The sequence below is a fragment of the Sphingomonas sp. 22R3R2A-7 genome, assembly GCF_036856055.1.
Taxonomy (GTDB): Bacteria; Pseudomonadota; Alphaproteobacteria; order Sphingomonadales; family Sphingomonadaceae; genus Sphingomonas.
Genome location: NZ_JASPFR010000001.1, coordinates 2,374,569 through 2,430,752 on the forward strand (window position 1 = coordinate 2,374,569; position 56,184 = coordinate 2,430,752).

Sequence of the window (56,184 nt, forward strand, 5' to 3'; positions counted from 1 at the left end):
TGGTCGCCATTGTCCGCCTGCACCTTCAGGATCGCGAACAGCAGGTCCTGCTTGCGCAGCGTCGAGGCGCTCTCGACCCCCAGTTCCTCGGCAAGCTGAACCAGCTCGGCAGGCTTCTTTTTCTTCAGGTCTTTGAGATGCATGGGGATTTCCGGATAGCGATCAACGGGAACAGGTTCGGTCTGCGCGTGCGCTGGAAAGCGGAACTGGGCGAGCCGAACAGGCAGGACCACACGACCGGGCAGGACGCCAGGAGGCCGTGCTGGGAATCGGGGTAGAATTGGGGGGCTGTTAGTCAAGCGGGGACAAGGCGACCGCCATCACCGTCATCCTGGGCTCGACCCAGGATCCAGAGCCACGAGCGGTGTCCTCCGCCGCTCTGGATCCTGGATCATGTCCAGGATGACCTAGGGAGTCAGAACGGCTTCACGATCACCAGCACGACGATCAGCGTCACCGCGAGCGCGGGAATCTCGTTGAGCATCCGCAGCTGCTTGCCCGTCAGCGTCGGCTTCCCCGCCGCGAGCTTCTTCGCATAGCCGACCGTCCAGCCATGATAGCCCGTGAGCAGGAACACCAGCAGCAGCTTGAGGTGCAGCCACCCGAGCCCCGGCGCGCCATCCGCCAGCCCGAGGTTCAGCGCCAGCGCGAGTCCGAGCACCCAGACGACGATCATCGCCGGCGTCAGGATGATCTTCCGGATCTTGGCCTCACGCTCGACCCAGCTCGCCGCCTCGGCGGCATCGCCTGCGGCCAGCGCTTCCTGATGATAGACGAGATAGCGCGGCAGCATGAACAGCCCCGCCATCCAGAAGATCACGAAGATCAGGTGCGCGGCCTTCACCCAGTCATAGGACGCCCCGAGAAAACCGCTCATGTCGTGCTCCTGACGCGGGCGATCAGCTGCTCGACATGCGCGATCGGCGTGTCGGGCAGGATACCGTGGCCCAGATTGAAGACGTGCGGCCGCTCGACGAACGCCGCGAGGATCCGGTCGATCGCCGTATCGAGATCCGCGCCGCCCGCGATCAACGCGAGCGGATCGAGATTGCCCTGCACCGGCATGTCGGCGGGCAGCGACGCATGCGCCCAGACCGGATCGACCGTCTCGTCGAGTCCGATCGCATCGACGCCCGTCTCGCGCGCATAAGCGGGAAGCTTGCCCCCTGCCCCCTTCGGAAAGCCGATCACCGGTACGCCCGGGCAGCGCGCATGGAGGCGCTCGACGATCGACGCGGTCGGCGCGATCACCCAGCGTTCGAACTGTGCAGGCGAGAGCGAGCCCGACCAGCTGTCGAACAGCTGGACCGCATCGACGCCCGCCTCGATCTGCCGGACGAGATATTCGACCGTGTTGTCCGCGATCGCATCGATGATCGCGCCGAACGCCTGCGGGTCGCCATAGGCGAAGCGCCGCGTCTCGCCCTGATCCTTGCTGCCCTTGCCCGCGACCATATAGGTCGCGACCGTCCAGGGAGAGCCCGCAAAGCCGAGGAACGTCGTCGCGGGCGGCAATGCCCCGGCAACCTTCGCGACGGTGCCGTAGACCGGCTCCAGGCGATCGGGAACGGGCTGCAACCGATCGAGCGCATGATCGACCAGCGCAGGTTCGAGCCGTGGCCCTTCGCCGACCCCGAAGCTCAGATCCTGCCCGAGCGCCCAGGGGATCATCAGGATGTCCGAGAACAGGATCGATCCGTCGAACCCGAACCGGCGGATCGGCTGGAGCGTGACCTCGGCTGCGGCGTCGGGATCGGTGGCGAGCGCAAGGAAGCCGCCCTTCTCCGCGCGAAGTTGGCGATATTCGGGGAGATACCGCCCCGCCTGCCGCATGAGCCACAAGGGCGGCGTCGCCTGACGCTCGCCACGTAGCGTCGCCAGCAACGGCTTGACGGTCTGCAGATTGGGAATCGGATCGGTCAGCGGAGCACCCTTCTTCTACTATAAGAAGATTCAAGAAATAGGTTGTTGCAGTGGTTGGGCGGTTGATCGTGGGACTTATGCGGTGTCCCCCGAAATGCCAACAGCTTGACCCCCGGACATCGCCACAAACGCGCTGATCTCGATTCAGGTGCCCCCGTTACCCACAGCCTGTGGATGAAAGTTGCTCCTGTGCGCAGGGCTGTGGATAGATGGGTGGTTTTCCACAGCCTTCCGGTCGCTTGGCGGCATCACCGAGTTACGCTAGCCCTTCTCCCCATGTTATCCACAGATTCACCCCGCCCCTCGCCGACGACCGGGATCAACGGCCGATGACCAGACTCCATCTTCACCTCCTGTCGGACTCGACCGGCGAGACGCTCGAGAACATCGCGAAGGCGGCGCTTGCCCAATATGACGACGTCGAAACCGTTCGTCATTTCTGGCCGATGGTCCGCACGGAGGCGCACCTCGAGCGCATCCTGCAGGAGATTGCGCAGAACCCCGGGCTGGTCATCTTCACGCTCGTGAACCCCGCGACGCGCCGCATTCTCGAACAGCGCTGTCTTGCGCTCGCGCTTCCCGCGGTGGCCCCGCTCGACCCGGTCAACGACGCGCTGTCGGGGCTGCTCGGGCAGCAGGCCAAGGCGCGTCCGGGGCGACAGCATGTCCTCGACGCCGCCTATTTCGCGCGCGTCGATGCGATCCAGTGGACGATCGCGCATGACGACGGGATCGCATGGGAGGAATGGGAGGAGGCCGATATCGTCCTCGCGGGGGTATCGCGGTCGTCGAAGACGCCGACCTCGATCTATCTCGCCAATCGGGGCTACAAGACCGCGAACATCCCGGTCGTCGTCGAGAGCCCCCCGCCCTCGATCCTCTACACGTTGCGCAATCCGCTGATCGTCGGTCTCACGACGAGCGCCGACCGGCTGATCCAGGTCCGCCGCAACCGGTTGCTGTCGCTGCATCAGGCGCCCGACACCTCCTATGTCGAGGAGGAGGCGGTGATGCGCGAGCTCGCCTTTGCGCGCCGGATGTTCGCCGACAATGGCTGGCCGGTCATCGACGTGACGCGTCGGTCGATCGAGGAGACCGCCGCGGCAATCATCGCGCTGTGCAACCAGCGTCGCGTGGACGCCGCATGAGCCTGGTTCTCGCGTCGCAAAGCGCGTCACGCCGCTCGATGCTCTCCGCGGCGGGCGTCGCGTTCGACGCGACCTTCGCCGGCGTCGACGAGGACGCGGCCAAGGTCGCACTCCGCCATCTGGCGCCGCGCGATCTTGCCGATGCGCTGGCGGAGCTGAAGGCGGTCAAGGTGTCGGCCCGGATGCCCGGTCACCTCGTCCTCGGCAGCGATCTCGATGGTCGTGCTCGACGATGGGACTATCCTCGACAAGCCCATCGACCGCGCGGATGCGGCGGCGCATCTGCGCGCCATGTCGGGCAAACGCCACGATCTCTGGAGTGCCGCGGTGATCGCCGAGAACGCGCAACCGATCTGGCGCCATGTCGAACGCGCGAAGATGCACGTGCGGCCGCTGTCCGACGCCTTCATCGAGACGTATCTCGACGCGGAATGGCCGGCGATCGCGGGGTGTGTCGGGTGTTACCGGATCGAAGGGCCCGGGGCGCAATTGTTCACCAGGATCGAGGGGAGCCAGTTCACGGTGCTGGGCATGCCGCTGCTCAATGTCCTCGACTTTCTCCGCGTGCGTGGCGAATTGCCGGCGTAGCCTTTCTTCTCTCCTGCCACATCCACACCCACGCCCACACCCCCGCCACCCCCACTCGTCACCCCAGCGAAAGCTGGGGTATTTCACGAGGCAGACGACGTCCGCCAGTCGGGGAGATCCCAGCTTCCGCTGGGATGACGATTTAGAGCGGTGACGGCGTGGAGGGATGACGGCGTAGAGGGGCGACGGCCTGGACGGCCGCAGGTGCAGCCCGTGGCAATTCCAACGCGGTAGACTAAATCGTCTCCACCCGCGAAGGCGGGTGCCCAGACTGGATCCCCGCCGTCGCGGGGACACACGGAGCGCAGAATGACCCGACCCTATGCCGAAGTGATCGGTGATCCGATCGCACAGTCGAAATCGCCACTGATCCACGGCTTCTGGCTCGACGCGCTCGGGATCGACGCAGAATACCGCCACAAGCATGTCACCGCTGAGGCGCTCCCTGCTTATTTTGCCGAGCGCAAGGCAGACCCCGCCTGGCGCGGGTGCAACGTCACGATGCCGCACAAGCTTGCCGCGCTCGATCACGTCGCCGATCCCGGCAATGTCCGCGGCACGATCGGCGCGATCAACACTGTATTCCGCAATCCGGCGGGCGATTGCATCGGCACCAACACCGATGCCGCGGGCTTCTGGGCACCGATCGACGACCTCGATATCGCGGGTCAGCCCGCAACGGTGATCGGCGCGGGCGGTGCGGCGCGCGCGGTCCTGTTCGCGCTGTCCCGCATGGGAGTCGGGCCGGTGACGATCCTCAACCGCAGTCCGCTCAAGGGCGCCGCCTTGCTCTCGAGTTTCGGGCTCAAGGGGCAGGCCTTGCCGATCCCCGCGGCCGCGCCGCCATCGCGGCTTCTCGTCAACGCGAGCGTTCTCGGCATGGCCGGTCACCCCTCGCTCGACATCGACCTCGGTGCGTTGGACCCGGACTCGCTCGTCTACGACATCGTCTATTCGCCGCTCGAGACCACGCTGCTCAAGACGGCGCGCGCGCGCGATCTCGAGACGGTCGACGGGCTCGAGATGCTGATCGGTCAGGCGGCAGTCGCGTTCGAAATATTGTTCCACGTGGAACCTCCGCGTGACCGCGACGACGAACTTCGCGCTCGTCTGACCCAATGATCATCGGGCTGACCGGATCGATCGGCATGGGGAAGTCGACCGTCGCGTCGATGTTCGCGGCCGAGGGCGTACCGGTATTCGATGCCGATGCGACGGTGCACAGGCTCCAGGCGGCTGGCGGCCGGCTGGTCCCGGCGATTGCGGCCGCCTTTCCCGACGCGGTCGTCGATGGCGCGATCGACCGGGCAAAACTCGGCGCCGCGGTGTTCGGCGACGACGCGGCGATCAAGCGGCTCGAGTCGATCGTCCACCCCGCCGTCGCGGAGGAGCGCGCGGCGTTCCTCGCGCATAACACCGACGGGCTTGTCGTCTTCGACGTGCCGTTGCTGTTCGAGACGGGGGGCGATCTGCGCGTCGATTGCATCGTCGTCGTCACGGCCGCCGCCGAAGTCCAGCGCGCGCGCGTCCTTGCGCGACCGGGCATGACGCCGGAGAAGTTCACGACCATCCTCGCACGACAGACGCCCGATGCCGAAAAGCGCGCGCGTGCCGATCACGTCATCTTCACCGATACCGATCTTTCCGAAACGCGCGCGCAGGTCCGTGCGGTCATCGCTTGCGCACGCGCCGCGTAAGGTCGATACCATCGTGATGCGCGAGATCGTCTTCGACACCGAAACCACCGGCCTCAGTTTTGCAGGCGGCGACCGGATGGTCGAAATCGGCTGCGTCGAGATGGTCAACCGGGTCGAGACCGGGCGGACCTTCCACGCTTATTATCATCCGGAACGCGACATGCCGGTCGAGGCGTTCAACGTCCACGGGCTGAGCCAGGCATTCCTTTCGGACAAGCCGCGCTTTGGTGACGCGGTCGAGGCGCTGCTCGACTTCGTTGGCGACGCACCGATGATCGCGCACAACGCCGCGTTCGATTTCTCGTTTCTGAACGGCGAACTGACCAAATGCGGTCGCCAGATCATCCATCTCAAGCGGATGGTCGATACGCTCCAGATCGCGCGCAGCCGCCACCCCGGCGCCAAGCATTCGCTCGATGCGCTGTGCTCACGCTTCGGGATCGACCGGAGCCACCGCGTGCTGCACGGCGCGCTGCTCGATGCGCAGTTGCTGGCGCAGGTCTATGTCGAGCTGATGGGCGGGCGCCAGATCGGCCTCGGCCTCGTCAGCGATGCCGTATCGTCTGCCTCGACTCCGATCGTCGCACAGACGCCTCGTGTCGTTCGTCCGCCGCGTGTTTTCGTGGCGAGCGACGGAGACCTTGCGGCGCATGCGGCGTTTATGAAGGGGATCAAGGATCCGATTTGGGGGCCGTGGCGTCCGGATGACGTCGACCGAGCGGAGCCAACAGGACCGTTCGACTGCATGGAGAAGACAATGGATATCCGGATTTCTGGTCATCAGGTCGCCACGGGCGAAGCACTCAACACCCATGTGCAAGACCGACTCCAGGGTATCGCCGACAAGTATTTCTCGCGCGCCATTTCCGCCGAAGTCACCTTTGGCAAAGGGCCGCACGACGCCGGCTTCAAGTGCGACATCGTCGCGCATGTCATGAAGGGGCTGGTCCTGAAGGGTCATGCCGAGGCCTATGACGCGCACCCCGCCTTCGACGGCGCCGCCGCCAAGATCGAGACCCAGTTGCGCCGCTACATGCGACGACTGAAGGATCGCCATGCCGGCGAGGCGGTCGCGATCGCGGAGAGCACCGGATATGACAATGCCGGGTACACGCTGTTCCAGGAAAACATCCAGGAAGAGGATGTTGCCGACGCGCCGCTGATCATCGCCGAGACACGCGTCGATATTCCCGAAGCCAGCGTGTCCGATGCGGTGATGATGCTCGATCTGCGCAACACCGCGGCACTCCTGTTCACGAACGCCGGAACGGGCGCGCACAACATGGTCTATCGCCGTGGTGACGGAACGATCGGCTGGGTCGAGCCCCAGCGTGCGGCCTCCAGCACGCCTCCACAGTAAGGCGCGCTCTTTACGCCCCCGCACGACCCGCTAAGGCGGGAGTGCGGGGGCGCTCAGAGACAAACAGCATGAATGATTTCAGCGATATGCTGCGTCCCGACGCAGTCCTGACCAATATGGTCGCAGCCAATAAAAAGGCGGTCTTCCAGCAACTTTCGACAATTGCCGCCGATAATCTGGCGGATTCTACAGGCCGAATCGATGCGAAGTCGATCGCCGACCTGCTGACCGCGCGCGAAAAGCTCGGCTCGACGGGGTTCGGCGGCGGCGTTGCCATCCCGCATGCGAAACTGCCGGGTCTTTCGCAGGTCACGGGTGTCTTTGCGCGGCTCGCCCAGCCGATCGACTTTCAGGCGGTCGACGATCTTCCGGTCGACCTCGTCTTCATGCTGTTGTCGCCGACCGATGCGGGCGCGGTGCATCTGAAGGCGCTCGCGCGCGTGTCGCGGCGCCTGCGCGACAAGACGTTTCTCGAAAAGCTGCGCGGCGGCGGCTCCCCCGACGCGTTGTACGCGCTGTTCTCCGCCGACGAGGTTCGCGATGCAGCGTGACGGCGTCGATCTCGGATGCCGCGGGCGAGGAGGCGCATTTCCGCGCGCTCGAGTCGCTCTATGCACGCGCGCCGATCAACCGGTTATTCGACTCGACGCTGGAAATCCCCGAACGCGGATTTGCGCGTATTCATTTCACGATCGACGAACGCCATTATCATGCCGGCGGCGCGGCGCATGGCACGAGCTATTTCAAGATGCTCGACGATGCCGCCTTCTACGCCGCCAACAGCCTCGTCACCGATCGGTTTCTGCTCACCACCGCGTTCAACCTGTTGCTCACCCGCCCGCTGAAAGTCGGCCCGGTCGTGGCCGAAGGCCGCTGGATCAGCGGAAAGCGCCGCGTGTTCGTCGCGGATGCGCGGCTGATCGACGCCGAGGGCGAGGAGGCGGCGCGCGGTACGGGCACCTTCATGCGCTCGCGGATTCCGCTTGCCGGACTGCCCGGATATCGTAGCTCCGACCGACCCGGCGCGTGACCGGTCGCCTCCCCAGTGGTCTCCTCGTCAGTGCGCTGCTGCGCCGCGTCAACGATGCGGGCGGCTTCGGTGTCGTGCTCGCCAAGGGGGATCCGCAGGGTGGCGCGATCCTCGTCATTGCGCTTGATCCGGGGGCACCGCCACGCGTGCTCGAACGCGGGATCGGACCCGGCGGGCGCGTCGCGCTGATCGACTCGACTCCGACCGACGACATCAACGGCTACTGGCGGCGCCGACGCGCGCGCGATCCGGATTTGTGGGTGATCGAGGTGGACATCGCAGCGGCAGAACGGTTCGCCGCTGAAACGATCGTCGCCGATTGACTCCAATGCCCCCCCGATAGAGGGGGATTACATCATTGATTGGCGTTGTGTCGGTGCGGGTGCGATCCGGGTCGATTACGCAGTCGGGGGGATGCACGGACGGTCGTCTTTGACGAGCGAACCGCGATTCAACCGCACCTGAATAAGTTTGAATGACGATAATGCAGCGGGCCGCGACTATCGCAGCCATGTCTCTCTCGCTTGCCGGACTCCTCGGCAACAGCGCACCAGGCAGGGCCAGCGGTATCGACCGCTCGACGGCCAGCCTTACCGCACTTGCCAATCTAAACGCCCTGTCTCCGCAGAATGTTCCGTTGGTCGCTCCTGCCGCAGTTCCTGCCGCCGTCGAGCCCACCACCACTGCCGAAGACGAAGAATTCGACACCCTCGCAGAAGCCGTCGCCGCGCAGGACAATGCCGCCGCCGATGAAGCGCTCGAGTGCCTTGCCGGCGCGATCTACTTCGAATCCAAGGGTGAGCCGCTGACCGGCCAGCTCGCCGTCGCCGAAGTCATCATCAATCGCGCCAAGTCGGGTCGTTTCCCGACGGACGTTTGCGCCGTCGTCAAGCAGCGCGGCCAGTTCAGCTTCGTGCGCGGTGGGCAGATCCCCAGCATCAACATCGGCAAGGCCTATCGCACCGCGATCGCCGTCGCCAAGGTCGCGCTCGCTGACGCGTGGAACAGCCCCGCGCAGAAGGCGCTGTACTTCAACACCGCCGACCGCCGCCCTGCTGGCCGCGTCATCAAGGTTGCCTCGATCGGCAACCACGTCTTCTACCGCTGAGGCAGATCGTCCCGACCGCCGTCGGGACAGGTTGAACACGCGGCGTCCCGCTTCGATTTCGAGACCGACGATCCGCGAACGAGCAGGCGAATGCGCTTGCCTCGTTCGCGGATTGTTCTATTTTCGGGCGATGCTCGACACCCCCGGCCTCCTGTATCGACGAACCCGGATCCCCGTTGTGCGCAGCGGATGTGGCGCGCGGCGTGGTCCGGATGTTGCTGCGTCATGACCTGACCGCGATGGCGGAAGTGCCGCTCGACGGCGGCCGCCGCGTCGATCTGATGGCCATCGACGCACGCGGCCATATCGTCATCGTCGAGATCAAGGTCTCGCGCGCCGATCTGCTCGGGGACGGAAAATGGCCCGACTATCTGGGGCATTGCGACCGCTATTTCTGGGCGGTGCCCGCGGGGTTCGATGCCAGCCCGCTGCACGGCGCGGCGTTTCTCCCCGAACGCACCGGGATCATCGTCGCGGACCGTTACGACGCGGCGATCGTTCGCGAGGCGCACACCACCCCCTCCCCGCGCATGTCCGCAAGCGCGGGACGCTGGCCTTTGCACGCCGTGCGGCACGCCGCCTGATCGCGCAGACCGACCCCGATGCCGATGGACTCGCGTTCGGCGCCGGCTGAACGCCGCTTTGTCGTGGGCGCCCGATCGCCGGTACCGCACGCGTCCTAGTATCTCACGCCACCGCAATGCTACGCGCCGGCCGAATCACCGGAGCGCAGACGTTGGGCGGACATCATCACGGACATGATCACGGGCACGATCAGGGGCAGGGGCACGGGCACGGCCATGCGCACGGCCACGGGCACGGGGGACATGGCCACAGCCATGCGCCGGAGTCGTTCGACCGCGCCTTCGCGATCGGCATCGGCCTCAACATCGCCTTCGTCGCGATCGAGGCGCTGGTCGGGCTGCGGATCGATTCTGGTCGCGCTGCTCGCCGATGCGGGACACAATCTCTCCGACGTGCTGGGTCTGGTCGTCGCATGGGGTGGGACGATGCTCGCGCGGACCGCACCGACCAAGCGCTTTACCTATGGGCTGAAGGGATCGACGATCCTCGCCGCGCTGACCAACGCGCTGCTGCTTCTGGTGGCGCTGGGGGCGATCGTTCTCGAGGCATCGCAGCGTTTTGCCAGTCCGGCGCCGACCGCCGGGCTGACGGTGTCGATGGTCGCGGGCGTCGGTATCGCGGTCAATGCCGTGACCGCCTGGATGTTCGCGCGGGGCCGCAAGGGCGACGTCAATATCCGTGGCGCGTATCTCCACATGGCGGCGGATGCGCTCGTGTCGGCCGGCGTCGTGATCGCGGGTCTCGTCATCTGGCGGACGGGGCTGACCTGGATCGATCCCGCGGTCAGCATCGCCATCGCAATCCTGATCTTCTGGCAGACCTGGGGGCTGCTTCGCGAAACGATTGAGATGGCGCTGTCGGCGGTGCCACGCGGGATCGATTTCGATCATGTCGATCAGGCGCTGTGCGGTCTCCCGGGCGTTACCGCGATCCACGATCTTCATATCTGGCCGATGAGCACCACCGAGCCCGTCCTGACCGCGCATCTGGTCATGCCCGGGGGCCATCCCGGCGACCGTTTCCTGACCGACGCGCGCGAGCTGCTGCACGAACGGTTCGGGATCGGCCATGCCACGCTTCAGGTCGAGACGGGGGATGGGGACGATTGCGCGATGGCAGATACCGCGACCGTCTGAACCTTTTGCGTCGCGCGGGGGTTACCTTGTCATAGATCAGGAGAAGACCCCGTGAAGAACCATCTGATTGCCGCACTGATGTCGGTCGCTGTCGTCGCACCCGTGATTGCTCCGGTCGAGGCAACCGCCCAGCGGCGCGACGACCGCCGCGACAACCGGCGCGTGGACCGCAACTGGCATGGCGACGACCGCAACTGGGATCCCTCGCGCAGTTATCAGAACGGCAACTACCGTGAGCGCCGCCTCGGCCGCAACGACCGCGTCTATCGCGGGCAGGACGGCCGTGCCTATTGCAAGCGCAACGACGGCACGACGGGCCTGGTGATCGGTGCGCTCGGCGGCGGCGCGCTCGCCAACCTCATCGGTGGCGGTACGCTGGGAACGCTGGCCGGCGCCGGCGGTGGCGCGCTGCTGGGCCGGTCGGTCGATCGCGGCAATGTGAAGTGCCGCTAAACGTCTGATATCACTGCAAACAAGAACGGCGGCCGAGCAATCGGCCGCCGTTTTCATGTCGGTGCACAGAGCGATATCCGGGCGATCCCGGATCAATAGGCGCGCGCGACCGCGAATTCGACCGCCTCGATCATTGCGTCCTTCGCCACCGAGTCGGGGAAGCCGCCAATCGAGTCGATCGCGCGCTGACCATAATGGCGTGCGCGCGCGAAGGTATCGTCGATCGCGCGCGTTGCGCGGATCAGCCGTACGGCATGCTGCAGGTCCGCATCGCTGTCGCGACGGCCCTCGACCGCGTCCTTCCAGAACTGACGGTCCTCGGCGGATCCCCGCGCATAGGCGAGGATGACGGGCAGCGTCATCTTGCCCTCGCGGAAGTCGTCGCCGGCATCCTTGCCCATCGTATCGGCGTCCGAAACATAGTCGATCGCGTCGTCGACGAGCTGGAACGCGATCCCCAGGTTCCGGCCATAGGCGTCGAGCGCGGCCTCTTCGGCTTCGGAGCGCTCGGCGACGACCGCCGCGATCCGGCACGCCGCTGCGAACAGCGCCGCGGTCTTCGCGCCGATGATATCGAGATAGCGTTCCTCGCCCAGATCGACGCGGCGGGCGGCGGTCAGCTGGTTGACCTCGCCCTCGGCAATGATCGCGCTGGTCGACGACAGGATCTTGAGCGCCCTCAGGCTTTCCGCCTCGACCATCAGTTCGAAGCTGCGGCTGAACAGGAAATCGCCGACCAGAACGCTTGCCGGATTTCCCCAGATGATGTTCGCGGTCCGCTTGCCGCGACGCAGGTCCGATCCGTCGACCACGTCGTCATGCAGCAGCGTCGCCGTGTGGATGAACTCGACCGCGGCGGCGAGCAGATGATGCTGCGTCCCGGTGTAGCCGATCAGCTGCGCGCTCGCGAGCGTCAGCATCGGGCGCATCCGCTTGCCGCCACCCGCGATCAGATGGCCCGCCAGTTCGGGGATCAACGGGATCTCCGAGATCCATCCGCGCGACGATCACGGCATTGACCTGATCCATATCGTGCGTGACGAGCCGGAGCATCGGATCCAGCGAAGGCTGTGACCCGGCATTGGAAGTGGAGGAGTCGAGGCGGTGGACGGTAGCGCTCATCTGCCCGAGCCTCTGGCCGGTAAGCCTCCGCAAAGCAACCCTTGCCGGCGTGCGAAACGCTCCGCAAAAGGCGGGCGCGCATAATGAATCGGAGGTTCCACGATGCCCGACGACCTGCTGAGCGGCTATCGCCAGAGCATCGACAATATCGATGCGGCCCTTATCCACATGCTCGCCGAGCGGTTCAAGGTCACGCAGGCGGTGGGTCGCCACAAGGCGACGTACGGCCTGCCCGCCGCCGACCCGGGCCGCGAGGAGCGGCAGATCGCCCGGCTCCGGCGTCTTGCCGAAGAAGCACAGCTCGATCCTGAATTTTCCGAGAAATTCCTGCGTTTCATCATCGACGAGGTGATCCGGCATCATGAACAGCTTCGCGAATGAACGGGCGTATCGATGATCGCCGCGGTCCTCGCGACTGAGGCGTTCGACCTGCACGTGCTGGTCGGTTAGGGAGGCGCGATGAGCTTCCTCCCTGTGATCGAACGCGCGGGCCGCCCGCTGCCCGGCTTCACCCCCGCTGCACGCTGTGCGATGCGCGGCCGGGTATGAGCTGTCGCGGTTTCTTTGCGATCGAGGGGATCGACGGCAGCGGCAAGAGCGGCATGGTCGGCTATCTCGTCGAGCAGCTCCGCGCGCGCGGCGGCGAGGGGGCGGCGACCCGCGAGCCGGGCGGCACGCCGCAGGGCGAGGCGATCCGATCGCTGATCCTGTCGGGGGCGGACGATGCCTGGGATCCGCATGCCGAGCTGCTGCTGATGACCGCGGCGCGCGTCGAGCATGTCCGTCGCGTCATCAAACCCGCGCTGGCGCTCGGGCGGTTCGTGATCTCCGACCGCTATGTCGGCTCGACCATCGCCTATCAGGGTGCGGGGCGCGGCATGTCCGAGGCGTTCATCCGGCAGCTCCACGCCGCCGCCGTCGGCGATGTCTGGCCCGATCTGACGATCATCCTCGACCTGGACGTCGAGACCGGCCTCTCGCGAAGCCGCAAGCGGCTGGCGACCTCGGCGGTCGACGAGGGACGGTTCGAAACGCTCGACCTCGCGTTCCACTTGCGCATCCGCGAGTCGTTCCTCGATCAGGCGCGGCGCGATCCGGCTCGTCATGTCGTCGTCGATGCGTCCGGCACGCCGGACGAGGTGCGCGCGCGCACGATCGCCGCGTTCGATGCCTGGACCGGCCTGCAAACCGACCGATAGGCTTCCTGCCCGCCCGATGCGGGCGGGTGCGCGGTGTGAATTAGATGCTCCGCGCACCGCCGGGGACGCCCGGCGCGCTATAATGGACCGATACCGGCAGAGCGCGGCACCGCCCGTTCTGCGCGTTTGTCCATCTGGAGCGTTGGATGACTATCAGGACCTTCGTACGTGCCGGCGGCGCGCTGCTGCTGCTCATGATCATTCTGGCGGCCGGGCTGGCGACATGGCGGATCGATGTCATCCGCATGGGCGGGCCGCTGCAGGTCCAGTCGCAGCGGACCTCGGACCTCGTGGCGGATGTCCTGCCCCCGCCTGCCTATATCATCCAGGCGTATCTGGAGGCGACGCTGCTTCTGCGCGATCCCGCCGATGCGCCCGCCGCGGGCAAGCGGCTGGCGAAGCTGCATGACGAGTACCGGGCACGTCACGACTTCTGGTCGCACACCGACATCGATCCGGCGGTCTATGCCGCGTTGCGCGCGAGCAAGCCCGCCGCCGACGCGTTCTGGACCGAGGTGGAGACGCGGTATCTTGCCGCGGCCCGCGCGCGCGATCGTCGTGCGCTCGACCGCAGCTATGCGCGGATCACGCGCGATTATGCGGCGCATCGCGCTGCGATCGACACGCTCGTCACGCGTGCGCTCGCCTATCAGACGAGCCTGAACGATCGTGCCGCGACCACGCTGCACCGCGCGCTCGTCCTGCTGTCGGTGATCGGGCTTCTGATCGTCGGGGGCGTCGCCGGCTTCTGCGTGCTGTTGCTGCGGCGGGTCGTCTCGCCCACCGTCGACCTGTCCGACGTCACCGCGACGCTGGCGCGCGGAGAACCGGCATCGGTCCCCTATCTTGATCGCAAGGACGAGCTCGGCAGCATCGCCGTGGCGGTCGAAAGCTTCCGGGTCGCGGCCGAAGCGCGCGCCGAGGCCGATGCAGCGGCGTCCCGCGAACAGACGATGGTCACCGACGCGCTTGCGGGCGTGCTGCAGACGATGGCGACGGGCGATCTGAGAGGGGGCCCGCGATCGAATTTCCGCCGTCGTTCCGCGAGATCGGACAGAACCTCAACAGAGCCGTGTCGACGCTGCGCGCGATGATCCAGACCGTCGTCGAGACCGCGACGGAAATTCAGGGCGGCGCAGGCGAGATCTCGACCGCATCGGAGGATCTGGCACGGCGCACCGAAAGCACCGCGGCCAGCCTCGAACAGACCAGTGCCGCGCTCGTCCAGATCGACCAGCGTCTGCGATCGTCGGCGGAAACCTCGTCGAGCACGGTGGCTCGGGCCGACAGCGCGCTCGCCACGGTCGCCGCGGGGCGCTCGACCGCGGAGGACGCGGTTCAGGCGATGTCGCGGGTGGTCACCAGCGTGACCGGCACCGACGACATCATCGAGGGGCTCGACAAGATCGCCTTCCAGACCCGCGTGCTGGCGATGAACGCCGCGGTCGAGGCGGGTCGGGCAGGCGATGCGGGTCGCGGATTTGCGGTCGTTGCCGATCTCGTCTCGGTGCTCGCGCAAAGAGCCGAGGCGGAAGCCAAGAGCGCGCGCGATCAGCTGACCACCACGCGGACCGAGATCGTGACCGCGGTCACTGCGGTCGAGCAGGTCGACGGGGCGCTGGCGGACATCGCGCGCGACGTCGGCGACGTCCATGCGCTCGTCGGCGGGATGGTCGTCGACAACCAGGCGCAGTCGCTTGCCATCTCCGAGATTTCCGCAGCGGTCTGTAACATGGATCTGGCGACGCAGCAGAATGCGGCGATGGTCGAGGAGACGTCGGCCGCCGCCAACGGGCTGTCGGCCAAGGTCCAGCGGATGGTGCAACAGGCGTCGGTCTTCCGGTGGGAGCGTCGCGAGCGCAGCATGCCCGTCGCCGGCGATCGTCGCCGCACCGACCGGCGCGGTCCGGATAGCGCGCCGCGCGATGCCGGCGGCGGCGAACGCCGCGCGCGCCGGCTTGCCGACGCCTGATCGTGTGATCCGGTCGGGACAGGCGGTGCGGGCGTTTGCCCGCTTCACCCGCGATGCCCCGCGTGATCGGGTGATCACGGGCCAGGCGAAGGCTTTGCAAAACGGGTTTCGGCGCTATCGCTCCCCGGATGGTTCCGCCTGCTCCTGACCCCTTGCCGCGCGGCCGGGCCGAACCGCGAGGAAGGAGTCCGGCATGGCCGTTACCGACATAGCGACGCGCACCTATAATCACGGGTTCCGGCTCGATCCGATCGTTCGCAGCCTGCTCGATACCGATTTCTACAAGCTGCTGATGCTGCAGATGATCCGTCAGCAATATCCCGACGTGCAGGCCACGTTCGCGCTGATCAACCGGACGGAGACGGTCCGGCTGGCGACGATCATCGACGAGGGCGAGTTGCGTGCGCAGCTCGACCATGCGCGCACGGTGCGGTTCGGCAAGAAGGAACTGATCTGGCTCGCGGGCAACAGCTTCTATGGGCAGGACCGGATGTTCGCGCCCGATTTCCTGCGCTGGCTCGCCGATTTCCAGTTGCCCGATTATGAGCTGCGCACCGTCGATGGTCAGTTCGAGCTGCGTTTCGAGGGACCGTGGACGCACACGACGATGTGGGAGATTCCCGCGCTCGCGATCGTCAACGAACTGCGCGCGCGCGCCGTGCTGCGCGATCGCGGCCGCTTCACGCTCGACGTGATCTACGCGCGCGCCAAGGCCAAGCTGTGGGACAAGGTCGAACGGCTGCGCGCGCTGCCCGATCTCGTCCTCTCCGACTTCGGTACGCGTCGCCGGCACGGTTTCCTCTGGCAACGCTGGTGCGTCGAGGCGTTGAAGGAGGGGTTGGGAACCCGCTTCATCGGCACCTCGAACGTGCTGCTCGCGATGGACAATGATCTCGAGGCGATCGGCACCAACGCGCACGAGTTGCCGATGGTGCGCGCGGCGCTCGCGACCGACGATGCCGGGGTGGCCGCGGCGCCCTATCAGGTGCTCGACGACTGGCGGCGACATTATGGCGGCAACCTGCTGATCGCGTTGCCCGATGCGTTCGGTACCAGCGCGTTTCTCGCCAACGCCCCCGACTGGGTTGCGGACTGGACCGGCTTTCGCCCCGACAGCGCGCCGCCGATCGAGGGGGGCGAGGAGATCATCCGCTGGTGGCAGGCGCACGGCCGCGATCCGAAGACCAAGCTGCTGATCTTTTCCGACGGCATGGACGTCGACACGATCGAGGCGACCTATCGCCATTTCCACGGTCGCGTGCGGATGAGCTTCGGCTGGGGCACCAATCTCACCAATGATTTCCGCGATTGCGACCCCGATGGGATGGCGGGGCTCGAGCCGATCTCGCTGGTCGCGAAGGTCACGCGTGCCGATGGCCGGCCGGCGGTGAAGCTGTCGGACAATCCGTCGAAGGCGACCGGCGATCCGGCCGAGATCGAACGTTATCTGCGCATTTTCGGCGGAGAAGGGCGCGCCGCGTCGAAGGTCAGCGTCTAGCGCGGTCGGCGGATCACCTCGGTCTTCACCGCATCCGTACAACCGGCCGCCCTAAAAAGGCCATGCCGTACCGCCACGACGCACGCCTATGGCTGTTTTGCGACCCTCGATCCGTGCGTCGTTCCTCCGTTTGCGGCATGCGCTGCTGCTGGCTGCGCTGTTCCCGCTGACCCAGGCGCATGCGGATCCCGCCGCGTTCGACCTTACCGGCCCGGCGCTGAGCGTCACCGTGACCCATGGCAGGACGACGCTGCCGATCGGGCAGGTTCCCAATCTGAGCGAGGGAGACCGGATCGCGGTCGGCGCCGAACTGCCGCGCGATCAGGGCGTGCACTATGTGCTCGTCGCCGCGTTTCTGCGCGGCGCGACCAATCCGCCCCCGAAATCCTGGTTCGCGCAGGCCAAGACGTGGGAGCGCAAGAAGAACACGCTCGACCTCACCGTGCCGGCCGGCGCGCGCCAGCTGATCCTGTTCCTCGCGCCCGAGACGGGTGGCGGGTATGACGCGATCGTCGATGCGGTCCGCAAACAGCCCGGTGCGTTCGTGCGTGCCTCGCAGGAGCTGAACCAGGCCTCGCTCGATCGTGCCCGGCTCGACACGTTTCTCGATCTCGATCCACCGGCTCGAGCGGACCCGTCCCGAACGGATCGAGACCGTGTCGCCCGTGCTCACGCGCAGCCTGTCGATCACGCTGAAGGCCGAGTGCCTCGAACAGGCGGTCGACCTGCAGGCGGCGTGCCTGACGCAGAGCCGCAGCTCGTTGTTGCTCGCGGACAGCCACAGCGCGTCGCTGACGGAGACGCTCGTCGGCGCGCCCACCGATCTCGCGCTCCAGCTCGCGGCGACGCCCGAGGGCGGCTATGGCTATTACAGCCCCTATATCGGCGTGGTGCGCGATCTCGCGCGGATCTTCGGCGCGTTCCAGTCGACGCAGTTCCAGTATATTCCCGCGCTCGCGCGTGCCAGCGACGCCCGCCTGTCGCTGCTGCTCAATGCCGCGCCGTCCTTTGCCAAACCGAAATCGGTGATGGTCGCGGCACTCCCCGCGATCGAAACCCCCGAGCCGCCGCCGCTGCGGACGGTGGGGCCTGCGCGTGCGTTATGTCGCGCAGAGGACGGGGTGCTCCTGCCGGTCGAGGGCGCGCCGCTGATCTACGCCACGCGGTACGCGCATGCGATGGCGGTGCGCGTCACGCGGCCCGATGGCAGCAGCGTCGACCTTCCCGTGGCAGCCGATGCCGAGCGGGGCGGGTTCGTGCTGGGGGGCGCCGGCGGCGACGCAGCCGCGTTCGGGACGGGGTTCGACGCGACGCTGCACGGGACCTGGGGTTTCACGCCGTTCGACGGCCCGCGCTTCCGCCTGCAGAGCCCCCGCGCCAACAGCTGGCGTGCAACCGAAGCGGCAACGCTTGTCGCAGGGCGCGACAACAGCCTGACGATCGAGGGCGGCGCGGCGGCCTGTGTCGAGGACGTCGCACTCGCGCGCCCCTCGGGGGCGACCGAGCCGCTCAAATGGACCACGCTGGCGGATGGCCGGATCACCGCCACGATTCCCAAGGCCCAGCTCGCGCCGGGGAAGGTTTCGGTGATCGTTCGCCAGACCGGGATCGCGGCGCCCGACACGATCGCGTTGACCGCGCTGACCGAGGTCGGGCGGATCGACGGCTTCACGCTGCATGCAGGCGATGTGCAGGGGCTGCTGACGGGAACCCGGCTCGACACCGTCGCGTCGCTGACGGTCGATGGCGCGGTCTTCACCCCGGGCGAGGTGGTCCGGACCGCCAAGACCGACGAACGCGCGATGACGGTCGCGACACCCAATACGGTCCAGGGCTGGACGGCGGGTCAGGACAGGACGGGCCGCGTCACGCTCAGGGACGGTCGCGTGCTCCCGGTCGCGGTCCGGATCGCCCCGCCGCGCCCCGTCGTCACGCTGATCGACAAGACCGTCACGCCGACCGCCACCCCGGCGGCGCTGCCGATCACGCTCGCGCAAGGCACGGCGATACCGATCGACGCGCGGCTGACCTTCTCGCTCCGCGGCGAGGGGCCGACGCGCTTTTCCGGTCGCGAGCAGGTCGAGATCGCGACGCTCGATGGACGCGCGTCGACGATCGTCACGGCGGCGAATGGCTATGCCGTGCAGGGGGCACAGGTTGCGATCGTCACGCTTGACCCGGGCAAGGCGCTTGGCGCGTCGGCCTTTGGCCCGGTGCGCTACCGGGTCCTTCAGGACGGCGTGGCAAGCGACTGGGCGCCGCTCGTCTCGCTCGTGCGGCTCCCGACGCTGACGGGGGTGACGTGTGACAAGGGCGCGCCACAATGCGTGCTGTCGGGCGAGTCGCTGTATCTGCTGGCGGCGGTCGCGGGGGACGCGCAATTTACCGGCGCCACGATCCTGCCCGACGGCTTCACCGCCGGATCGGTGACGATCCCGCGACCCGGCGACACGCTGTTCCTCAGGCTGCGCGACGACGACGGCCTGACCGCCACCGCGAAGCCGGTCGTGGTCGACCGCTAGGCGGCGCTACCGGCGCGATCAGCGCGCGGCAGGCTCGCGGGACAGGCGCGCCATCAGGATCGCCGCGCGCTTGGCCTGGCGGCGGATGCTGCCAAGATCGACCGTCTCTCCGGGGGCATGGTCGCCGCTGCTCGCGGTCCCGAGCCCGATCAGCCCGTCGACATCGCCTGCGACGAACGCGATGTCGCCCGCGCCGCGTTTCAGCGGATCGAGCGCCGCCATTTCCGGCAGACGCATGTCGCGATTGACCCGGTTCAGCCGGTCGAGCAGCACGCGGTTGCCCGCGGTAGGCGGCATCGCCGGATAGCCGCTTTCGAAGCTGATCGTCGCCGACGTGCCGGGAGCGTGGCGGGCGACGATCGCGGTCATCTTCGCGCGGACCCGCTGCGTCTGGTCCTCGCTCAGCGTCCGGAAGTCACCGCGTGCGACCGCGGTCGCCGCGATGATATTGCCCTTGCCCGTCGCGGTCGCGCGAACGCCATCGGTATCGAGCGCCGCGGTCGCACCGCCGGCAACCACACCCGTGTTGAACGTCAGGTTCGGCTCGGGCAGATCCTTGCGGAATGCCGCGAGGATGCGCGCCATCTCGTTGATCGCACCGTCGCCATAGCTGTCCGAGAAGATCAGCGACGAATGGCCGGTCTTGCCCGTGGTGGTCAGCGTCCAGCTGTTCGACGATCGTCGCGCGATCGATCCCATGTCGCGTCCGTCGACGACCGACAGACCTTCGAAATCCAGCGCGACATCGGCGCGCTTGCCGGCCGCGATCAGGTCGGCGCGCGCGATCTCGACCGGATCACCCGCATCCTCTTCGTCTCCCGTCAGTATGATCTCGATATTCGCGCCTTCGAGCAGTCCTGCCGCCTTCATCGCCCGCAGCGCGGACAGCATCACGACCATCCCGCCCTTGTCGTCGCCCGCCCCAGGCCCCTGCGCGCTGTCGCCGTTGCGCACGAAGCGCTGAAACGGCGAATCGCGCTCGAACACCGTGTCGAGATGCCCGATCAGCAACAGGCGCTTCGTCCCCGGCTTGCCCGGATGCACCGCGATCAGGTGCCCTGCCCGCTTGGTCTGCGGCATCGGCTTCCACCGGACCTGGAAACCGAGCGGTTCGAGTTCGCCGCGGACCATCGCGCCCACCTTCGCGACGCCCGCAAGGTTCATCGTTCCGCTGTTCTGATCGACCAGCGTCTGCAACAACGCGATCGACCGCGCATGCTCGGCATCGACCACCGCGACCGCGCGCGTCTCGGCGGGCGACAATTGCGCCTGCGCTGCGGTCGAGCCGAGGGCCGAGCCCAACAGCGCCAGCGCCAGTCCTGAATATCGCATCACCGTCATCCGCCACTCCCTTTGCGCCATGAAAGCCGGGTTCTGCGCGCGGGTCCAGTGTCGGACGGTCGATCAGGGTCTCAGAATTTCGGTCCCGACACCGCCTGCCGCGTTTTCTTCGGCGCATCCTCGAGCAGCTTGGTCACGACCGGGTTGCGCCCGTCCTGCTTGGCATAGGCGCGGGCGGACATGCCGGCGATGATGTCGGCCTGGTCCGCATCCGCACCCTCGGCCAGCAACGTCCGGATCATGCCGATGTCGCGGCGCTGCACCGCGCGAATCAGCGGCGTCTCGCCTGCCGAATTGCCCAGATTGGGGTTCGCCTTGGCCGCGGTCAGGATCGGGATCATCCCCGCCTGTCCGGTCGTCACCGCGAGCAGCAGCGGCGTGTTGCCCTTGCCGTCGCGCAGATTGGCGTCCGCGCCCTTTTGCAGCAGGAACCGCAGATAGGTCTCGTCGCCGCGCTTGATGACGATATGCAGCGCGCCCTCGCCGGTGGTCACGTCGCGCGAGTTGACGATGCTGCTGCCCGGCCGCCCGAGCATCTCGAGCACGTCGTTGTTCTTCGACTCCCGCACCGCGTTGAGGAATTTATACCCCTCGGACTGGTTCTGCGCATTCACCGCGCTCGGCGTCAGCAGCACGGCGACGGGTAGGGCGACCGTGGCGACCATCATGAGGGAGATGGAGTTGCGGATGTACGGCATCGATAGATCCTCGGGAACTCGGGTGGTGTGCGACGCTTGCGCCGCACGGGCTAACAGATCAAGGCTGGCTGTATCATGACCAGTTTCCGCCCCGCTTTCCTGGCCGCGCTCGCGCTCGCGGCATGCAGCCCATCGAGCCCCGATACGGATACCGCCAAAAGCCCCCGCTGGCCGGCGCTCGTATCGGTGGGCCATTCACGCTCGTCGACCAGGATGGCCGACAGGTCACCGACCGTCAGTTCGCGGGGAAGTACCGCATCATGTATTTCGGCTACACCTTCTGTCCCGACGTCTGCCCGACCGACATGCAGACGATCGGCGCGGCCATGAAGATGCTGGAGGGCAGCGATCCGGCGCTTGCCGCCCGGATCGTGCCCGTGTTCGTCACGGTCGATCCGACGCGCGACACCCCCGCGATCGTCAAACAATTTGTCTCGGCCTTCCATCCCCGGATGGTCGGGCTGACGGGTACGCCCGAGGCGATCGAGGCGGTGAAGAAGGAATATGCGATCTTTTCGGCGAAGGGCGACGCGTCGCCCGGCGGCGGTTACCTCGTAAACCACTCGCGTCAGGCCTATCTTATGGATCCGGACGGCAAGCCCCTCGCGCTGCTGCCACAGGACAAGGGACCACAGGCCGTGGCCGACGACATCAAGATCTGGGCGCGGTGATCGCTGTATGAGCAACCGGTTTTGGGAAGACACGCCGATCGACAAGCTCGATCGCGGTCAATGGGAAGCGCTGTGCGACGGCTGCGGCAAATGCTGCATCCACAAGCTCGAGGACGAGGATACCGGCGAACTCGTCGCGACCAACGTCTCGTGCCGCCTGCTCGATCGGCGCAGCGGACAATGTTCCGATTATCGCCATCGCCACGCCTATGTCGCCGAATGCGTCCGGCTGACGACCGCGAACGTCCGCGACATCGACTGGCTGCCCTCGACCTGCGCCTATCGCCTTCGTGCAGCGGGCGAACAATTGCCCGAGTGGCATTATCTCGTCTGCGGCGACCGCGAGGCGGTGCACCGCGCGAAACAGTCGGTCCGCGGCTGGACGATCAGCGAGGACGAGGCCGGCGATCTCGAATATCACGTGATCGATCGCGAACTGTAAGCCGGTGATCGAGGGTCTGGAGATCGTCCGCCACCCCGCGCACGCCGCGCGCGGCTGTCGATCGATCCTGCAAGCGGTCGCGCCCGTCTCGTCGTACCAAAGCGCGCCGCGCTCAAACAGGCGCTCGCCTGGGCTCAGGGCAAGGCGGACTGGATCGCCGAACAGCGTGCGTTGCTGCCAACCCCCCTGCCCTTCATTCCCGGCGCGGTGATCACCGTCGCCGACGAACCGCTGACGATCGCATGGACTCCCGGCAATCGCCGGACCGTCGTGCGCGAGGGCTCGATCGTGTCGCTGTCGGGTCCCCCGAAACCATCGCGCGTCGCGTCGAGGCGTGGCTCAAACGCACCGCGCTTGCGCTGCTCGAGGCCGAGACGGCCGAATATGCCGCCAAGGCCGGGGTCAGCGTCGCGAAGGTGGCGATCGGCGATGCGAAGGGCCGTTGGGGCAGCTGTGCGTCGAGCGGCGTGATCCGCTACAGCTGGCGGCTTATCCTCGCGCCGGGCTATGTCCGGCGCGCGACGGTCGCGCACGAGGTCGCGCACCGCGTCCATATGAACCACGCACCCGTCTTCCACGCGCTCGTCGCCGACCTCTACGGCGCGGATCCGACCCCGGCGCGGATCTGGTTACGCACGCATGGTGCGGCACTTCACTGGGTCGGCCGCCCATCCTGATACCGCCCATCCTGCCGATCGCCCTGATACCGGTCGCCCTGATACCGGTCGCTGGAATAGCGATCGGTCGGAACGCGGTCGCGCGCCGGATCGCGCTGTAACGGCTGGCGCCCCGGCGGGACCTGCTCCCGCGTCCGCGGATCGCGCGCCGGGTCGCGGCCGGTCACGCGGTCGATCCAGTCCTGATTGAGCTGCTGCGCGGGTGCGGCAGACGGCGTACCCGACGGATCGGCCTCGGGCCGCGGTAGCGCGTCACCCGTCTGCGCGTCGGTTGGCACGTCCTGCGGCATGCCGCTCTCGATCGGGTTGCCATTCTCGTCGACCATCATCTGGCCGTTGTCGGGCTGCCCGAAATAGCTCTCCTCATCGGGCTCCAGCTGCCATTCGGGCAGCGTCACCTGTGTCTCGAACTGCTCGATCGGCCGGTCCGCGGTCGCGGGCTTCATGAACGCCGCCCAGGCGCGCGCGGGCGCGGTGCCGCCGTGCAGCCCCGCGATCGGTCGTGCATCGTCGCGTCCCATCCAGACGCCGGTGGTGATCCCGCTCGAGAAGCCGAGGAACCAGCCGTCCTTGGAGGCGGTCGTGGTACCCGTCTTGCCCGCCACCGGACGACCGATCTGCGCGGCGCGCCCGGTTCCGGTGTTGACCGCGGTCTGCAACAGGTCGGTCATCTCGGCGGCGACATAGGGCGCGACGAGCACATGGCTGCGATCGACCTCGTGCGTGTAGATCGTCTGGCCGTTCGAGGTGACGCGCGTGATCCCGTACGGGGTCACCGCGATCCCCTTGCTCGCGACGCTCGCAAAGGCACGCGTCATGTCGATCACGCGCGTCTCCGACGTGCCCAGCACCATCGAGGGATGCGTGTTGACCGGCGTCGTGATCCCGAACCGCCGCGCCATGTCGGCGACCGTCGTGAACCCGACCTCCTGGCCGAGCTTCGCCGCCACCGTGTTCAGCGAATAGGCAAACGCGGTGCGCAACGACACAGGTCCCGAATTGCGCCGGGAATCGTTGCGCGGCGTCCATCCGTTGATCGTGACGGGTTCGTCGACGATCGAATCCTCGGGCTTGTGCCCCGCCTCCAGCGCCGCGAGATACACGAACAGCTTGAACGACGATCCCGGCTGGCGGACCGCCTGCGTGGCGCGGTTGTAGATCGACGAGACATAATCCTTGCCCCCGACCATCGCCTTGACCGCGCCGTCGCGATCGAGCGCGACGAGCGCACCCTGCGCGCCGGCGGGTGTGTTCGCCCGGATCGCGGCATCGGCGTGGCGCTGCATCGACAGGTCGAGCGTCGTCCACACCTCGAGCGGTGCCTCGGTCTCGTCGATCAGCGTGTCGAGCTGCGGAAGCGCCCAGTCGGTGAAGTAGCGCACGCTGTTCTGCCTGGGCTCGGGCGCGAGCTTGAGCCCCTGAACGTCCGCGTCGGCAGCCTCGCTGGCGGAAATCACCCCCGTCTCGGCCATCGTCTGCAACACGACGCCCGCACGACCGACCGCAGCCTCGGCATCGGCGGTCGGCGAATAGTTGGACGGCGCCTTGACCAGCCCCGCGATCACCGCAGCCTCGGCCAGCGACAGATGATCCGCGCCATGGCCGAAGAACTTGCGCGATGCGGCGTCGATCCCGTAGGCGCCGCCGCCATAATAGACCTTGTTCAGGTACAGCTCAAGGATCTCGTCCTTGCTGAACTTGCGCTCCAGCGCGAACGCGAGGATGCCCTCCCGGAATTTGCGCCCGAACTTCTTCTGGTTGTTGAGGAAGACGTTGCGCGCCAATTGCTGGGTGATCGTCGATCCGCCCTGCGTCCAGTGCCCGCGATCGAAGCGGACCTTGACCGACCGCGCGATGCCGACCGGATCGACGCCGATATGCGACCTGAAGCGGCGATCTTCGACCGCAATCGTCGCGTCGCGCATCACCGCAGGGATCTGGCCATAGGGCAGCCATTCGCCGAAGCTCGGCCCCATCGACACGATCACGCTGCCATCGGCGGCATGGACGCGGATCATCTGTCCATTGGGAGACGATTTGAGGCTTTCGAAGCTCGGCAGCTGCGACCGCGCGATATACACGGCGATCACGAGCGCACCAAAGGCAAGCACAGCGAGGCCGATCAGCACCTTCAGGAGGAGGACAAGTCGGCGGCGCCATGGGGAGCGAGGCCGAGGGGAGCGGGAAGCGGGACGCGCGCGAGCCATGAAGGGTTGACGAATTACGCCTTATCCGGCTCGCCGACAAGCGTTTCGACCGCGCGGCCTGCCGCGGTGCGTTTCACCCGCCGATCCGCGTCGCCCGCGCGAGCATCCGGATCAGCATGGGATGCGCGAACGGGATCAATCGCGCGGCGGCGGTGCTTTCGGCCACCCGCCGGACCGCGCCTGCGACACCGATCGGGCGTGCCAGCGACGCCGCCAGCCGCTGCTGCCACGCGGCGGCTTGTCCCGCGCCGTCGGCCCGGTACGCCCGCGCCGCCGCCAGACCGCTTGCAAGCGCGATCCCCATGCCCTCGCCCGCGAGCGACGGGATGACGCCCGCCTGATCGCCCAGCCGGTATCGCCCCGCCTGCCCCGTCCGCTGCCGCCAGCCATAGGGGACGTTCGCGATCGCATCGATCGCAGCCCCGGGCGCGAGCCTCGCGACCCACTCGCCCAGCGCCGGCATCTCGCGCCCGAGCGTCGCCAGCAGGTCCGCGGGCGATCCTGCGTCCTGCAGCCGTGACCGGTGGACCGCCATGCACAAATTGGCGCTGCCATCCTCCTGCAAGGCGAGCCCCGCATAGCCACGATCGAACAGATACAGGTCGATCCGTCCGGCCAGCGCCTTCGCCAGTGTCGGGGACGGTATCACGCGGACGCGGATGCCCAGCGTCGGATCGGCGCCACGTGCCGATTCGGGCCGCGCCGTGCCGCGCACATCGGCCTTCCCGTTTGCGAGGAACAGCGCCGGCGTCGCGAGCAGCGCGCCGTCCGCGGTCCGCAGCCGGTCCGCCTCGATCTCACGCACCGTCACGCCGCGCTCGATCGCCGCGCCCTGCCCGGCCGCCGCCGCCAGCAGAACCGTATCGAGGTGGCGGCGCGATACCGAGACCGCGGGGTACGGCAGATCGGCGCGCGCGATACGGTCGCCGGCGAAGATCCGGACCGCGGTCGTGCGCACCGGGTTGAGCGTGTCGGGATCGATCCCCAGCCGGGCGAGCGTCTCGAGCGTTCGCCAGCTCAGGAACCCGCCGCACAGCGCATCGCCCGTGACGCGACTGCGCTCGAGCAGCAGATGCGGCACGCGCGCCCGCGCCAGATCGATCGCGACCGCCGCCCCCGCCGGCCCGCCGCCGACGATCAGCGCGCGCGTATCGGTCACCGCAGGCGTTCGACGCAGAGGCGGAACGGAAAGGCCCGGAACACGCACGCGTCGGCGATCCCCGCCTCGGCCAGGATCGCCGGCCATTCATCTGGCCGGTACGAGCGCGCGATCGACAGCGTCCCGTCGTGACGGACGATCGGATGCCAGCGCGCCAGTCTCGCCAGGATCGGATAGCCCCAATGGGCAAAGCCGTGGCGATGCAGGTCGTTGACCAGCCAGCACCGCGCATTGGCCTCCATGAAGCGCAGGAACGCGATCAGCTGCGCATGGCTCATGTGATGCGCGACCAGACTGCTGACGACGGCGTCCCACCGCGGTTCCGCATCCGGTTCGCCCGCAAGCTCCGCATAGTCCCCGGTGACGTAGCGGATCGTCGATCCAGGCGCGGTGTGCGCCCGCGCTGCCTGCTCGCTGCGCGGATTGAGATCGACGCCGAGCAGTTCGGTCTGCAGCCCCTCGCCGTCGCCCAGCGTTCGATCGTCCGCAGCATGTCGCCGTCGCCGAACCCGACATCGAGCAGCCGCAACCGCTTCCGGTTCGCGGTGATGCGGTTGAGAAACGCCAGGGTGGGCCGCGCGGCCATGGTGACGACGTTGACCCTGGCCAGATCGGCGACCACCGCCGCGTAGGTTTCGGGCGCGAGATCGTCCGCGTCCATCAGTTCCTCGTCGAGCGCGCGGACCGCGAGGCTCATGGTGCGCTCCGGAAGCCCAGACCTTCCGCCGCAAGCCCCGGTCCGAACGCGAGTGCCACCCCGCGCTCGATCCGCGGGCCCGTCAGAAGCCGCTTGAGGACGAACATCAGCGTGGCGGACGACATGTTGCCGTTGTCGGCCAGCACCGCGCGCGAGGCATCGAGTGCGTCGGGTTGCAACGCCATCGCATGCGTGACCGCATCGAGGATCGATCGCCCGCCGGCATGGACCGCCCAGCCATCGATCGTCTCGGCGGGCTGTCCGCCGCTGGCCGCGGCCCGGAACGCGGGATCGGTCAGCGCCTGCGCGATCCGTCCGGGGACTTCGCCCGACAGATGCATCGCGAACCCCGCATCGGTGATGTCCCAGCGAATCAGGGCCTCGCTGTCGGGCAACGTCGTTGCGAACGGCGCCTGCAATTCGAACCCGCTCGGCTCGGCGGTGACCAGCGCCGCCGCCGCCCCGTCGCCGAACTGGAGCATCGCGAGCAGTGGCTCGATCTCGGATACCGCCTGCAGGTGCAACGTCGACAATTCGACGGTGACGACGAGCACGCGTGCGTCAGGATCGGACCGCACGATATGACGCGCGCTGCGCAACGCGACGATCGCGGCGTAACACCCCATGAAGCCGATCAGCAGTCGTTCGACCGACGACGAAAGCCCGATCTTCCGCGCGATGATCTGGTCGATCCCCGGCGCGACGAACCCGGTACAGCTCGCCACGACGAGATGCGTGATCGATCCGAGCGCCGTTTCATCCTGCAGCGCCCCGATCGCGTCGATCGCGAGACGCGGCGCCGCCTCGGCATAGATCGCCATCCGGTCCGCAGTGCCGGGATGCGGCACGGTTGCATAGAAGCCGCCCGCGTCGACGGGCGATCCCGGCGTCGTGTCGGGCAGGTCGCGCAAGGTCGGCGGGAGCACCGACCAGCGATGCGCGATACCCGACCGCGCCGCCATCCTGTCGAACAGCCTGGCGGACGCGGGATCGACCCGCGACCGCGCCCAGCCGATAAAGGCATGATGGATGTCATGATCGGGCACGGCGGTCCCGATCGCGTTCAGATACACCGGCACGGCAGACAGACGGGGAGTCACGATAACCTTTCGTACGTTCCCCTGCCCAACGCTTGATGCAGGACGATCGGACCGGATCGCCGCTACATCAATTGCTCGGGGACCGCAAAAACGGTTTCGTCAGGCGTTTGCGTAGGGTTCAGCCGTACGAACGAGCGGACCCGGCAGCAATCTCGGTCGCGGGATACGCGCCGGCGTCAGCGTCAGCCCTGGTCGAGCGGCTCGAGATGATCGCGACCGACTTTATATTTGGCCTGCACCATCGCCATGCTCACACCGACATAGGCCGAAATCGCATGGTCCCCGGCCTCTTCGAGCGCCTGGCAGGCTTCCTGGAGCAGCTCATAGGTTCGTGCGGCATTCATCGCGCGTCTCCTCGGGCAACCAGTATCATCGGGGGTTAGTGCGCTCATTGTAATTCAGATCAAGAAGAAAAATAGGTACTAGATTGGTCGGCGGTCTAACCACTTGTTCTTCAATGTGTTCCCTACCGCAGCCAGATTAATCCATAATGAACCTATCCGTACCCGATGCGGCGGGAAACAATCGCGGATGATCTGGCTTCGCGTTCGAATTTGACGCAAGAATAGCGTGACAAATCATGGTACATGAATGATGGTTGACCATCCCATGGGGCTGCTCGATATTTCATCAGATCGGCAGAGTTGCCCACCGACAGTGTCTAAGGAAGCGGAACGCTGTCTATCACCACGAATTTAGTAGCTGGCGTTACCTGCCGGGACACAACTGGCGATCGCGACCGGATGGCACGGGATTCCTATCTGACCGCCCTGGGGGCAAGCGGGAGCATATGGTGAAGGACGAAATCGTTGCGGGTCTGATCAAGGATCTCGGGTCGCGGCTTTCGGCGATGAGTGAGGAGTTCAATGCCAATGCGGAGCGGTTGCTGGACGCGCGCGCGGAGGACGATGATGGCGTGATCAGCACGCCGATGCTGCTCGCGCGGGCGCGGGAAATCCTCGCGCATCGCAAGCTTCGGCGCCAGTTCCTTCCCGCCGAACTGTTCCATGAGCCGGCCTGGGACATGCTCATCGCGCTGTTCGTCGCGCATGACGATCCTCGTCCTACCAACGTCAAGACGCTCGTCGGCATGGCCGATGCCCCCGTCACGACGTCGCAACGCTGGATCGAGCATCTTCACAAGCTCAAGCTGATCGACCGGGTCAGCGATCCGGCCGACCGCCGCCGCATCGAGATTTCGCTGAGCAGCACCGGATACGACGCGGTGACAGGGTTCCTGACCGCGATCATCCGGCGCTGATCAAGGGGAGGGGTGGCGACCGGCGGTCGCGCCCGGGATTCGGCGGATATACGCCCTGCCTCAAGCGTCAGACTTCGTCGGTCGTCAGCTTCACCTTGTTGGGCAGCTTCTTGCCCTTGGTCCGCCGTGACGGAAGCTGGACCGGATTCTTCTTTTTCCACTGGGCGAACGTCATCGGGCCGTCTGGCGTCTCGATGATCTGGTCGTCGATCAGATCGGCCATCACGGACTCCGCTCGGCGATGCGCTGGTCCCCGCAGGGAAGGCTCTGCCCTGGTTCAATCTGGAAAAGTGGTGCGGCCGAGAAGACTCGAACTTCCACGGGCTTTCGCCCACAACGACCTCAACGTTGCGCGTCTACCAGTTCCGCCACGGCCGCACGTGAAACACTTACCGGACAAGCCGGCTAGCTGGTAGGCCGGTGCCACTAGCAAGGCTTTTACGATCCCGCAACGCCCTTTCCGCACCTTTGGCGCCTGGCAGCACGATTTATCCGCATCTCCCAGCCTTCGCGCGACGTATCGCCGCGCGGCGCGACACATCGATCAGCGTGCTGCGCCGCTTTCGCCGGCAAAGCTCAGCTCGAGCCGCTTCGAATCGGCGGGGACATCCAGCTTGGCAGAGTTGAAATCGATCGCCGCGCCTGGGGTGAGCGTGCGTTTCTGCGGCGTGATCGTCCAGCTGTAGACGATCCGGCCCTGCGCATCGCGCAGCTCGGCGCGGATATCGGGAACGCGCTGCGTCGAGATCGGACGGATTGGTGACCTGCCCGCTGACCGCGAACAGCTCGGAGCCGTTCTCCAGCTCGCGCCGTTCGATCGGATTGTCGCGCAGCCGCAGCGGCGTCTCGGCGGATCCTGCGACCAGCCCGATCTGGCTGGCGAGCCCGGGCGCGCCGACATAGAGGATCGCGGCGACGCCGAGCAGCATCAGCAACCCGGCCGCAACCGCCCCGATCGTCCAGAGCCGCGCGGTGTTGCGGCGTGCGCGGAACGGTGCCGGTTGCGTGAACAGATCGTAATTCGCGATGCCGCTCTGGCGGTCGCTCGCATCGCCGCCCCTGGAATTGGCATAGGTCTGTTGGGCCACGGCGGCCGGACCCACATCCGCGTCGGCGGCATACGCCGTCTCGATAGACGATGCCGAGGACAAGGACGGCGACGATGCCGGCGACGACAATGAAGACGCGGGCGGGATGATCGGCACCGTGGCGGGCGCTGGCGCGAACGGCTTGATGATCGGCGGCGGCAGATCGTCCGCGGTCTGGGCCGCCGACATCGGGAAGGACGAGAACGGCGTCGCGCCGGACAAGGGGGCGAAATCCGCTTTTGCGGTGGCGGAGGCATCGTCGGCCGCGCCGTCGCGCCACGCATCGGCCGGCGGTTCGACGAGCGCGGCGGCCTGGAACCAGCTGTGCCGGCAATTGGCGCAGCGGACGGTCCGGCCCTCGGCGCCGATCGCGCTGTCGGGCACCAGGTAACGGGTGCTGCACTCGGGGCATTGGAGGATCATCGGGCACGCTTCACTGCCGGCCGCGGGACGGGGCCGTTCATGCCGAAACTAAGCACGCCGCCGCGGCTCGTGGCAAGTATCGGCGGCAAGTATCGGGCATGCGGACGCATCATCGACGGGTCGCGATCCCGCTGCGGTCGCCGCATGCTTGAAGCTGCGCAAGCTTTCATGCGAAAGCGCAGCGCAGGGCACAGGCGAACAACAGCGGACGCAACCGGGTTCATGGCGAATATCGTGCAGTTCGAGAATGTGGGTCTGCGTTACGGTACCGGTCAGGATGCCGGGCAGGAGACGCTGTCGGACATCTCGTTCACGCTGCGCAGTGGCGCTTTCTACTTCCTCACCGGGGCAAGCGGCGCGGGCAAGACGTCGTTGCTCAAGCTCCTTTACCTCGCCCAGCGGCCCAGTCGCGGCATCATCCGCCTGTTCGGGGAGGACGCGGTGCTGCTCCCGCGCGACCGGATGCCGGGGTTCCGGCGGCGGATCGGCGTCGTGTTCCAGGATTTCCGCCTCGTCCCGCATCTGTCGACCTGGGACAATATCGCGTTGCCGCTGCGCGTCGCGGGGATGGCCGAAGCGAGCATTCGCCAGCCGGTCGAGGAGATGCTCGCCTGGGTCGGGCTCGCCGCGCGCGCCGATGCCCGCCCCGCGACGCTGTCGGGTGGCGAGCAACAGCGCGTGGCGATTGCGCGCGCGGTGATCGCACGCCCCGAGATGCTCGTCGCCGACGAGCCCACCGGCAACGTCGATCCCGACATGGCCGAGCGCCTGCTGCATCTGTTCGATTCGCTCAACAAGCTTGGCACGACGGTGGTGGTCGCGACGCACGACCTCCATTTGCTCAACCGCATTCCCAATGCGCAGATGATGCGGCTCGACAAGGGCAGGCTGCTCGATCCGACGGGGTCGCTGCGCTATCCGCCGCCGCCGCGGATGGACGCGTGAACGCCCCCGAACACCGCGTCCTCGACGAGGCGGGGGGCGTCCGCGCGATGACGTGGGTGATGGGAATCATGCTGTTCCTCACGATGCTCGCGCTCGCGCTTGGGCTGGGGACCGCAAGCGCCGCGCGCCTGCTCGACCGCCAGCTTGCGGGGCGGCTGACCGTCCAGATCGTCGACGGCAACGCGGTCCGCCGCGATCGCGATGCCGGGCGTATCCTGACGGTCCTTCGCCGCCGTCCCGAGGTCGCGCGCGCGCAGCCGGTCGATCGCGCCGCGCTCACGCGACTGCTCCGGCCATGGCTCGGCAGCGACGGCGCAGACCCCGACCTGCCCGTTCCGGCGATGATCGACGTCGATCTCGTGGGGCAGGACGACCGCGGTATCGCGCGCGTCGTACAGGCCGTCCGGGCGGTCACGCCCGCCGCACGCGTCGACCGGCACGAGAACTGGATGTCCCCGGTCAGCAGCTTCATGCAGGCGCTGACCTGGCTCGCCTTCGCTCTTGTCCTGCTGATGGCCAGCGCGACCGCCGCGGTCGTCGTGCTCGCGGCGCGCGCAGGGCTCGAGATGCACCGCGCGACGATCGAGGTCATGCACATGCTCGGCTCGACCGATCGTCAGGTTGCGCGCCTGTTCCAGCGGCGGGTCGCGCTCGACGCGGCGATCGGCGGCAGTGGAGGGGCGCTTGCCGCAGCGGGGGTGATCCTGTTCATCGCCACGCGGCTCGAGGGGCTCGGCTCCGAACTGCTCAACGGAATCGGGCTGTCGTCGAGCGACTGGATCATCCTCGCCGCGCTCCCGCTCGTCTTCCTCCTCCTCGCGACCGCGGCGGCGCGGCTGACGATCGTCCGGGCGTTGAGGACGTCGCTGTGATCGTCCGGCTGTTCGGTATCGCCGTCCTCGCCTGGGCGCTGGGGTTCGCGGCATTCATGCTGTTGCTCCCGCAGCCGCTCGACGGCACCACGACCGACGCGATCGTCGTGCCGACCGGCGGGCCGGGGCGAATCGACAGGGGACTTGCGCTGCTCCGCGATCACCAGGCCAAACGGATGCTGGTCACCGGCGTCGCGCCGGGGGTCAGGCCGATCGACCTCGCGCTCGAATACCGCACCTCGCCGCGGCTGTTCGACTGTTGCATCGACCTTGGCGCCGATGCGGTCGACACACGCTCGAACGCGGAGGAGACCGCGCAATGGGTCGAGACGCACGACTATCGCACGGTCCGGCTGGTCACGTCGGACTGGCATCTGCCGCGCGCGCGGATGGAATTGTCGGCGGTGCTCGGTCCCAAGGTCATCGTGCTGGGCGACGGCGTGCCCGGCAGTCCAAGACTGGGCACGCTGGTCAACGAATATAACAAGCTGATCCTGCGTCGGATCGCATTGTGGATAGGATTTGGCGCATGATCGCCTGGATACGCACGATCGTCTTCATGATCGTCTTTTACGGAATATCGGCCCCGATCGTCATGACCGTGCCGATCAGCGCGCTGTTCGGGTCACGTGCGGTGATCGTGCACTCGACCGTCTGGACACGCTTTCACCGCTGGGCGGCGCGGTGGATCCTCGGCATCCGGATCCGTGTCGAGGGGACGCGACCGACCGGCCAGGCCTTCTATGCCTGCAAGCATCAGGCGATGTTCGAAACGCTCGAGCTGCAGGCGATGCTCGACGGGCCTGCGATGGTGCTCAAGCGCGAGCTGGCGCAGATCCCCTTCTGGGGCTGGGCCGCGCGGCGTTACGGCGCGATCGTCGTCGACCGCGAAGCCTCGGCCAAGGCGATGCGCGGCATCATCCGCGAGGCGACCGCCGCCAAGGCGACCGGCCGCTCGATCCTGATCTTTCCCGAGGGGACGCGGGTCCTGCCCGGCGACCATCCGCCGCTGAAGCCCGGTTTTGCCGGCCTGTACCGAGCGCTCGGCCTGCCGACGGTGCCGATCGCGTGCGACAGCGGCATCGTCTGGCCGCGCAAGGGCCCAAGCGGCCCGGCGTCATCACCTTCCGCTTCGGCGAGGTCATTCCGCCGGGCCTCAAGCGCGAGGAGGCGGAGACGCGCGTTCATGTGGCGATGAACGCGCTCGACGGCTGACGCGCCGACCGCAGCGTCAGTCGTGCGCGCGTCCGAAATCGGCGGCGTCGTCGTCCTGGCCCTGTTCGACGATCGACCGCCGTACCGCGCGGGTCCGCGTGAACAGGTCGAACAGCTCGTCGCCCTTGCCCCAGCGGATCGCGCGCTGCAGCGCGCTGAGATCCTCGGAGAACCGCTGGAGCATCTCCAGGACGGCCTCGCGGTTGGTCAGGAACACGTCGCGCCACATCGTCGGGTCGGACGCGGCGATGCGCGTGAAGTCGCGGAAGCCGCCTGCCGAATATTTGATCACCTCCGACTGCGTGACCTCCTCGAGATCGCTCGCGGTACCGACGATCGTATAGGCGATCAGGTGCGGCAGGTGGCTGGTGATCGCCAGCACGCGGTCGTGATGGTCGGGCGCCATGAACTCGACCTGCGCGCCGAGCCGACGCCAGAATTCGGCGACGCGCTCGACCGCGACCGCGTCCGCGCCCTCCGGGGGCGTGACGATGCACCAGCGATTGTTGAACAGGGTGGCGAAGCCGGCTTCGGGACCGCTCCGCTCGGTACCGGCGACCGGGTGCGCGGGGATGATCGTCGCACCGGGCAGCGCCTCGGCAAGCACGCGCGCGACCTCGGTCTTGCTGCTGCCGACGTCGCTGACGATGGCCTCCGCGGGCAGGTCCGCGGCGAAGTCCGCGGCGGCGGCGCCCATCGCGCCGACAGGGACGCACAGGATCACCAGATCGGCATCGATCACTGCCGCGCCCGCGCTGTCGGCGACGTCATGGCAGAGCTCGAGCCGATCGGCGGTCGCGCGAACCTCGGCATCGGCGTCATAGCCGGTCAGTCGGACGGTCGGCATCGCGTGCCCGACGGCGCGCGCGATCGACGATCCGATCAGTCCGAGCCCGAGGATCGTGACGCGCGCGAACGGCAGCATCAGCCCCGCTCGACCAGCGTGCGCAACGCCGCGATCACGCCGCGGGTCTCGTCCTCGGTGCCGATCGTGATGCGCAGCGCGTTGGGCAGGCCCTGTCCGGGCAGCCAGCGGACGATATAGCCCGCCTCCATCAGCCCGTGATACGCGGTGTCGGCGGTGAGCCCGCCCTCGAACAGCACCAGCACGAAATTCGCCTTCGACGGCACGCAGCGCAGACCCGCATTGCCCATCTGCGCGACCTGATCGACGAACCAGCTGCGCCACTGGTCGTTGTGCGCGCGGGTCGCGTCGACGAAGCCGGTATCGGCCAGCGCCGCGACCGCTGCGGCCTGGCCCGCGGTGGTGACGTTGAACGGCGCGCGGATGCGGTGCATCGCATCGATGATCGGCGCGCAGGCATAGCCCCAGCCGATCCGCTCGGCGGCGAGCCCGTGGATCTTCGAAAAGGTCCGCGTGACGAGCACGTTCGCCTCGGTCATCGCGAGCGCAAGACCCGCGTCATCCTCTTCGGGGCTCAGATATTCGGCATAGGCCTGATCGAGCACCAGCAGCACCGAGCGCGGCAGGCCGGCGTGCAACCGGGCGATCTCGGCGCGCGGGGTGAACGTGCCGGTGGGGTTGTTCGGGTTGGCGACGAACACGACGCGCGTCCGCTCGGTCACCGCGGCCAGGATGGCATCGACGTCGGTCGCGTAATCGCGATCGTCGACCACGATGGGCTCGGCACCGACGCGGCGGGTGGCGATCTCGTACACCGCAAAGCCGTAGCGGACGTGAATGATCTCGTCGCCCGGCCCTGCATAGGCGCCCGCGACGAGGTGGAGGATCTCGTCGGATCCGGTGCCATAGATCACGCGCGCCGGATCGAGGTCGTAATGCGCAGCCAGCGCCTCGCGCAGGTCCGCCGCGCTCGCATCGGGATAGCGTTCGAGCGTCCGGTCGGCGGCATCGAACGCCGCCTTCGCCGCGGGGCTGGTACCCAGCGGATTCTCGTTCGACGACAATTTGATCACCGTGCGACCATCGTCGGTCGTCGAACGACCGGGCGTATAGGGGGCGATCCCCATGATCCAGGGCTTCGGGGCGGGGGCTGGCGCTATAGTTGTCATGGCCGCGGGGCATAGCGGCCCGCGTGCCACGGTGGCAAACATTTGTAGTGGATGAAGAGGGACGTCCATTTGCGAAGTGCGGCGATCCACCCTTCTCCCGTCATCCTGACGAAAGTCAGGATCCAGAGCCACGAATGTCGCCGCCTGATACTCTGGGTCCTTACTTTCGTCAGGATGACGGGAAGGTTTGCCCGGTCCTCCCCGTCGAGGGAGGGGCGTGGATGTGGACGTCGCGCTGGCATGACCGCCGCCGCCTATGGTAGCGCGCGGCATGCTCGATCCTGCGACCATCGACCCGGTGCCCGATAGCCGCTTCGGCCTCGCGCGCCGCGTCACGCTGCCCGGACCGCTCAGGCTCGACGGCGGCGTGCTGCTGTCGCCGGTCGATATCGCGTACGAGACCTATGGCACGCTGAATGCCGATGCCTCGAACGCGATCCTGATCTGCCACGCGCTGACCGGCGACCAGCACGTCGCGTCGAACCACCCGCGCACCGGCAAGCCCGGCTGGTGGACCCGCATGGTCGGCGAGGGCAGGCCGATCGACCCCGCGCGCCACTTCGTCGTCTGCGCCAATGTGCTCGGCAGCTGCATGGGCTCGTCCGGCCCCGCGACGATCAACCCGGCGACCGGGCGGCCGTGGGCGATGGCGTTTCCGGTCATCACGATCCGCGACATGGTCCGCGCGCAGGCGATGCTGCTCGATCATCTCGGCGTCGGCGTGCTCCACGCGGTCGTCGGCGGATCGATGGGGGGATGCAGGCCTTGAGCTGGCCCGCGACGTTCCCCGAGCGCGTCAAGGCATGCGTCGTGATCGCCTCGACCGCGCGCCACACCGCACAGAATATCGCGTTCCACGAGGTCGGGCGCCAGGCGGTGATGGCCGATCCCAACTGGTGTGGCGGCGACTATCACGACGATTCGGCGCCGACCGCCGGGCTCGCGGTCGCGCGGATGGCGGCGCACATCACCTATCTGTCCGAAGCGGGGCTGACCGAGAAGTTCGGCCGCCGCCTCCAGGCGCGCGACGCCAAGTCGTTCGGGTTCGACGCCGACTTCCAGGTCGAGAGCTATCTGCGTCACCAGGGGCTCGCCTTCACCGACCGGTTCGACGCGAACTCCTATCTCTACATCACGCGCGCGATGGATTATTTCGATCTTGCGGAGGAGCATGGCGGGCTGCTTGCCAACGCCTTCCGCGCGACCAAGTCGCGCTTCTGCCTCGTCAGCTTCGACACCGACTGGCTGTATCCGACCGCCGAATCGCGCGCGATCGTCCAGGCGTTGAACGCCGCGGGCGCGCCGGTCAGCTTCGTCGAGCTGTCGAGTCCGTACGGCCACGACGCGTTCCTGCTCGAGGCGCCCGATCTCAACCGGGTCGTCGACGGCTTCCTGAGGGCGGGGCGATGACGATCACGTTGTCGGACGACGCGAGCCGGTTGCAGGTCGACCGCATCCATGGCTGGCTGGCGAGCAGCTACTGGTCGCCGGGGATCGAGCGTCCGCTCGTCGAACGCGCGATCGCGGGATCGCACTGCCTCGGTGCGTACCGCGACGACGTGCAGGTCGGTTTCGCGCGGATGATCACCGATCACGCGACCTTTGCGTGGCTGGCCGATGTCTGGGTCGACGAGTCGGTACGCGGGCAGGGGCTCGCGCGGCGAATGGTCGGCTGGTTCCTCGATCATCCGTCGTTCGCCGGGCTGCGGCGGATCGGGCTCGTCACCGCCGATGCGCACGGCGTCTATGCGGGGCTCGGCTTCCACTCGCTGGTCCGCGCGGATCGCTACATGGAGCGGCTCGCCCCGGGGCTTGCCGATCAGTTACGGACCGCGCCATGACGTTACGCACCGACCTCGCCGTCATCGCCGGGCATGTCGCGCAAGGCAGCCGCGTGCTCGATATCGGCTGTGGCGACGGCGCGCTGATGGCCGCGCTGCGCGATACCCGCGGCGTCGATGCGCGCGGGCTGGAGATCGACGCGCGCAACGTCGCGTCGGCGGTCGCGCGCGGGCTGTCGGTGATCCAGGGCGATGCCGATATCGATCTGGCGGGCTACCCCGATGCGAGTTTCGACTATGCGATCCTCAGCCAGACGCTGCAGACCGCGCGCGCACCCGATCTCGTGCTCGACCAGCTGCTCCGAATCGGCCACCGTGCCTTTGTCAGCTTCCCCAATTTCGCGCATTGGCGCGTGCGGCTGTCGCTGCTCTGGGGTGGTCGGATGCCCGTCACGCGGCAATTGCCCGAACGCTGGTACGACACGCCCAACATCCATCATGTCACGATCGACGACTTTCGCGAGTTCCTGCGACAGCGGGGCGTCGTCATCGAGCGCAGCTGGTTTCTCTCGGGCGACAAGCAGACGACGTCGGCGGCAGCGAACCTGCTCGCCGAGCATGCGATCTTCCTCCTGCGCGCGGCGTGATTCGACACCCGCACGCTTGACCGGACCGTCGCAACATAATTGTCACGCCGTGTCGCGAATGCACGGGATGGTTAAGACCGGCGGGAACCCCTGTCGGTATCATGTGTTGCCTAGCCGATGACGAAGACAGCCATGATCGTTGAAGACGAGATTTTCGTCGCACTGGATCTCGAACGGATCCTGGTTGACGCCGGCTATACCGTCGCCGCGATCGCAGCTGATCGCGCGGGTGCGCTCACTGCCGCGGCGCAGTGCGACTTCGCGTTTGTCGACATCAACCTGCGCGATGGACCTACCGGGCCCGAGATCGCAGCGGCGATCGCGCGCGATCACGGTGTGAAGGTCGTGTTCGTGACCGCCAATCCAGGCCAGATCGGCGATGCCGATTGCCTGGGCTATATCCGCAAGCCGTTCAGCGACGCCGCAATCCTTGCCGCAGCGCAGCTCGCCACGACGGGGGCGGCGCCCCCGGTTTCAGAGCTCGTCCAGTTGCGGACCGCGATCGTCTGACCAATTGCGCGGCGGATCGACCGGCGTGATCACCGACTGAATGACGATAGCGGTATCGTGATCGCGACGCACAGCCCGGTCGTGCGCCAGTCGCGAACCACCGTCCCGCCCAGTTGTCGCACCGCGCTCATTTCGATCAACTGGCTCCCGAACCCCGCGCGATCGTCGGGATCGACCACCGCAGGCCCGCCGGTCTCGCGCCAGGTCATTGCCACCAGCGTGTCGCCGCGCTCCAAGGTTATCGACACCGCGCCATCCGCGTTCGACAACGCACCATATTTGGTCGCGTTGGTCGCCAGTTCGTGAAACAGCAGCGCGATCGGCGTCGCCGACCGATCGTCGATCCGGACGTCGTCGCCGTGCACCGCAATCCGGTCCGAACCGAGCTGCTGATAGGGTTCGAACAGGTCACCGAGCAGTCCGATCAGACTGTCCTGTTCCGCATGCGGGCGCGATTGCGCGCTGTGCGGTCGGACGAAATCATGTGCCCGGCCCAGCGCGTTGATCCGGTGCCGAAGGTCGGTTGCGATCCCGGCAAATTCGGGGCGGCCGCGCGCCGAGAAGGTGATAAGCCCTGCGATCACCGCGAAGATGTTCTTGATCCGGTGGCTCAGCTCCTGGCTGATGACTTCGCGCTCTTCATAGGCGAGCTTCTGCTCATGGATGTCGGTGCACGTCCCGAACCACCGCAGGATCGCCCCGTCCGCGCTGCGCACGGGCAAGGCGCGCCCCAGCACCCAGCGATAGGTGCCGTCGAAATGCCGCAGCCGGTATTCGATATTATAGGGCTCGCCGGTTTCGAGCGACTGGCGCCAGACGGCCCAGGCGCGATCCTGGTCCTCGGGATGGAACATGTCGTTCCAGCCCTCGCCATCGGTCGTGCCCACGGGAGTCCCCGTGAACTCGTACCAGCGCGCGTTGAAATAGTCGTGGAACCCGTCGGGAAGCGTCGACCACACCATCTGCGGCATGGTGTCGGCCAGCGTGCGGAACTTCAGGTCGCTCGCTTCCAGCGTGCGTCGGGCCTCGGCCTCGGAAACCGCTTGTTCACGCGCGGTGCGGCGATCGTCGAGCCGCCCCATCGCCGCCTTGGCGAGCAGCGTCAGCCCATCGCGCTGGAACCGTGTCAGCCCTTCGCGTGCGTTGGGTGCAAGCACGCACAGCGCCCCCAGCGGAACGCCTTCGCTCGAAACGAGCGGCGCACCGGCATAGAAGCGGACATAGGGCGCGCCGGTCACCAGCGCGTTGTCGGTAAAACGCGGATCCACGCGCGCGTCGGGCACCTCCATCACGTCATGATGGTGCATCGCGTGCGCACAGAACGACATGCTGCGCGGCGTCTGGTCGAGATCGGTGCCGCTGCGCGAGAGGAAGCGTTGATATTCCTCCTCGACCAGGCTCAGCAACGCGATCGGCGCGCCGCACAACTCGGCCGCGAACGCGACGATGTCGTCGAGCTGACCTTTCGCACGCGCGCCGGCAACGTCGTAGGCCGAGATCACGCGCGCGCGCTCGGCCTCGTCGAAACCGACCGACGTCGGGACGGAATACAACGTCGTCACGGAGCTCAGAACGGAACGTCGTCGTCGAGATCGTCCGAGAAGCCGCCGGTCTGGCCGAAGCTGCCGCCGCGTGCCCCGCCACCGCTGCCGCCACCCGATGGCGCGCTGCCACCACGACCGCCGCCGCCGCCGTAACCCCCGCCGCCACCCGACGAGCCACCGCCGAAGTCATTGCCGCCGCCACCGCCGGCCCAGTCGTCGCCGCCGCCGCGGCTACCACCGCCGCCACCGCCGCCACCGCCGCCGCCCTGGCCACCGTTCGGGCCGTCGAGCATCGTCAGCACGCTGTTGAAGCCCTGCAGCACGATCTCGGTCGAATATTTGTCCTGGCCCTGCGCGTCCTGCCATTTGCGGGTCTGGAGCGCGCCCTCGATATAGACCTTCGAGCCCTTGCGCAGATACTTTTCCGCGACGTTGGCGAGACCTTCGTTGAAGATCGCGACCGAATGCCATTCGGTCTTTTCCTTGCGCTCGCCCGACATCTTGTCCTTCCAGGACTCCGACGTCGCTATGCGCAGGTTGACGACCTTGCCGCCGTTCTGGAACGCCTTGCTCTCGGGGTCGCGCCCCAGATTGCCGACGATGATGACCTTGTTGACGCTGCCTGCCATGATGCCCCTCAGAGGCCGGCGAACACCGCCAGCCAATATGTGATTCCGGCCATGATGTAGGCGGCGGCGAACAAATAGCCAACCATGAACGCCGGCCATTTCCACCCGTTTGTCTCGCGGCGGGTGACGGCGATCGTCGAAATGCACTGCGGCGCGAAGACGAACCACATCAGGAAGGCGAGCGCGGTTGGCAGGCTCCAGCGGCCGCGCAGGTTCTCGACCATCGCCTTGCCGCCCTGGTTGCTGTCGGGATCGTCGATCGCATAGACGGTGCCGATCGCCGCGACCGCGACTTCGCGCGCCGCCATCGCGGGGATCAGCGCCAGCACGATGTCGCGGTTGAAGCCGATCGGCGCGAACACGGGTGCGATGCCGTTGGCGATCCGGCCGGCGGCGGAATAGTCGACCGCCGAGACGCGACTGTTCTCGGGCGGCTTGGGAAAGCTCAGCATCACCCACAGGATCACGGTCGATACCAGGATGATGCCGCCCGCACGCTTGAGGAAGATCCGCGCGCGGCTCCACAGCCCGATGCCGACGTCGCGCCACTGCGGCCACTGGTATTTGGGCATCTCCATCATGAAGCCCGACGACACGCCCTTGGTGACCGTCCGGCGCAGCACCAGCGCGGCGACGAACGCGCCGACGATGCCCATCACGTACAGCCCGAGCATCACCAGCCCCTGCAGCCCGACGAACGGCAGCACCTGCGTATTGGGAATGAACGCGCCGATGATCAGCGTGTAGACCGGCAGTCGCGCGGAGCAGGTCATCAGCGGCGCGATCAGGATCGTCGTCAGCCGGTCCTTCTCGTCGTCGATCGTCCGCGTCGCCATGATCCCGGGGATCGCGCAGGCGAAGCTCGACAGCAGCGGGATGAACGCGCGGCCGGACAGCCCGACGCTCGCCATCACGCGGTCCATCAGGAACGCCGCGCGGACCATGTAGCCGCTCGCCTCGAGCACGAGGATGAAGAGGAACAGGATCAGGATCTGCGGCAGGAACACGATCACCGCGCCGACGCCGGCGATCACCCCGTCGACGAGCAGCGACCGGAGCAGCGAATCGGCCATCTCGGTCCGGATCAGGCCCTGCACCGCGGTGAAGCCCCCGTCGATCGCGTCCATGAACGGCTGCGCCCAGCTGAACACCGCCTGGAACATCAGGAACATGATCGACAGCAGCAGCAGCGGCCCGCCGACCGGATGCAGCGCGACCGCGTCGAGCATGTGCGTCCAGCGCCGCACCGGCGTCTCGGACAGCGTCGCGGCGGTTGCGATGTCGCGCGCGCGGCGCTGCAGCGTGACGATGTCGTCCTGTACGCTGCCATCCGACTTGCGCAGCCGGATCGGGCCGTTGACGACCGTCTGTGTCAATACTTCACGCAGCGCGTCGAGCCCACGCTTGCGGACCGCGACGGTCGGGATCACCGGCACGCCCAGTTCGCGCGCGAGTACCGCGGCATCGAGCTTCAACCCGTCGCGCTCGGCCAGATCGACCATGTTGAGCGCCACGACGACGGGCAGGCCAAGCGCGATCAGCTGAAGCGTGAAGCGCAGGTGGTTATCGAGATTGGCGGCGTCGACGACGACGACGAGGGCGTCGGGCAGGCGCTCGCCGTCCTGCGTGCCGGTGACGACGTCGCGCGTGACGCGCTCGTCGGGGAGGAAGGCTCGAGGCTGTACGCACCGGGCAGGTCGACCAGCTCGACCGGACGCCCGTCATCGAGCACCAGCCGCCCGGCCTTGCGCTCGACCGTCACGCCCGGATAATTGCCGACCTTCTGCCGCGCACCCGTCAACGCGTTGAACAGCGCGCTCTTGCCGGCATTGGGATTGCCGACGAGCGCGACCAGCGGTGCTGCGTTCATAATGCTATGATGCTGATCGCGCGCTGCTTATTCGGCAGCCGCTGGCGTCAGCGATACGTGGATGGCCCCCGCGACGGCGCGACGCAGCGCAACGGTCATGCGACCGATGCGGCACGCGATCGGGCCCTGGCCCAGCGTCGCGCGGTGGAGGACCTCGACATCGACCCCCTCGTCAAACCCCAGTTCGCGCAGGCGGCGTGCTTCCGGACCCGCCAGACGCGTCCAGTCGATCATCTTGACGATCGCATGCTGCTTGCGGGGCAGCGTTTCAAGGCTGACGGAACGGTCGCGGCGAGTGTCCATGATGCGAGTGATTATCAGTAACGCTCCGCAAAGGAAAGCCCCAACCATGCCCCACCATGACAGCGGACGCAGATTGGCCCCGCTCCATCGCCCGCCCGCGCGCTCACGCCGCGGGATAGCGCAGCCGGCCGACAAATCGCGACAGACTGAACCCGTGCTCGGTCCGTTTGAGAAACCCGGCCTTGGCCTTTTCGAACGCCATGATGCCTGCGATCCGCCGCGCGAGGAACGCGCGGGTGTCCACGAATCCTTCGCTGTCGTCGTCGAGGAACACCGTCACCGTCGAGGCATAGACGCCGAGCAGGATCGTCCGTTTGGTATAATGATTATAATCGGTCGCGACATCGCCCGCCGCGCGCCAGATGGTATCGACCGTCCGCCACCCCAGGCGCGCCGCCCGCGCGAGATTCTGCGGCAATGCGAGGATCGCCACCGCGCGCCGCAGCGATTCGCGATCGGCGGCGGTCGCCTGCAGCCGCGCCTCGATCAGCGCGGTGATCCGTTCGCGGATCTTCATCGTCGCGATCCGTTCAGGCGGAACCGCGGCGAGCATCGCGCGATCGATCTCGGCAAACCAGGCGTCGATCATGTCGAGCGCGCCGTCTTCGAACGCGAGCGCGGCGACGTCCGTATCGATCCCCGCCGCATCCGCCGCCATGTCGCGTGCGGCGTCGCTCCAGCCATCGAACGCGGCGTTGGCGGCGATCCCGGGGCTGAGCTGAACGCGGATTTCGTCGAGCGTGAGGTCTTGGGTCATACCGTCTCCTGCCGTCCAAGATCAGGCGTGTCGAGCGCCTCTTCAATAGGGGGCGATCCGCGGGCGTCCGGCGTACCAGCACCAGCGCGATCGCGACCATGACCACGCCGACGAGATCGGGCAGGCCGAGCCGCTCGCCATAGACGATCCAGCCGACCGTCCCCGCGACCACCGGCTGGATCAGCAGCGCGATCCCGATCACCAGCGGCGAAAACCGGCCGAGCGCATAGATCATCAGCCCCTGGCCCAGCACCTGGCTGCACAGCGCCAGGCCGATCAGCGGCCCCCAGTGCACCGGCACGATCCGCTCGCCCATCGCCAGCGCGAACACCAGCAGCGGCACGATCTCCGCCAGCGTCGACAGCACCAGCGCGGACAAGGGGGCAAGCGTCGTCCGCGCGCGCGCCATCAGGATGAAATAGACCGTGTAGAGCAGCCCCGCGAGGATGCAGAGCAGGTCGCCCGCGAGATTCTTCGCATCGAGCTGATAGGACCGCCCGAGCAGCAGCGCCGCACCCGCCGCCGCGAGCATCAGCGCCCAGCCCTGTGTCCGCGTCGGCCAGGTCCGCGCGACGAGGAACCCGTAGATCGGGAACATCAGCGTCGCCGCGTTGCCGAACAGCGTCGCGTTGGCGAGCGTGGTGCGCAGGATGCCGAGATGCCAGCTGCCGAGATCCGCGGCAAAGCACACGCCGCCCGCGATCAGTCCGACCCAGACGCCGCGCCCGAGCCGCGTCGGTCGCGCGCCCTGCTGCGCCGCGAGCAGGACGAGAAACGGCACCGCCAGCGTCAGCCGCCAGAACCCCGCCGCGACCGGTCCGACCTCGGTCGCGCGGACGAACCACGGCCCGAATGCGAGCGCGACGTTGGCGATCAGCAGCGCGCCGAATGCGAGCGTGCCGGGGGCGGCAAGCGCCGTTGTCGTCGGCGTTTCGGGCACGCTAGATATTCTTTGCGGGGCGGGGCGATGCATGCCGCGCTGTAGCGTCCTATCTTGCCCCCGTCAGGCATTAAGGAGCCCCCATGCCAAGCCTTTTCGATCCCATCACACTCGGCGCCGTCGACGCGCCCAACCGCATCCTCATGGCGCCGCTCACCCGCGGACGTTCGGACAAGGACGCCGTCCCATCCGACCTCATGATCGACTATTACACGCAGCGCGCGAGCGCCGGGCTGATCATCTCGGAGGCCACCGGCATCAGCCGCGAAGGCCTGGGCTGGCCATTCGCGCCGGGTCTGTGGACGCAGGCGCAGGTCGATGCGTGGAAGCCCGTCACCGAGTCGGTCCACGCAGCCGGCGGCCGGATCATCGCGCAGCTCTGGCACATGGGTCGCCAGGTCCATTCCTCGGTGATCGGCGGTCAGCCCGTCTCGTCGTCCGCGACGAAGACCGAAGGCCAGGCGCACACGTTCGAGGGCAAGAAGGATTTCGAGGTCGCGCGTCCGCTCGAGCTGAACGAGATTCCGCGGCTGCTCGACGACTATGAACTGGCAACGAAGAACGCGCTCGCCGCGGGCTTCGACGGTGTCCAGATCCACGCCGCGAACGGCTATCTGATCGACCAGTTCCTGCGTGACAACGCGAACAGCCGCACCGATGAGTATGGTGGTTCGATCGAGAACCGCATCCGTCTGCTCCGCGAAGTCGCCGAGCGCGTGATCTCGGTCGCGGGCGCGGATCGCACCAGCGTCCGCCTCTCGCCCAACGGCGATTCTGCAGGGCGTCGACGACAGCAACCCCGAGCCGCTGTTCACCGCCGCCGCCAAGGCGCTGTCCGATCTCGGCATCGCGTTCCTCGAATTGCGCGAGCCCGGCCCCGATGGCACGTTCGGCAAGACCGATGTGCCAAAGCTGAGCCCGGCGATCCGCAAGGTGTTCAAGGGCGTGCTCGTCGTGAACTCGGATTACGACACGCTCGAAAAGGCGCAGGCCGAACTCGATACGGGCATTGCCGACGCGATCAGCTTCGGGCGGACGTTCATCGCGAACCCCGACCTGCCCGAGCGTCTGCGCACGGGCGCGCCGCTGGCGCAGGATAACCCGAAGACCTGGTACAGCCAGGGTCCCGAGGGGTATATCGACTATCCGGCGCTCGAAACCGCGGACGCGTAACGCGTTCGTGCCCGCCCTGCGGCGAAGGCCGCGGGGCGGGCGACTACCTGCAATGCGTCCGATTGTCAGCGGTGACGGCATCGCCTAGCAGCGCGCACGCCGCGCCGCTGATGGCGCGCCGGTGACGACAGGACGACGATATGACCGACGGCTGGCCGAGCGGGGGCAGGGGGCAGGGCCACTCTTGCCCGGGACTGCCGACCGCGCCGCACGACGGGCCGAGGAACGGGCAAGCGAGCGCGAGCAGCGCGCGCGCGACCGTCTCGCCGGCGCCGAGCAGCGTGCCGAGTCGAGGCCGCGCAGCGCGAGGCCCAGTCGCAGGAGCGTGAACGTGCGCGTGAACTGCGCCGGGCCGAAGAGGCGCAACGGATCCAGGCCCGGCTCGACGCACCCCCCGCCAACGACGAGGAAGCGCTCAAGATCGCCAAGCGGCGCAGTTCTGGCGCCCGCGCGCGCAGCGGCGAAGAGAGCAAGACGCAGCGCGACACGCGCGGCTACACCACCATCCAGGACCCCGCCCGCATCCGCACCCTCGCCGCTCGGGGCGCCTCGGTGACGGGTCTCGCCGCTGCATTCGGGATCACGGTCGAACAGGTCGAAGCGGCGTTGCGCGAGCAGGATCCGGCGGCTGACGCATAGAGGCGGTCGGATCACTGGACGCCGTGAGGCATATGGGAATAGGCTGTGCTCGATACAGTCTGTGCCCGAACGGGGATCTGCACGATGCTGACGGTTGTCGCTCTGATCGTTGCCGCACCGCAAGCCTGTACTACGGTGCACCAGCAATGTCGGGCGTGCACGACAATCGATGGCACGCACCGTTGCTCCAATATCGGGATCGCGTGTCAGCCTTCGCTACGTGTCTGTACGCCAAAGGACGGCGTACGGCCGCAGGGTGGTCCGGAGGCCGCCGGCCCCCGTTCTCGACCAGCGAAGAAGACGACTGACGCTTAGAAGCGGCCCGCGCGCGACGGCGAACCCTGCGCCAGCAGGAGGGCCATCGGCAGCCTCGCTGCGATCACCGTGTGCCTTAGCCAGACCCAAGGACCCCGCGATCGTCGGGCCGACCGGGATCGGCGCCGAGGTTGTACCCTCTCGTTTACGGAATGAACCGGTCCTTCAGCGCGAGCATCGCCAGTGCCGCCTTCGCCGCGCCGCCGCCCTTGTCTCCCTCGGTCGGGCGGGCACGGGTGAGCGCCTGCGCTTCGTTCTCGGTGGTCAGGATGCCATTGCCGATCGGCAGCCCGTCCATCGTCAGCGCCATGATCCCGCGTGCACTCTCGCCCGCGACGATCTCGAAATGATAGGTCTCGCCGCGGATCACGACGCCCAGCGCGACATAGGCGTCATAGGTCTCGCTCTCCGCCGCCAGCGCGATCGCGCCGGGGACCTCGAGCGCGCCCGGAACGGTGATCGTCTCGTGACTGTGCCCCGCGGCCTCGATCGCCGCGCATGCGCCCTCGATGAGCAGGTCGTTTAGATGGTCGTAGAAGCGTGCTTCGACGATGAGGATATGCGCCATCAGTAAGCAGCCTTTTCGGTATCGAGGGGGGCGATCGGACGTTCGCCGACGATCGACAGGCCATAGCCGTCAAGCCCGACCAGCGTGTGATGCGTGTTGGTGATCAGCACCATGTCGTGCACGCCGAGTTCGGTCAGGATCATCGCGCCGACGCCATAGTCGCGCAGCTCCTCCATGTCCGGCGTGATCTCCGCACCGGCTTTTTTGAGCACCGCCGAGGTGAACGCGTTGCCTCGCGGGCGGTTGATGACGACGATCACGCCCGCACCCTCGTCGGCGATCATCTGCATCGACCGCGCGAGGATCCGCCCGCGGTCGCCCGATTCGCCGAAGATGTCCGCGAACGGCGACAGCGCGTGCATCCGGACCAGCGTCGGCTTGGCAGGATCGATCCGCCCCTTGACCAGCGCGACCTGCTCGGTGCCCGTCGCCTTGTTCCAGAACGTCAGCGCGCTCCAGCCACCGCCCCATTCGCTGGTGAACTCGGCCTCGGCGCGCTTTTCGACGAGATGGTCGTAGCGGCGGCGATACGCGATCAGGTCGCGGATCGTGCCGATCTTAATGTTGTGGAACTGCGCGAAGGTGACGAGATCGTCCATCCGCGCCATCGTGCCGTCCTCGTTCATGATCTCGCAGATCACGCCCGAGGGGTTGAGCCCGGCGAGCCGCGCGACGTCGACCGCCGCCTCGGTATGCCCGGCACGGATCAGCACGCCGCCGTCCCGCGCGACCAGCGGGAAGACATGGCCGGGGGTGACGATGTCCGCCTTCTGCTTGGTCGCATCGATCGCCACCGCGATCGTCCGCGCGCGGTCCGCCGCCGAAATGCCCGTCGTCACGCCTTCGAGCGCCTCGATCGACACGGTGAATGCGGTTTCGTGCCGCGTGCCGTTGTTGCGGCTCATCAATTCGAGCCCGAGCTCCTCGGTCCGCGCCTTGGTCAGGGCGAGGCAGATCAGTCCGCGGCCATATTTGGCCATGAAGTTGATCTTTTCGGGCGTCGCCATCTGCGCGGGGATGACGAGGTCGCCCTCGTTCTCGCGGTCCTCGTCATCGACCAGGATGAACATCCGGCCGTTGCGTGCCTCGTCGATGATCTCCTCGGGGCTCGACAGATAGCCGTGCTTCAGGCGCCCGAGTTCGGCGGTACGTTCAGCGGGCAGAGGCACGGTAATGCTCCATTCTTTGGAGGTAGCGGGCGAGGACGTCGATCTCGATGTTGACCGACTGTTCCACGTGGATCGTACCGAGCGTCGTGACCGCCCAGGTGTGCGGGATGATGTTGAGGCCGAATTCGACCTCGCCGTCGACGTCCTGGACGCTGTTCACGGTGAGCGAGACGCCGTCGACCGTGACCGAGCCCTTGGCCGCGATGAACGGCGCGATCTCGGCGCCGGCGCGGATCTGGACGCGGTGCGAGCCGCCTTCCTCGGTCACCGCGACGACGGTGCCGAGGCCATCGACATGGCCCGTGACGATATGCCCGCCAAGCTCGTCGCCAAGCTTCATCGCGCGTTCGAGGTTGAACTTGCGACCCAGCGTCCACTGGTCCCTGGCGGTGCGGCTGATCGTCTCGCTCGAGACGTCGACCGCGAACCAGTGCGGCCCCTTGTCGACGACGGTCAGGCACACGCCGGAACAGGCGATCGACGCGCCGAGATCGACGGTGGCGGTATCATAGGCGGTGCTGACGACGACGCGGGTGTCGCCGCGCGACTCCACGGTTGTGACGGTGCCGATGTCGGTGACGATTCCGGTGAACATTATCCCTCGTTTCGTTCGCGCTCGTAGACCTCGAGCCGGTCGCTGCCAAGTTGCCGTGAATCGACGATCGCCCAGCGGCCATGCGCCTTGCCGAGATCGGTCAGGCCGATATCGCCGAGCGCATGTTTTCCGCCCCCGATGAGGATCGGCGCGCGGTACAGCAGAAGCCGGTCGACCAGGTCGGCAGCAAGAAACGCGGACGCTACGGCCGCGCCGCCTTCGACGAGGACATGGTCGACGGGGAGCCTCGCAATCGCGCGCGGCTCGGCGATGACGTGCCACGCCGGATAGGGCGTCTCGGCTGGATGGGGGAGGGCCGCGCGTGTCCGTGACAGTAGCACGCGAATCGGCGACCGCTGCTGCAGACCGGGCAGCCGGACGTCGAGTCGCGGCGCATCGGTATCGTAGGTGCCGCGCCCGACGAGAATCGCGTCGTGGCGGCTTCGCTCAAGATGAGCGTGCGCGCGCGCCTGCGGCCCGGTGATCCACCGGCTCGACCCGTCGGGCAGCGCGATGCACCCGTCGAGCGAGGTGGCAAGCTTCAGCGTCACGTGCGGCCGCCGCGCCGCGCACCGCGTGAGGAAGCCCGCCATCGACCGCGCGGCGGCCTGCGCCCCCACGCCGGTGTCCACGCGAACGCTTGCGGCGCGCAATCGCGCAAAACCCTGCCCGGCGGTCCGCGGATCGGGGTCCTCGAGCGCCGCGACGACGCGTGCGACCCCCGCCGCGATCAGCAGGTCGCTGCAGGCGGGGCCGCGCGGCGACACATGCGCGCAAGGTTCGAGCGTCACATAGGCGGTCGCGCCGCGCGCCCGCGGGCCCGCCTGCGCGAGCGCCATCGCCTCGGCATGCGGCCGGCCACCCGGCTGCGTCCAGCCGCGCCCGACGACGCGACCGTCCGCGGTGACGATCACGCACCCGACATTGGGGTTGGGGGCGGTCCGACCGCGGCTTCGCTCGGCGAGCGCGAGCGCTGCGCCGATGAACCGCGCGTCACCGGGACTGGCGCGGCTCAGATGCCCATGGCCTTGAGCTTGTCGTCCATCCGCTTGAACGACGCGCGGGTTTCTTCCTCGCGCTTCTTCTGCTCGGCGATCCGCGCCGCCTTGATCGGCGCGTCGATCTTCTGCTGCGCGAGGATCTGCTCGTCGGTGCGATCCGCCGGCCACTGCTCGACATAAACGATGTTCGGCCGATACTCGCGCTCGGCGTAGCTGTCCTTCGAGAAGGCGTAGATCAGGAACCCCGTGACCAGCATCGCCAGCGCAAGGAAGCCGAGCTCGTACGGCTGCCGGTGGCTGAAGAAGAGACGGAGATCGCGATAGGCGCGAACCGGGGAAAAACGACTGAAAAAGCCCATGCGCGTCAAGATAGGCATCACGCCCCGGCGAGGCCAGTGCTGCAAGCGCAACTTCGCAGTTCGTCAGTCCTCCCGCGCACCCAATCGGGCGAGCGCACGCTCGCGACCGATCAGCGGCAGCAGCGCCGCCATGTCCGGCCCGTGATCACGCCCGGTCAGCGCACGCCGCAGCGGCAGGAACAGCGCCTTGCCCTTGCGCCCCGTTTCCGTCTTCAGCCGGCCGGTCAGCGCATGCCAGGGGTCGTTCGACCAGTCGGTCGCCGCGGCGGCGGCGTGCGCCTGATCGAGATAGGCGCGCTCCGCATCGTCCGTCGCGGTGTCGATCGCGACCGGTCCCTCGATCACGCCCCACCAGTCCGCTGCGTCGGCAAGCGTCACGAGGTTCGGCTGCACGGCCTCCCACGCCTGCGCATCCATCCCTGCAGGCAGACGATCCGCGACCGCGGCATAGGGCAGCGCGTGGAGGATGCGCGCATTGACCTGCGACAGCTCGGCCTCGTCGAACCGCGCCGGCGCGCGCCCGAACCGTGCAAAATCGAACGTCGCGATCATCGGTGCCGCGTCGGCGATCGGCTCGACCGGGTCGCTCGTCCCGATCCGTGCGAGCAGCGCCCGGATCGCCTGCGGCTCGATGCCGATCTCGCGGAAATGATCTGCGCCCAGCGAGCCGAGGCGCTTCGACAATTTGCCCTCCGCGCCCGTCAACAGCGCCTCGTGCGCGAACCGCGGCGGCGCCACGCCGAGCGCATCGAACATCTGCAGCTGTAGTGCGGTGTTGGACACATGATCCTCGCCACGCACGACATGGCTGATCCCCATATCGGCGTCGTCGATCGCGGAGGGCAGCATATAGAGCCATGATCCGTCCGCGCGGCGGATCACCGGATCGCTCATCGTCCGGGCCTCGAAATGCTGTGGCCCGCGGATCAAATCGTCCCACGCGATCGGGGCGTCGTGATCCAGCTTGAACCGCCAGTGCGGGGCAACGCCGTCCCGTTCGAACGCCGACTTCTGTTCGTCGCTCAGTCCGAGCGCGGCGCGGTCATAGATTGGCGGCAACCCCCGACCCGCGGCGATCTTGCGCTTGAGGTCGAGCTCCTGCGCGCTTTCATAGGCCGGATAGACATGCCCGCTCGCGACCAGCGCCGCGAACCGCGCTTCGTACAGCGCAAAGCGGGCGGATTGCCGTTCCTCGCCGTCGGGCGTCATGCCGAGCCAGTCGAGATCGGCGCGGATCGCCTCGACGAACCGCTCTTCGCTGCGCGCCGCATCGGTGTCGTCGATCCGCAGGATGAACCGGCCGCCATTGGCACGCGCAAACATCCAGTTGTGAAGCGCGGTGCGGATATTGCCGACATGGAGCCGGCCGGTGGGCGAGGGGGCGAAACGCGTGGTGACGGTCATCCCCGTGCTCTACGAACCCCGGCGCGTGCGGGCAAATCCCTTCGCCCCTTTCGCGTTGCGGACACGCGGACTAAGGGGCGTGCAATTCCGGTGGAGCGATTTTGATGAAATTGATGACGGGCAATTCGAACTTGCCACTCGCGCAGGAGATCGCCGCCTATCTAGAAACACCGCTGACCGACGTCAGCGTGCGTCGCTTCGCCGATGAGGAAGTGTTCGTCGAGATCAACGAGAACGTGCGTGGCGAGGACGTGTTCGTGATCCAGTCGACCGGGTATCCGGCGAACGACAACCTCATGGAACTGCTCATCATGATCGACGCGTTGAAGCGCGCGTCGGCACGGCGGATCACCGCGGTGATCCCGTATATGGGCTATGCCCGACAGGATCGTAAGCCGGGTCCGCGCACGCCGATATCGGCCAAGCTCGTAGCCAACCTCATCACCGTCGCGGGCGCCAACCGCGTGCTCTCGGTCGATCTGCATGCGGGCCAGATCCAGGGCTTCTTCGATATCCCGACGGACAATCTCTATGCCGCCCCCGTCATGTCCGCGGACATCCTCGCGCGGTTCAAGGGCAAGAACCTGATGGTCGTGTCGCCCGACGTCGGCGGCGTGGTCCGCGCGCGCGTGCTGGCCAAGCGTCTCGACAACGCGCCGCTCGCGATCGTCGACAAGCGTCGCGAGCGCGCGGGCGAATCGGAGGTGATGAACATCATCGGCGAAGTCGAGGGGCGCTTCTGCATCTTGGTCGATGATATCGTCGATTCGGCAGGCACGCTGTGCAACGCCGCAGCCGCGCTGAAGGAAGCCGGCGCGGAGGACGTCGTCGCCTATGTGACGCACGGCGTCCTGTCGGGCGGCGCAGTCGCGCGCGTCGAGGGGTCCGAGCTGCGCGAGCTCGTCATCACCGATTCGATTGGCAACCACGACGTCATCAAGACCGCGGGCGGCAAGATCCGCCATCTGCAGATCGCGCCGCTGCTCGGCGAAGCGATCAAGCGCATCGCCGACGAAACGAGCGTATCGAGCCTGTTCGACTAACGCTTCAGGTCGGCGCGGTCACGGACGCGGTCCGCCGCGACGTGCGTCCGCGTCGACCGGCGGTCACCGACGCGCCCGGCGCCGGTCGCTTATCGCTGGGACAGCGCGACGATATGGTCGAGCACCGCGGGGTGCAGCGGCTTGGCGAACGCGCAGCCATATTTGAACTTGTCGCGCCACGCGACCACCGCCTCGAGCGCGGCGAGCCCCGGCAGCGTCAGCCACACCACCGTCCCCGGCCACAGCGTAAAGCTTGTCTCCGCGCGAAACCCCGATGCCGACAGGTCGGTCACTTCGATCTCGAATCGCGTCTGTCCCCGGTCGCGCAGATGCGCCCGCATCCGGACCGATTTGCGCAGGGCCCGACGAAGCTCTTCACCTTGGGGTGCATCGGGCGAGTCGAATGCAGGATGTGTCATGACCGGATCATGCTCCAAAAGGGTTACTTTTCCGCAAACGTTCGATCCACGCGCAATGTCGAGGCTAGGGGATTGCGCTATTGCAAACGACACGCAAATGCAAAAACCTTCAGGGTGGATATTCTGCCCGCCCTGTGCTTTACGCGTTCCCATTCCCGAGTTTCCTAAAAATTGCGTGGAGCCTTCCCGATGAACATCCATGAATACCAGGCCAAGGAACTGCTGGCCAAGTTCGGCGTCCCCGTCCCCGCCGGTTTCGCGGCGCTGACCGTCGAGGAGGCCGTCGAGGCCTCGAAGAAGCTTCCCGGACCGCTCTACGTCGTCAAGGCGCAGATCCACGCCGGCGGCCGCGGCAAGGGCAAGTTCGTCGAGTTGGGCCCCGACGCCAAGGGCGGCGTCCGCCTCGCCAAGACCGAGGACGAGGTTCGCGCGGCCGCGACCGACATGCTCGGCAACACGCTCGTCACCATCCAGACGGGTGACGCGGGCAAGCAGGTCAACCGCCTGTACGTCACCGACGGTGTCGACATCGACAAGGAATTCTACCTCGCGCTGACGCTCAACCGCACCACCGGCCGGGTAATGATGGTGGCCTCGACCGAAGGCGGCATGGACATCGAAGCGGTCGCGCACGACACGCCCGAGAAGATCCAGTCGATCGATATCGACCAGGCGACCGGCTTCATGCCGCATCACGGCCGCGCCGTTGCTGCAGCGCTCGAGCTGACCGGCGATCTCGCCAAGCAGGCTGCGAACACCGCGTCGAAGCTGTATGACGCGTTCATGGGCACTGATGCCGAGCAGATCGAGATCAACCCGCTCGCGGTCACCAACGACGGCAAGCTGATGGTGCTCGACGCGAAGGTCGCGTTCGACGGCAACGCGCTGTTCCGTCACAAGGACCTGCTCGAACTGCGCGACGAGACCGAGGAAGATCCTGCCGAGCTCGAGGCGTCGAAGTACGACCTCGCCTATATCAAGCTCGACGGCGACATCGGCTGCATGGTCAACGGCGCCGGCCTCGCGATGGCGACGATGGACATCATCAAGCTGAACGGCATGTTCCCCGCCAACTTCCTCGACGTCGGCGGCGGCGCCAACAAGGAGAAGGTGACGGCCGCGTTCAAGATCATCCTCGCGGATCCGAACGTGAAGGGCATCCTGGTCAACATCTTCGGTGGCATCATGAAGTGCGACATCATCGCCGACGGCATCGTCGCCGCGGCGAAGGAAGTGAACCTGTCGGTCCCGCTCGTCGTGCGCCTCGAGGGCACGAATGTCGAGAAGGGCAAGGAGATTCTCGCGAACTCCGGTCTGGCGATCGTTCCCGCGAACGACCTTGGCGATGCCGCCAAGAAGATCGTCGCAGAGGTGCAGAAGGTCGCCGCGTAACCGCTGCCCACTGCATACTGATTCTGCGAAAAACGGGGCTCGGACGGAAACGTCCGGGCCCTTTTTCGTTGGTATCGCAGCTGTCCAGACGGGGCGGTCGTTGTGACGCTACGGTATCCGATGTTTCCGTACCGCACTTGCGAAAACGACGCGAAACCGCCATCTGTCCGGCCAACGCCTGCCGGGTAACAGGCGGGCGAAACGAATAGATTCACCTTGGAAGGAATCCCGATGAAGGTGCTGGTGCCGGTCAAGCGCGTGCTTGACTACAACGTGAAGCCTCGCGTGAAGGCGGACGGAACGGGCGTCGATCTGGCGAACGTCAAGATGAGCATGAACCCGTTCGACGAGATCGCGGTCGAAGAGGCGATTCGCCTCAAAGACAAGGGCGTGACGGAGATCGTCGTCGTCTCGATCGGCGAGCAGAAGTCGCAGGAAACGCTCCGCACCGCGCTCGCGATGGGCGCCGACCGTGCGATCCTCGTCGTCAGCGAGACCAAGGTCGAGCCGCTGGGCGTCGCCAAGATCCTCGCCAAGATCGTCGAGGAGGAAAAGCCCGACATGGTCATCCTCGGCAAGCAGGCGATCGACGACGACAACAACCAGACCGGGCAGATGCTTGCCGGGCTCCTGAACTGGGGCCAGGGCACGTTCGCGTCGAAGGTCGAGATCGCCGACGGCTCGGTCAACGTGACGCGCGAAGTCGATGGCGGCGCGGAGACGGACACGCTCACGCTGCCTGCGATCATCACCACCGATCTTCGCCTCAACGAGCCGCGCTATGCGTCGCTGCCCAACATCATGAAGGCCAAGTCGAAGCCCATGGCGCAGAAGACGCCCGCGGATTTCGGCGTCGACGTGACGCCGCGGCTGACAACGCTGAAGGTGGTCGAGCCCGCCAAGCGCTCGGCCGGGATCAAGGTCGCCGATGTCGACGCGCTCGTCGGCAAGCTCA

General features: G+C 67.2%; 53 protein-coding genes, 1 tRNA gene and 12 pseudogenes (2 of these 66 running past the window's edge). 35 read left to right on the top strand and 31 right to left on the bottom strand.

All coding sequences use genetic code 11. The features are described 5' to 3' along the window. From rho to hemE, 3 genes are all read right to left on the bottom strand, one after another. On the bottom strand, positions 1–143 hold the start of the coding sequence (gene rho, locus QP165_RS11280; RefSeq protein ID WP_031395107.1) for a transcription termination factor Rho. The gene continues 1,114 nt to the left of window position 1, outside the view; the window shows 143 of its 1,257 coding nt (coding positions 1–143); it begins with the start codon at positions 141–143; its stop codon lies beyond the left edge, outside the window. A gap of 272 nt (positions 144–415) precedes the next feature. Continuing rightward, on the bottom strand, positions 416–877 hold the full coding sequence (locus QP165_RS11285) for a CopD family protein (RefSeq protein ID WP_333995762.1): 462 nt from the start codon (positions 875–877) through the stop codon (positions 416–418). After that, a complete protein-coding gene (hemE, locus tag QP165_RS11290) occupies positions 874–1,902 on the bottom strand; it encodes a uroporphyrinogen decarboxylase (RefSeq protein WP_333997009.1) in 1,029 nt (342 codons plus the stop codon). Before hemE ends, QP165_RS11285 begins: the two co-directional genes overlap by 4 nt. Before the next feature lie 350 nt (positions 1,903–2,252). Between hemE and QP165_RS11295 the strand changes: the two genes are divergently transcribed. The 13 genes and pseudogenes from QP165_RS11295 (at position 2,253) to QP165_RS11355 (ending at position 11,028) form a co-directional block, all read left to right on the top strand. Continuing rightward, positions 2,253–3,071, top strand: a complete 819-nt coding sequence (locus QP165_RS11295) for a pyruvate, water dikinase regulatory protein (protein WP_056018294.1) — start codon at positions 2,253–2,255, stop codon at positions 3,069–3,071. Further along, positions 3,068–3,659 (top strand): annotated as a pseudogene (locus tag QP165_RS11300) (Maf family protein). Before QP165_RS11295 ends, QP165_RS11300 begins: the two are co-directional and overlap by 4 nt. A gap of 309 nt (positions 3,660–3,968) precedes the next feature. After that, positions 3,969–4,781 (top strand): shikimate dehydrogenase family protein, encoded by an 813-nt coding sequence (locus tag QP165_RS11305; protein WP_333995763.1) that lies wholly within the window; start codon positions 3,969–3,971, stop codon positions 4,779–4,781. Continuing rightward, positions 4,778–5,356 carry a dephospho-CoA kinase gene (gene coaE / locus QP165_RS11310; protein ID WP_333995764.1) on the top strand — a complete coding sequence of 193 codons (579 nt, stop codon included), beginning with the start codon at positions 4,778–4,780 and terminating at the stop codon, positions 5,354–5,356. Before QP165_RS11305 ends, coaE begins: the two co-directional genes overlap by 4 nt. A 16-nt stretch (positions 5,357–5,372) precedes the next feature. Beyond that, positions 5,373–6,047, top strand: a pseudogene (gene dnaQ / locus QP165_RS11315) (DNA polymerase III subunit epsilon); the annotation flags it as partial. 66 nt (positions 6,048–6,113) lie between these two features. Beyond that, entirely contained in the window at positions 6,114–6,716 is a 603-nt protein-coding gene (hpf, locus tag QP165_RS11320; protein WP_056018299.1) for a ribosome hibernation-promoting factor, HPF/YfiA family, read from the top strand. Positions 6,717–6,784: 68 nt separating this feature from the next. Then, entirely contained in the window at positions 6,785–7,267 is a 483-nt protein-coding gene (locus tag QP165_RS11325; RefSeq protein ID WP_333995765.1) for a PTS sugar transporter subunit IIA, read from the top strand. After that, complete coding sequence (locus QP165_RS11330; RefSeq protein ID WP_443019283.1) at positions 7,264–7,746, top strand: PaaI family thioesterase; 483 nt, start codon at positions 7,264–7,266, stop codon at positions 7,744–7,746. Before QP165_RS11325 ends, QP165_RS11330 begins: the two co-directional genes overlap by 4 nt. Then, the gene (locus tag QP165_RS11335; RefSeq protein ID WP_333995766.1) at positions 7,743–8,069 is read left to right on the top strand and encodes a DUF1491 family protein; all 327 of its coding nucleotides are present in this window, start codon (positions 7,743–7,745) and stop codon (positions 8,067–8,069) included. The genes QP165_RS11330 and QP165_RS11335 overlap by 4 nt, the downstream gene beginning before the upstream one ends. A 188-nt stretch (positions 8,070–8,257) precedes the next feature. Then, positions 8,258–8,854 carry a cell wall hydrolase gene (locus tag QP165_RS11340; protein ID WP_333995767.1) on the top strand — a complete coding sequence of 199 codons (597 nt, stop codon included), beginning with the start codon at positions 8,258–8,260 and terminating at the stop codon, positions 8,852–8,854. 212 nt (positions 8,855–9,066) lie between these two features. Continuing rightward, positions 9,067–9,488: pseudogene (locus QP165_RS11345) on the top strand (MmcB family DNA repair protein). Positions 9,489–9,554: 66 nt separating this feature from the next. After that, positions 9,555–10,575: pseudogene (locus QP165_RS11350) on the top strand (cation diffusion facilitator family transporter). Between the two features lie 51 nt (positions 10,576–10,626). Further along, the gene (locus QP165_RS11355) at positions 10,627–11,028 is read left to right on the top strand and encodes a glycine zipper 2TM domain-containing protein (RefSeq protein WP_333995768.1); all 402 of its coding nucleotides are present in this window, start codon (positions 10,627–10,629) and stop codon (positions 11,026–11,028) included. A 92-nt stretch (positions 11,029–11,120) separates the two neighbouring features. On the opposite strand, the pseudogene QP165_RS11360 reads toward QP165_RS11355, so the two are convergent. Next, positions 11,121–12,150 (bottom strand): annotated as a pseudogene (locus tag QP165_RS11360) (polyprenyl synthetase family protein). 102 nt (positions 12,151–12,252) lie between these two features. Between QP165_RS11360 and QP165_RS11365 the strand changes: the two are divergent. The 5 genes from QP165_RS11365 (at position 12,253) to pncB (ending at position 16,819) form a co-directional block, all read left to right on the top strand. After that, a complete protein-coding gene (locus tag QP165_RS11365; protein WP_056018312.1) occupies positions 12,253–12,531 on the top strand; it encodes a chorismate mutase in 279 nt (92 codons plus the stop codon). A gap of 164 nt (positions 12,532–12,695) precedes the next feature. Beyond that, on the top strand, positions 12,696–13,349 hold the full coding sequence (gene tmk / locus QP165_RS11370; protein WP_333995769.1) for a dTMP kinase: 654 nt from the start codon (positions 12,696–12,698) through the stop codon (positions 13,347–13,349). Positions 13,350–13,495: 146 nt separating this feature from the next. Continuing rightward, positions 13,496–14,443, top strand: coding sequence for a hypothetical protein (locus tag QP165_RS11375; RefSeq protein WP_333995770.1), 948 nt, complete (start codon positions 13,496–13,498; stop codon positions 14,441–14,443). Beyond that, positions 14,440–15,321 (top strand): methyl-accepting chemotaxis protein, encoded by an 882-nt coding sequence (locus tag QP165_RS11380; RefSeq protein WP_333995771.1) that lies wholly within the window; start codon positions 14,440–14,442, stop codon positions 15,319–15,321. The genes QP165_RS11375 and QP165_RS11380 overlap by 4 nt, the downstream gene beginning before the upstream one ends. Before the next feature lie 193 nt (positions 15,322–15,514). After that, a complete protein-coding gene (gene pncB, locus QP165_RS11385; protein ID WP_333995772.1) occupies positions 15,515–16,819 on the top strand; it encodes a nicotinate phosphoribosyltransferase in 1,305 nt (434 codons plus the stop codon). A gap of 25 nt (positions 16,820–16,844) precedes the next feature. On the opposite strand, the gene QP165_RS11390 is transcribed toward pncB, so the two are convergent. After that, positions 16,845–17,510: a hypothetical protein gene (locus QP165_RS11390; protein ID WP_333995773.1), complete on the bottom strand. Its 666-nt coding sequence runs from the start codon at positions 17,508–17,510 to the stop codon at positions 16,845–16,847. On the opposite strand from QP165_RS11390, the gene QP165_RS11395 reads away from it, so the two are divergent. Beyond that, positions 17,476–19,341: a hypothetical protein gene (locus QP165_RS11395; RefSeq protein ID WP_333995774.1), complete on the top strand. Its 1,866-nt coding sequence runs from the start codon at positions 17,476–17,478 to the stop codon at positions 19,339–19,341. The genes QP165_RS11390 and QP165_RS11395 overlap by 35 nt on opposite strands. Before the next feature lie 18 nt (positions 19,342–19,359). Here the strand turns inward: QP165_RS11395 and QP165_RS11400 are convergent, their stop codons facing one another. Then, positions 19,360–20,673, bottom strand: coding sequence for a M20/M25/M40 family metallo-hydrolase (locus QP165_RS11400; RefSeq protein WP_333997011.1), 1,314 nt, complete (start codon positions 20,671–20,673; stop codon positions 19,360–19,362). An 80-nt stretch (positions 20,674–20,753) separates the two neighbouring features. After that, a complete protein-coding gene (locus QP165_RS11405) occupies positions 20,754–21,380 on the bottom strand; it encodes an ankyrin repeat domain-containing protein (protein WP_235532268.1) in 627 nt (208 codons plus the stop codon). A gap of 75 nt (positions 21,381–21,455) precedes the next feature. On the opposite strand from QP165_RS11405, the pseudogene QP165_RS11410 reads away from it, so the two are divergent. From QP165_RS11410 to QP165_RS11420, 3 genes and pseudogenes are all read left to right on the top strand, one after another. Further along, positions 21,456–22,051: pseudogene (locus tag QP165_RS11410) on the top strand (SCO family protein). A gap of 7 nt (positions 22,052–22,058) precedes the next feature. Then, the gene (locus QP165_RS11415; protein WP_056018322.1) at positions 22,059–22,493 is read left to right on the top strand and encodes a YcgN family cysteine cluster protein; all 435 of its coding nucleotides are present in this window, start codon (positions 22,059–22,061) and stop codon (positions 22,491–22,493) included. A 242-nt stretch (positions 22,494–22,735) separates the two neighbouring features. Next, a complete protein-coding gene (locus tag QP165_RS11420) occupies positions 22,736–23,170 on the top strand; it encodes a M48 family metallopeptidase (protein ID WP_333995776.1) in 435 nt (144 codons plus the stop codon). Here the strand turns inward: QP165_RS11420 and QP165_RS11425 are convergent. The 5 genes and pseudogenes from QP165_RS11425 to QP165_RS11445 all read right to left on the bottom strand — a co-directional run bounded on the left by QP165_RS11425 (position 23,146) and on the right by QP165_RS11445 (position 28,677). Further along, positions 23,146–25,377 carry a transglycosylase domain-containing protein gene (locus tag QP165_RS11425; RefSeq protein ID WP_333995777.1) on the bottom strand — a complete coding sequence of 744 codons (2,232 nt, stop codon included), beginning with the start codon at positions 25,375–25,377 and terminating at the stop codon, positions 23,146–23,148. The two genes, QP165_RS11420 and QP165_RS11425, sit on opposite strands and share 25 nt — an antisense overlap. A 73-nt stretch (positions 25,378–25,450) precedes the next feature. After that, the gene (locus tag QP165_RS11430) at positions 25,451–26,536 is read right to left on the bottom strand and encodes an NAD(P)/FAD-dependent oxidoreductase (RefSeq protein WP_333995778.1); all 1,086 of its coding nucleotides are present in this window, start codon (positions 26,534–26,536) and stop codon (positions 25,451–25,453) included. Next, positions 26,533–27,233 (bottom strand): annotated as a pseudogene (locus QP165_RS11435) (methyltransferase domain-containing protein). Before QP165_RS11435 ends, QP165_RS11430 begins: the two are co-directional and overlap by 4 nt. Further along, positions 27,230–28,333, bottom strand: coding sequence for a type III polyketide synthase (locus QP165_RS11440; protein ID WP_443019284.1), 1,104 nt, complete (start codon positions 28,331–28,333; stop codon positions 27,230–27,232). The pseudogene QP165_RS11435 and the gene QP165_RS11440 overlap by 4 nt, the downstream one beginning before the upstream one ends. Positions 28,334–28,515: 182 nt before the next feature. Then, positions 28,516–28,677 (bottom strand): hypothetical protein, encoded by a 162-nt coding sequence (locus QP165_RS11445; RefSeq protein ID WP_156350173.1) that lies wholly within the window; start codon positions 28,675–28,677, stop codon positions 28,516–28,518. A 449-nt stretch (positions 28,678–29,126) separates the two neighbouring features. Between QP165_RS11445 and QP165_RS11450 the strand changes: the two genes are divergently transcribed. Then, positions 29,127–29,594 (top strand): hypothetical protein, encoded by a 468-nt coding sequence (locus QP165_RS11450; RefSeq protein WP_156350174.1) that lies wholly within the window; start codon positions 29,127–29,129, stop codon positions 29,592–29,594. Between the two features lie 67 nt (positions 29,595–29,661). On the opposite strand, the gene QP165_RS11455 is transcribed toward QP165_RS11450, so the two are convergent. From QP165_RS11455 to QP165_RS11465, 3 genes are all read right to left on the bottom strand, one after another. Beyond that, positions 29,662–29,817, bottom strand: coding sequence for a hypothetical protein (locus tag QP165_RS11455; protein WP_333995779.1), 156 nt, complete (start codon positions 29,815–29,817; stop codon positions 29,662–29,664). Between the two features lie 68 nt (positions 29,818–29,885). Continuing rightward, positions 29,886–29,972: transfer RNA gene (locus tag QP165_RS11460), tRNA-Leu, on the bottom strand. 110 nt (positions 29,973–30,082) lie between these two features. After that, positions 30,083–31,105 carry a zinc-ribbon domain-containing protein gene (locus QP165_RS11465; protein WP_333995780.1) on the bottom strand — a complete coding sequence of 341 codons (1,023 nt, stop codon included), beginning with the start codon at positions 31,103–31,105 and terminating at the stop codon, positions 30,083–30,085. 222 nt (positions 31,106–31,327) lie between these two features. Here QP165_RS11465 and ftsE point away from each other — a divergent pair, with 222 nt between their 5' ends. The 4 genes and pseudogenes from ftsE (at position 31,328) to QP165_RS11485 (ending at position 34,137) form a co-directional block, all read left to right on the top strand. After that, entirely contained in the window at positions 31,328–32,050 is a 723-nt protein-coding gene (gene ftsE, locus QP165_RS11470) for a cell division ATP-binding protein FtsE (protein WP_056018334.1), read from the top strand. Beyond that, a complete protein-coding gene (locus QP165_RS11475) occupies positions 32,047–32,922 on the top strand; it encodes a cell division protein FtsX (protein ID WP_333995781.1) in 876 nt (291 codons plus the stop codon). Before ftsE ends, QP165_RS11475 begins: the two co-directional genes overlap by 4 nt. Next, positions 32,919–33,455 carry a YdcF family protein gene (locus QP165_RS11480; RefSeq protein WP_056018338.1) on the top strand — a complete coding sequence of 179 codons (537 nt, stop codon included), beginning with the start codon at positions 32,919–32,921 and terminating at the stop codon, positions 33,453–33,455. The genes QP165_RS11475 and QP165_RS11480 overlap by 4 nt, the downstream gene beginning before the upstream one ends. Next, positions 33,452–34,137: pseudogene (locus QP165_RS11485) on the top strand (lysophospholipid acyltransferase family protein). The gene QP165_RS11480 and the pseudogene QP165_RS11485 overlap by 4 nt, the downstream one beginning before the upstream one ends. A gap of 16 nt (positions 34,138–34,153) precedes the next feature. Here QP165_RS11485 and QP165_RS11490 read toward each other — a convergent pair. Together QP165_RS11490 and hisC are read right to left on the bottom strand one after the other, a co-directional pair. Next, a complete protein-coding gene (locus tag QP165_RS11490) occupies positions 34,154–35,062 on the bottom strand; it encodes a prephenate/arogenate dehydrogenase family protein (RefSeq protein ID WP_056018341.1) in 909 nt (302 codons plus the stop codon). After that, positions 35,062–36,171, bottom strand: coding sequence for a histidinol-phosphate transaminase (gene hisC, locus QP165_RS11495; RefSeq protein ID WP_333995782.1), 1,110 nt, complete (start codon positions 36,169–36,171; stop codon positions 35,062–35,064). The genes QP165_RS11490 and hisC overlap by 1 nt, the downstream gene beginning before the upstream one ends. Positions 36,172–36,442: 271 nt before the next feature. Here hisC and metX point away from each other — a divergent pair. From metX to QP165_RS11515, 4 genes and pseudogenes are all read left to right on the top strand, one after another. Next, a pseudogene (gene metX, locus QP165_RS11500) lies at positions 36,443–37,581 on the top strand (homoserine O-acetyltransferase MetX). Continuing rightward, on the top strand, positions 37,578–38,012 hold the full coding sequence (locus QP165_RS11505) for a GNAT family N-acetyltransferase (protein WP_333995783.1): 435 nt from the start codon (positions 37,578–37,580) through the stop codon (positions 38,010–38,012). Before metX ends, QP165_RS11505 begins: the two are co-directional and overlap by 4 nt. Beyond that, the gene (gene metW, locus QP165_RS11510) at positions 38,009–38,599 is read left to right on the top strand and encodes a methionine biosynthesis protein MetW (RefSeq protein ID WP_056018347.1); all 591 of its coding nucleotides are present in this window, start codon (positions 38,009–38,011) and stop codon (positions 38,597–38,599) included. The genes QP165_RS11505 and metW overlap by 4 nt, the downstream gene beginning before the upstream one ends. A gap of 117 nt (positions 38,600–38,716) precedes the next feature. Then, the gene (locus tag QP165_RS11515) at positions 38,717–39,109 is read left to right on the top strand and encodes a response regulator (protein WP_333995784.1); all 393 of its coding nucleotides are present in this window, start codon (positions 38,717–38,719) and stop codon (positions 39,107–39,109) included. A 29-nt stretch (positions 39,110–39,138) separates the two neighbouring features. Here QP165_RS11515 and QP165_RS11520 read toward each other — a convergent pair whose 3' ends face one another. The 6 genes and pseudogenes from QP165_RS11520 to QP165_RS11545 all read right to left on the bottom strand — a co-directional run. Continuing rightward, positions 39,139–40,671 carry a sensor histidine kinase gene (locus QP165_RS11520; protein WP_333995785.1) on the bottom strand — a complete coding sequence of 511 codons (1,533 nt, stop codon included), beginning with the start codon at positions 40,669–40,671 and terminating at the stop codon, positions 39,139–39,141. A 5-nt stretch (positions 40,672–40,676) separates the two neighbouring features. After that, positions 40,677–41,282, bottom strand: a complete 606-nt coding sequence (gene ssb, locus QP165_RS11525; protein ID WP_333995786.1) for a single-stranded DNA-binding protein — start codon at positions 41,280–41,282, stop codon at positions 40,677–40,679. An 8-nt stretch (positions 41,283–41,290) separates the two neighbouring features. Further along, positions 41,291–43,152 (bottom strand): annotated as a pseudogene (gene feoB / locus QP165_RS11530) (ferrous iron transporter B). A 27-nt stretch (positions 43,153–43,179) separates the two neighbouring features. After that, positions 43,180–43,455 carry a FeoA family protein gene (locus QP165_RS11535; RefSeq protein WP_056018357.1) on the bottom strand — a complete coding sequence of 92 codons (276 nt, stop codon included), beginning with the start codon at positions 43,453–43,455 and terminating at the stop codon, positions 43,180–43,182. 103 nt (positions 43,456–43,558) lie between these two features. After that, on the bottom strand, positions 43,559–44,212 hold the full coding sequence (locus QP165_RS11540; protein WP_333995787.1) for a COQ9 family protein: 654 nt from the start codon (positions 44,210–44,212) through the stop codon (positions 43,559–43,561). A gap of 67 nt (positions 44,213–44,279) precedes the next feature. Continuing rightward, a pseudogene (locus QP165_RS11545) lies at positions 44,280–45,185 on the bottom strand (DMT family transporter); the annotation flags it as partial. Positions 45,186–45,235: 50 nt separating this feature from the next. Here QP165_RS11545 and QP165_RS11550 point away from each other — a divergent pair. Beyond that, positions 45,236–46,325 (top strand): annotated as a pseudogene (locus QP165_RS11550) (alkene reductase). Positions 46,326–46,409: 84 nt separating this feature from the next. On the opposite strand, the gene QP165_RS11555 reads toward QP165_RS11550, so the two are convergent. The 7 genes from QP165_RS11555 to gltX all read right to left on the bottom strand — a co-directional run bounded on the left by QP165_RS11555 (position 46,410) and on the right by gltX (position 52,375). Then, positions 46,410–46,979 (bottom strand): hypothetical protein, encoded by a 570-nt coding sequence (locus QP165_RS11555; RefSeq protein WP_333995788.1) that lies wholly within the window; start codon positions 46,977–46,979, stop codon positions 46,410–46,412. A gap of 445 nt (positions 46,980–47,424) precedes the next feature. After that, positions 47,425–47,847 carry a 6,7-dimethyl-8-ribityllumazine synthase gene (ribH, locus tag QP165_RS11560; protein WP_333995789.1) on the bottom strand — a complete coding sequence of 141 codons (423 nt, stop codon included), beginning with the start codon at positions 47,845–47,847 and terminating at the stop codon, positions 47,425–47,427. After that, positions 47,847–49,016, bottom strand: a complete 1,170-nt coding sequence (ribB, locus tag QP165_RS11565) for a 3,4-dihydroxy-2-butanone-4-phosphate synthase (protein WP_056018372.1) — start codon at positions 49,014–49,016, stop codon at positions 47,847–47,849. Before ribB ends, ribH begins: the two co-directional genes overlap by 1 nt. Next, complete coding sequence (locus tag QP165_RS11570) at positions 49,000–49,611, bottom strand: riboflavin synthase (protein ID WP_333995790.1); 612 nt, start codon at positions 49,609–49,611, stop codon at positions 49,000–49,002. Before QP165_RS11570 ends, ribB begins: the two co-directional genes overlap by 17 nt. After that, positions 49,611–50,594 carry a bifunctional diaminohydroxyphosphoribosylaminopyrimidine deaminase/5-amino-6-(5-phosphoribosylamino)uracil reductase RibD gene (gene ribD, locus QP165_RS11575; RefSeq protein ID WP_333997013.1) on the bottom strand — a complete coding sequence of 328 codons (984 nt, stop codon included), beginning with the start codon at positions 50,592–50,594 and terminating at the stop codon, positions 49,611–49,613. The genes QP165_RS11570 and ribD overlap by 1 nt, the downstream gene beginning before the upstream one ends. Before the next feature lie 29 nt (positions 50,595–50,623). Beyond that, positions 50,624–50,989: a hypothetical protein gene (locus QP165_RS11580; RefSeq protein ID WP_333995791.1), complete on the bottom strand. Its 366-nt coding sequence runs from the start codon at positions 50,987–50,989 to the stop codon at positions 50,624–50,626. Positions 50,990–51,034: 45 nt separating this feature from the next. Further along, positions 51,035–52,375: a glutamate--tRNA ligase gene (gene gltX, locus QP165_RS11585; RefSeq protein ID WP_333995792.1), complete on the bottom strand. Its 1,341-nt coding sequence runs from the start codon at positions 52,373–52,375 to the stop codon at positions 51,035–51,037. Between the two features lie 104 nt (positions 52,376–52,479). Here gltX and QP165_RS11590 point away from each other — a divergent pair, with 104 nt between their 5' ends. After that, complete coding sequence (locus tag QP165_RS11590; RefSeq protein WP_056018383.1) at positions 52,480–53,418, top strand: ribose-phosphate pyrophosphokinase; 939 nt, start codon at positions 52,480–52,482, stop codon at positions 53,416–53,418. 89 nt (positions 53,419–53,507) lie between these two features. On the opposite strand, the gene QP165_RS11595 is transcribed toward QP165_RS11590, so the two are convergent. Continuing rightward, positions 53,508–53,837, bottom strand: a complete 330-nt coding sequence (locus QP165_RS11595) for a pilus assembly protein PilZ (protein ID WP_056019222.1) — start codon at positions 53,835–53,837, stop codon at positions 53,508–53,510. Between the two features lie 189 nt (positions 53,838–54,026). On the opposite strand from QP165_RS11595, the gene sucC reads away from it, so the two are divergent. Both sucC and QP165_RS11605 read left to right on the top strand, forming a co-directional pair. Further along, complete coding sequence (gene sucC / locus QP165_RS11600; RefSeq protein ID WP_333995793.1) at positions 54,027–55,229, top strand: ADP-forming succinate--CoA ligase subunit beta; 1,203 nt, start codon at positions 54,027–54,029, stop codon at positions 55,227–55,229. A gap of 231 nt (positions 55,230–55,460) precedes the next feature. Continuing rightward, a protein-coding gene (locus tag QP165_RS11605) for an electron transfer flavoprotein subunit beta/FixA family protein (RefSeq protein ID WP_056018387.1) crosses the window boundary here: on the top strand, positions 55,461–56,184 show its 5' portion. 23 nt of this gene lie beyond the right edge of the window; 724 of the gene's 747 nt are visible here — the first part of the coding sequence; its start codon is at positions 55,461–55,463; its stop codon lies beyond the right edge, outside the window.

Bases quoted from the DNA above. Each gene is read 5' to 3' on its own strand.
- QP165_RS11285 (WP_333995762.1), bottom strand. From the start codon at position 877: ATGAGCGGTTTTCTCGGGGCGTCCTATGACTGGGTGAAGGCCGCGCAC.
- QP165_RS11295 (WP_056018294.1), top strand. From the start codon at position 2,253: ATGACCAGACTCCATCTTCACCTCCTGTCGGACTCGACCGGCGAGACG.
- QP165_RS11305 (WP_333995763.1), top strand. From the start codon at position 3,969: ATGACCCGACCCTATGCCGAAGTGATCGGTGATCCGATCGCACAGTCG.
- coaE (WP_333995764.1), top strand. From the start codon at position 4,778: ATGATCATCGGGCTGACCGGATCGATCGGCATGGGGAAGTCGACCGTC.
- hpf (WP_056018299.1), top strand. From the start codon at position 6,114: ATGGATATCCGGATTTCTGGTCATCAGGTCGCCACGGGCGAAGCACTC.
- QP165_RS11325 (WP_333995765.1), top strand. From the start codon at position 6,785: ATGAATGATTTCAGCGATATGCTGCGTCCCGACGCAGTCCTGACCAAT.
- QP165_RS11340 (WP_333995767.1), top strand. From the start codon at position 8,258: ATGTCTCTCTCGCTTGCCGGACTCCTCGGCAACAGCGCACCAGGCAGG.
- QP165_RS11365 (WP_056018312.1), top strand. From the start codon at position 12,253: ATGCCCGACGACCTGCTGAGCGGCTATCGCCAGAGCATCGACAATATC.
- tmk (WP_333995769.1), top strand. From the start codon at position 12,696: ATGAGCTGTCGCGGTTTCTTTGCGATCGAGGGGATCGACGGCAGCGGC.
- QP165_RS11375 (WP_333995770.1), top strand. From the start codon at position 13,496: ATGACTATCAGGACCTTCGTACGTGCCGGCGGCGCGCTGCTGCTGCTC.
- QP165_RS11380 (WP_333995771.1), top strand. From the start codon at position 14,440: ATGATCCAGACCGTCGTCGAGACCGCGACGGAAATTCAGGGCGGCGCA.
- pncB (WP_333995772.1), top strand. From the start codon at position 15,515: ATGGCCGTTACCGACATAGCGACGCGCACCTATAATCACGGGTTCCGG.
- QP165_RS11400 (WP_333997011.1), bottom strand. From the start codon at position 20,673: ATGCGATATTCAGGACTGGCGCTGGCGCTGTTGGGCTCGGCCCTCGGC.
- QP165_RS11405 (WP_235532268.1), bottom strand. From the start codon at position 21,380: ATGCCGTACATCCGCAACTCCATCTCCCTCATGATGGTCGCCACGGTC.
- QP165_RS11415 (WP_056018322.1), top strand. From the start codon at position 22,059: ATGAGCAACCGGTTTTGGGAAGACACGCCGATCGACAAGCTCGATCGC.
- QP165_RS11420 (WP_333995776.1), top strand. From the start codon at position 22,736: ATGGACTCCCGGCAATCGCCGGACCGTCGTGCGCGAGGGCTCGATCGT.
- QP165_RS11425 (WP_333995777.1), bottom strand. From the start codon at position 25,377: ATGGCTCGCGCGCGTCCCGCTTCCCGCTCCCCTCGGCCTCGCTCCCCA.
- QP165_RS11445 (WP_156350173.1), bottom strand. From the start codon at position 28,677: ATGAATGCCGCACGAACCTATGAGCTGCTCCAGGAAGCCTGCCAGGCG.
- QP165_RS11455 (WP_333995779.1), bottom strand. From the start codon at position 29,817: ATGGCCGATCTGATCGACGACCAGATCATCGAGACGCCAGACGGCCCG.
- QP165_RS11465 (WP_333995780.1), bottom strand. From the start codon at position 31,105: ATGATCCTCCAATGCCCCGAGTGCAGCACCCGTTACCTGGTGCCCGAC.
- ftsE (WP_056018334.1), top strand. From the start codon at position 31,328: ATGGCGAATATCGTGCAGTTCGAGAATGTGGGTCTGCGTTACGGTACC.
- QP165_RS11490 (WP_056018341.1), bottom strand. From the start codon at position 35,062: ATGCTGCCGTTCGCGCGCGTCACGATCCTCGGGCTCGGACTGATCGGA.
- hisC (WP_333995782.1), bottom strand. From the start codon at position 36,171: ATGACAACTATAGCGCCAGCCCCCGCCCCGAAGCCCTGGATCATGGGG.
- QP165_RS11505 (WP_333995783.1), top strand. From the start codon at position 37,578: ATGACGATCACGTTGTCGGACGACGCGAGCCGGTTGCAGGTCGACCGC.
- metW (WP_056018347.1), top strand. From the start codon at position 38,009: ATGACGTTACGCACCGACCTCGCCGTCATCGCCGGGCATGTCGCGCAA.
- QP165_RS11515 (WP_333995784.1), top strand. From the start codon at position 38,717: ATGACGAAGACAGCCATGATCGTTGAAGACGAGATTTTCGTCGCACTG.
- ssb (WP_333995786.1), bottom strand. From the start codon at position 41,282: ATGGCAGGCAGCGTCAACAAGGTCATCATCGTCGGCAATCTGGGGCGC.
- QP165_RS11535 (WP_056018357.1), bottom strand. From the start codon at position 43,455: ATGGACACTCGCCGCGACCGTTCCGTCAGCCTTGAAACGCTGCCCCGC.
- QP165_RS11540 (WP_333995787.1), bottom strand. From the start codon at position 44,212: ATGACCCAAGACCTCACGCTCGACGAAATCCGCGTTCAGCTCAGCCCC.
- ribH (WP_333995789.1), bottom strand. From the start codon at position 47,847: ATGGCGCATATCCTCATCGTCGAAGCACGCTTCTACGACCATCTAAAC.
- QP165_RS11570 (WP_333995790.1), bottom strand. From the start codon at position 49,611: ATGTTCACCGGAATCGTCACCGACATCGGCACCGTCACAACCGTGGAG.
- QP165_RS11580 (WP_333995791.1), bottom strand. From the start codon at position 50,989: ATGCCTATCTTGACGCGCATGGGCTTTTTCAGTCGTTTTTCCCCGGTT.
- gltX (WP_333995792.1), bottom strand. From the start codon at position 52,375: ATGACCGTCACCACGCGTTTCGCCCCCTCGCCCACCGGCCGGCTCCAT.
- QP165_RS11590 (WP_056018383.1), top strand. From the start codon at position 52,480: ATGAAATTGATGACGGGCAATTCGAACTTGCCACTCGCGCAGGAGATC.
- QP165_RS11595 (WP_056019222.1), bottom strand. From the start codon at position 53,837: ATGACACATCCTGCATTCGACTCGCCCGATGCACCCCAAGGTGAAGAG.
- sucC (WP_333995793.1), top strand. From the start codon at position 54,027: ATGAACATCCATGAATACCAGGCCAAGGAACTGCTGGCCAAGTTCGGC.